Origin of the sequence: Blautia ammoniilytica (assembly GCF_025566965.1) — a bacterium.
Classification (GTDB): domain Bacteria; phylum Bacillota; class Clostridia; order Lachnospirales; family Lachnospiraceae; genus Blautia_A; species Blautia_A ammoniilytica.
Genome location: NZ_JAOQJL010000032.1, coordinates 1 through 45,870, shown reverse-complemented (window position 1 = coordinate 45,870; position 45,870 = coordinate 1). Strand labels below are relative to the sequence as shown.

The window sequence follows — 45,870 nt, the reverse complement described above, 5'->3', positions numbered from 1 at the left end:
CGGATCTTCGGTACAGCGAAAGAACAGCATGGATTTCGATATACACAGTATGTAGGAAAAGCACGGATGGAAATGAAAGCCGGGCTTACTTTTGCATGCATGAATTTGAAAAAAATGGCAAAGATTCTGGAAAAACGAGGTTGGAACACAGCCAGATTTTTGTTGATTTTGAAGAAAATAAAAAGAAAAGAAGTTTTAAAAGAAAAATGGTGCTGGGCATAACACCCAACACCAAGTTTGTCTACAGTCTGTAAGCCCGTAAGGGCTTAGTAAGTAAATGATGTTGCGATTGGCGAACCTATTCGATGAGTCTTTAGACTCCAGTGCCGGTAACAGACCCTTATAGGGTCAAAGCAAACCACCGGCTAAGCCCAACATCATAAACTTAAGGAAAAAATGGAAAGGAATCTGTTCGCAGGTTCCTTTCATTGTGTTAAAATATAGGCAGGGTGTATATGATTAAATCTTATAAAACAAGATTTTAAAAGTTTTCTGCATTATTATATGATCCGGAAATTGCAAAATATGCGAGACAGAATGGAAACCATGCTTTTTCGAGAAAGCGAAAAATGCCCCTAAAAGACATGTTGCTATGCTGTCTTTCAAAAAAGGGGCTTACCACGACATTTGAACTTAGAAACTATTTCAAAGAAAAAGGAGACTTGTCTATGCAGTTATCTGTCCAGGGATATCTACAACAGAGAAAACGTCTAAATCCGGAAATTTTTCCCTATCTGAACTGTAAATATCTTATGGATTTTTATCGTTCTGACGAACCCAGACTGTGGAAAGGATATTTGCTAATCGCGATTGACGGGAGCAAGGCGAAAGTTCCAAACTCAAAGGATAACAGGGAAGCATTTGGAAACAGCGGCAACCAGCATTCCGGGAAAGGGCAGGTACGGGCACTGGTAAGCGGAATGTATGATGTTTTGAATCATTTTTACCTGGATATTGAAATTGAACATATTTGCATCAGTGAAAACGAACTGGCAAAAAGAAACTTAAAACAATTAAAAAAAATTGGAATCAGGAAGCCGGTTGTCGCAGTTTTTGACCGCGGTTATCCTTCCTTAGAGTTTATTGACTTTCTGGAAACAAGACATAAAAATCACCCTTTTTATCATCCACCGTTGGATCTCAATTTTGGAAAGAAGATGACTATCTTAAATCCCTTTCCCCATTGGGATGTTGCTTCCAGGTAAAGGTTTAAATCATCAGCCATCTTCTTAACCAGATAAAGCCCCATACCAGTAGCCTTCTTTCTGCTGTCAGTAGAATCCCCGGTAAAGCCCTTTTGAAAAATATACGGCAGATCATATTTTTTTACACCGATGCCGTTATCCTCAACTGAAAGGACATCTGCGGTCTCTGAATGTATCATAGAGATCGTTAGCATGGGACTATCGCTGCTATATTTTATGGCATTGCTCACGATCTGTCCCAACATAAACTGAAGCCCTCTACGGTCTGTATAGACTGTTTCAGATTGCAGTTTATTGAGAATTACAAACTGTTTTTCTTCCAGAAGTGGAGCATAGTCCTCCAGAACTTCCCCCAAGCAGTCATTCAAATTGATATCCTCAAACTGATAATCCTTTGTACTGCTCTTTAACCGGGCATAGTATAACATTCGAGTGACATCCTCCTGAAGCTGACTGCGGACATAATCCAGCTTTGCTTGCAGGGGAGGAGATATTTCGTCGCTCCGATTATCCAGGAGCATGGTCAACAACGATAGGGGCGTTTTCGCTTCATGTGCCCAGCTCTCCACATATTCTTCATAGTCCTGTAGGGCATCTGCCATACTGTTACTCTCAGTTTTGTGTTCCTGTAAAACTGATGCCAGAAGCCGGATAGATTCTCCTTCTTCCCGGCTGATGGCACTGAGCAGCCGTTCCTCGTTGTAGATGGTAGGATCGCTGAGAAAATCCCGGAACAGCTCCCGGCGGGTGGTCTCCCGCTTATTTAGTACAAACAGAATCGCTGAAAACAAAAGGAGGCTTGTCAGAACTACTAACTCAATCAAGGTTTGAAATGCCCGAATGTCAGAAATCCAAAGAATGATAGCACAAAAGCAATCCACGCCCAGCAGCAACAGCAGCCAGGGGTAGTACCGTTCTATCATGCGCCAAAATCGTTTCATGGAGATACCTCCGCTTCCAAACGATAGCCCATCCCACGAACAGCAACGATTTGTTGCTTCATCTCAAGAGCGGACATTGTTTTTTTCAGCCGGGTCAGGTTAACCTGCAAGGCATTTTCTTCTATATATTCCGTGGTTCCCCATAGTGCCATGCAAAGCTGCTCCGTCGTGACCAGAGCATCACCGCCGGACAGAAGAGCAACCAACAGTTTTCCCTGATTTTTGGGAAGCACTACAGAGGTATTATGAATATAAAGCGTGTAGGTCTGCTGGTCTAACAGAAAATCTGGCCCCTCTATGAGATTGGTACGGCCTTCATACCTTTTGAGAATATTGGATACCCTGGCAAGTAGCCGGTCTTTTCTGCACGGCTTCGTCAAATATTCATCGGCACCCAACTGGAACGCTTGCAGTTCATCCTTTACCTGATCTCTGGAAGTCAGTACCAGGACGGGGATAGCGGTTTTATTCTTTAGTTCCTGGCAGATTTGAAAGCCACTGATCTCCGGCAAGTTCAAGTCTAAGATCGCAAGGTCAGGGCGGAGGACTGCCAAGAGCCGAGCGGCATCTTCAAACTCGGTAATTGCCTCCACAAGATAGCCGTTCTTTTGGAGCATATCGCAGAGTTCTTCCTGCATATAGACTTCATCTTCCACAACAGCAATTCTTTTCACGACAGCACTCCCTTCCAAATTATTCTTCTCTCTGCGGCTGCATCAGTGTCAGCAAATATCGATCACTGGAGCGCTTGACCACTCTCATATAAATATATTCTATCACGCAAAGCAATAAAATCATAGCAGCAGATACAAGCAGCATTTCAGACACTGTTCCACGGGTTCGGGACGAGAGTATCCCTGTAAATAACGCCCTGACTCCAAACAGACTGCTGACAGCCGCAACCAATACAGGAAGTCCCATAAACCAGGTAATTTGCTTTCCAGCAGACTGGCAAAGGGTTTCGTAAGTAGCTCCCAGGCGGATCAGGGTCTGGTATCTGCGCCCGGTTTTCTGCTGACTCATCAGGAACTGAACACCCACGATGGTGTTGGCAACTACCAGGAAAACAATCGCAAGATAGAGGGTAATATAACTGGATGCTATGGTGTAGAAAAGCTGACGACCCACATTCTGAAGATAGCTTTCATATTCAATGCCAGTTTTGTACAGCGTCTCATTCAAATCCAAATATGTATTCATAAGGTTATTTCCATCCAGAGCCTGCTCACTGAGCACCGCATTGACATAGGTATCATACATTCCCTGGCTATAATATAGGAATGCCTCATCCGGAAGAATCAATGCAAAGGACAAGGTTATAGAACGGTCTGTGACTAAATTCACAGACTGAACCTCTCCTGTAAGATGAATCGGACTACCATCCAGTTCCACCTTGGGATGCCCGGCCAATACTTGGTTCAGTATTGCGGTACGGCTTACCGTAGTAAACTCTGTATCAATATAGACAGCGGCCTCCTTTTCACCTAATTGGAGAGCCGGATTGCCGGACAATTCCAACAAACGATTATAGTCCGATAAACAAATCAAATATGGGTATATGGCATAACCAAGATTGTTCAAAAGGACATCCCGGTCTTCCGACTGGGACAGGCTCCTAAGAGAGTCCATAACAGCGTCCATACTGTAGGCATTATCATAATCTTCTGTGGTGCGAATACTCCCAACCTTCATTTCAAAAAGCTCTGAAAATTGATTTTCCAAACCGTTTTCTTTCAGGGCTGCCTTTATATTCGGAAGAACCTGCGATGAATCTTCTGCAGTATGATCTTCAAAAGTATAATCAATTACATGGCCAGAAGACAGGCTATTCGTTCCTACAATTCCTACGCCCACACCAAAACAACACAGCGCCGCCAGAATCAGCAGGGAGCTGATGGCCATGGAGTTTGACTGATGAATGACATTCTCCTGAATCTGCCGGAAGGTAAATACATGAAGCTGCTTATTTCCTTTTCCTTTCTTAACAATCAAAGCAATCAGCGCACGCATCCCATAGAAAAGCAGCATCGTACCAACTATGCCCAACAGCATAGTCAGTCCCATCATACTTACCTTTGTCCATGCAATTCCCTGAATTGCCATGTAGTAAGCCGCTGCCAACATCACACTTCCACATATAGCAGCCAGTCCATAGATAACAGATGGCATTTGCTTCTTGGTGCGGTTCGTTGGCTGGGATAGCAAAGTACCGATGTCTTGGCGGCTGATTCGTCCACTCAAAATCAGAAGTGCCGTCAGCTTAATTGCCAGAAATCCTGCCAGCGTCCATTCAATCGCAGACCAGGATAAAGAAAACTGATGACCGATGATCCCCATGCCTACCAGCTTGGCAGTGACAAGACTGACAATTTCTGAAAGCACCACAGCCACAGGTAAGCCTATGAGCATGGCAAGAATACTGGTCAGGCAATCTTCCGCCAGAAGCATACCAAACAGTTTACTTCTACGCATCCCCAACATTAGATAAACACCAAACTCATGCCGTCTGCGCTCGAACTGATATTTGCAGGCGAAATAGATTAAAAAGAACAGAATACCGAGGGTCATTCCATAAAACGCAGGAATCAGAAGCAGGAGTTTGTCAACTGCGTCACTCTCCATTTTCTGCAAAAAGAGCATCACATCTTGAGTGGAGATGGATAGGATCATGTAAAAGGCAACAATAGAAATCACCAGGGAGCTGAAAAACAGACCGTTTTCCTTTCGGCTGCGGCGGCTGTTCCGAAGAATGAGATTAGAGAACATTTGCATTGCCCCCTCCCAGTTGCGCCATCACCTTCAGGATGCGCCCGTAGAACTCCTGCTGGCTTTCGTCTCCACGTCGCAGCTCATGAAAGATCACGCCATCCTGGATGAACAGGATGCGCTTACAGAAGCTGGCGGCATTGGAATCATGGGTTACCATCAGGATCGTAGCTTGTTCGTCACGATTCAGGCCGGACAGCTTCTCCATAAGACTTCTTGCGTTCTTAGAATCCAGTGCACCCGTCGGTTCATCGGCAAGGATCATTTGGGGATGTAAGATCAGAGCCCTTGCTGCCGCAACACGCTGACGCTGGCCGCCGGACATCTTGGACGGAAACTTATCCAGAACATCAGTGATTTCCAGATAGTCAGCCAACTGCTTCAGCCGCTGGCTGCTTTCTGTTTCGGATACCCCATGCAAGGAAGTGGGGAGCAGGATGTTTTCCCTGCCAGTCAGGTTGTCCAGCAATTCAAAGTTCTGGAATAGATAACCAACTTTTTTGCCACGGTACTCTGCAAGAGCCTTTCCCTTGAGCGATTGCAGAGTATCGCCCTCCACCTGAATGCTTCCGCCTGTGGGCTGAATCACAGTTGCAATACAGTTGAGAAGCGTGGATTTACCGGAACCACTGCTTCCCATAATACCGAGAAATTCTCCCGACATGACCTGAAAAGTGATTCCGTTCAGGGCTCTCGTCTGGTTTGGCAAAGTCCCATAGACTTTGGTAAGATTTTCAATATTCAAAATTGGTTTCATGTGAATACCTCCCATCCATTTCAAGGTAAATGATAGCACAGAAACACAATAAATAACACTTACAGTCGCTGTAAGGATTCTGTTTCTGTTTTCAGAACAAGAATGACGCATCAAGCGGAATAAGTATATGTTTTGTATGAGCGTCGGGTGGCAATGAAAAAAATATGCCGGACTGCATGGATAGCACCCTCGGCAAGATCATAGTTCATCAGCTTTTGGAGGATTTTCTCCCGGCAGGACTGTTTTATATCTATAAATCGGTCGTGTCGTACAGATTGCAGCCATCCACGCTGAGAAAGTCTTTGATGCGCTTATTAAGCTGCGGCTCGTAGTGGTGCATTGAATCCTCGGCCATTGGTGGAAAAACGGAAAAGGGGATGTGAATGGATTTCTGCAAGCCGTCGGCGTGATCTGGTTACATGAAGATGGATGCTTTTGCAGAAAAATGCCGGAAATATAGATTCTTGATCAGAAGGAGTGCGTGGGATCCTGATGAACTGTGATCATCGGATTGTACTTTATTAAGAGCATGCATAGAATGGATTGACAGAAACGGAATATTCATATATCCTGAGTGTGTTAAATGAATAACAATCATTAAAGTATGTACGCGGAAAACAGAGGGATAGAATAAGAAAGAAAGAGGTACAAAAATGAAAGATTTTGCACAATGGGATGGGTTCAGCGGAAGCCGCTGGAAAGAAAAGATCAATGTTCGTGATTTTATCCGTCACAATTATACCCCGTATGATGGAGATGATTCCTTTCTGGAAGGGCCTACAGAAGCCACAGACAAATTATGGGGAAAATTGCAGGAACTGCAGAAAGCAGAGCGTGCCAATAATGGTGTGCTTGACATGGAAACAAAGGTTGTTACAGGACTTACTGCATATGGACCTGGATACATTGATGAAAGCCTGAAAGATCTTGAGAAGGTAGTAGGACTTCAGACAGACAAGCCTCTGAAGCGTGCATTTATGCCTTACGGCGGAATCAAGATGGCTGAAAAGGCCTGTGAGATGTATGGATACAAGGTTGATCCGCAGATCCATGATATGTTTACAAAATATGAGTTTAAGACACATAATCAGGGTGTGTTTGATATTTACACTCCTGAAATGAAAATGGCCCGCCACAATAAGATCCTTACCGGACTTCCGGATACTTATGGACGCGGACGTATTGTAGGCGATTACAGACGTGTAGCTCTGTACGGAATTGATGCCCTGATCGCAGGGAAAGAGAAAGACTTTGCAGACAGCGATCGTCAGGGAATGCGCCGTTATGACTTCCAGCTGCGTGAGGAGATCGCAGACCAGATCCGTGCCCTGAAGGGAATGAAGGAGATGGCGAAGATCTATGGCTATGATATTTCACAGCCGGCAGCGAACGCACATGAGGCATTCCAGTGGCTGTACTTCGGATATCTGGCAGCCATCAAGACACAGAACGGTGCTGCAATGAGTGTTGGACGTATTTCCACATTCCTTGATATTTATATTGAAAGAGATCTTAAGAAAGGCATCCTGACTGAGAAGGAAGCACAGGAACTGGTTGACCATATGGTTATGAAATTCCGTATGGTGAAATTTGCAAGAATCGAGTCTTACAATCAGCTGTTTTCAGGAGATCCTGTTTGGGCAACTCTGGAAGTAGCAGGTATGGGAGTAGACGGACGCCATATGGTAACTAAGAACGATTACCGTTTCCTGCATACACTTGAGGATATGGGACCGGCTCCGGAGCCTAACCTGACAGTGCTTTATTCTTCCAAGCTGCCTGAGAACTTTAAGAAATATGCTGCAAATATTTCTGTTACAACAAGTTCTATCCAGTACGAGAATGATGACGTAATGCGCCCGGTATGGGGTGATGATTATTCAATCTGCTGCTGTGTATCTGCAACAGAAACTGGTAAGGAAATGCAGTTCTTCGGAGCTCGTGCAAACCTGGCAAAATGTTTGCTGTATGCCATCAACGGTGGTGTGGATGAGAAGACAAAGATGCAGGTAGGACCGGAATATAAGCCAATCACTTCCGAGTATCTGGATTATGATGAGGTCATTGCAAAGTATGACCAGATGATGGACTGGCTGGCACATCTGTATGTAGGAACCCTGAATATGATCCATTACATGCATGATAAATATTACTATGAAGCCGCTGAGATGGCGCTGATCGATACAAAGGTGGACCGTTCTTTTGCAACCGGTATTGCAGGATTCTCCCATGTGGTTGATTCTTTGTCAGCCATTAAATATGCAAAGGTAAAAGCAATTCGTGATGAAGACGGTATCACTACAGATTTCCTGGTTGAGGGAGAGTTCCCACGTTATGGAAATGATGACGATCGTGCGGATGAGATTGCAAGAAACCTGCTTTCCACATTTATGGACAAGCTGAAACATATCCATACCTATCGTGATTCCAAGCCAACCACTTCCATTCTTACCATCACTTCCAATGTGGTTTATGGTAAGGCTACCGGTTCCCTTCCGGATGGAAGAAAAGCAGGCGAGCCACTGGCACCTGGTGCAAACCCGTCTTATGGCGCAGAGCAGAACGGACTTCTTGCTTCTTTGAACTCCGTTGCAAAACTGGAGTATGAGGATGCATTGGATGGAATTTCCAATACACAGACGATTAATCCGGATGCACTTGGACATACTGACAGTGAGCGTACAGATAACCTGGTTCATGTATTGGACGGTTACTTTGATCAGGGTGCACATCATCTGAACGTAAATGTATTTGGAAAAGAAAAACTGATCGATGCTATGGAGCATCCGGAAAAAGAAGAGTATGCAAACTTTACGATCCGTGTTTCCGGTTATGCTGTGAAGTTCATTGATCTGACAAGAGAGCAGCAGCTGGATGTGATTGCCAGAACCTGCCATGAGGTTATGTAATTACAAAGTGCTGTAATTGAAAAAACACGTAATATAAGTCCCGGGCAATGTTTGGTTGCCCGGGATACTGTTAAGTAAAGGAAAAATAATATGTTAAAAGGCTATGTTCATTCTTTGGAAAGTTTTGGATCCGTAGATGGCCCGGGAGTAAGGTATGTGATCTTTCTTTCAGGATGTGCCATGCGCTGTCAATTCTGTCACAATCCGGATACCTGGAATATGAAGGATGGAAAAGAATATACAGCGGATCAGCTTTTGAAAATTGCACTGCGTTATAAATCTTACTGGGGCGAAAAAGGCGGCATCACGGTAAGTGGAGGGGAGCCTCTTTTACAGATGGAGTTCCTTACGGAACTTTTCAAAAAAGCGAAGGAAGCAGGCATTCATACGACTTTGGATACCAGCGGCAATCCATATACTGCAAAAGAACCCTGGCATGCACAGTGGCTGGAACTGATGAAGTATACAGATCTTGTACTTCTGGATATTAAGCAGATTGATGAACAGGAGCACAGGAAGCTTACCGGACAGACAGGAGAGAATATTCTGGCAATGGCCAGGGAACTTTCCGATATGGAAAAGCCTGTATGGATCCGCCATGTGCTGGTACCTGGCGGAAGTGATAAGGATGAGTATCTTTACCGGCTTGCAGATTTTATCCACACACTAAAAAATGTGCAGCGTGTGGAGGTCCTTCCATATCATACATTAGGCACTTTTAAATGGGAAAAGCTGGGCATCCCCTATCCTTTAGAGGGAGTAAAGCCTCCTACACAGGAAAGGATCGACAATGCCAGAAAGATCCTGGGTGCTATATAAAAGGTCAAATAAAGAAAACCCGGAAACAACAGACATGAGCCTTTAAGGGCTGACAGTTTGACCATGCTGCTGTTCATGGGAAATAGATGCTTCTCAAAAAACAATAGACATTTATGCTAAAATAAAGTATAATGTTGCAAGATTGTTTTAGCATTAATGAACAAAAAGTGAGGTGTATCCATGAACGATCAAGTTAAAATGACGCATGACCGCCAGAGAGGAAGTTTTTCCGGAAGGATCGGTTATGTGCTTGCAGTAGCTGGGTCTGCGGTAGGATTGGGCAATATCTGGCGTTTTCCATATCTGGCGGCAAAATATGGCGGAGGGATCTTTCTGCTGATCTATATTCTTCTTACAGCTACCTTTGGTTATGTACTGATCATGTCAGAGACTTCTATTGGAAGGATGACCAGGAAAAGCCCGGTTGGTGCTTTTGAAGCCTTTGGGAAAGGGAAAGCAAATAAAGTAGGCGGCTGGCTGAATGCAGTGATTCCTATGCTGATCGTGCCTTATTACAGCACCATTGGCGGATGGGTAGTGAAGTATCTTGTGGAGTACATCCGCGGAGATGTACAGGTACTTGCACAAGATGGGTATTTCGGTGATTTCATTTCTGATTCATGGCAGGCAGAGTTCTGGTTTATTATTTTTGCAATTCTGATTTTTGCCATTATTCTCGGTGGTGTTGAGAATGGCGTGGAACGTATGTCCAAGATCATGATGCCGGTTCTGGTTGTACTGGCAGTAGTCGTTACTGTTTATTCTGTGACCAGGCCCGGGGCACTGGAAGGCGTGAAGTATTTTCTTATTCCGAATTTCAGCCATTTTTCATGGATGACTGTTGTGGCTGCTATGGGACAGATGTTTTATTCCCTGTCTATTGCAATGGGTATTCTGTACACATATGGTTCCTATACACGTAAAGAAATGGATCTTGAAAAATCCACCACTCAGGTGGAAATTTTTGATACTGCCATTGCTATCCTGGCAGGACTTATGATCATTCCGGCAGTATTTGCATTTTCCGGCGGAGATGCAAGTAATCTACAGGCAGGACCGTCCCTGATGTTTATCACATTGCCAAAGGTTTTTGCCAGCATGGGTATTGGCACAGCTGCAGGTATCCTGTTTTTTGTATTGGTGCTTCTGGCTGCGCTTACCAGTGCCGTTTCCCTGATGGAGACAAGCGTTTCCACATTTATGGATGAACTTCACTGGAGCCGCAGGAAAAGCTGTTTTTTGATGGCTGTGATCATGCTGGTACTTGGTACTGCTTCCTCTATGGGATACGGACTTTTGGATTTCATAAAGATTTTTGGAATGAGCTTCCTTGATTTCTTTGACTTTATGACCAATTCTGTAATGATGCCTCTGGCAGCACTGGCTACCTGTATTCTTGTAACAAAGGTGATCGGTTTTGATAAGATCATTAAGGAGATTGAAAGCTCTTCCGCATTTAAAAGAAAGAAGCTTTATGTTTTCTGCATTAAATACCTTGCACCGGTATGCCTGATCATCATTTTGTTAAGCTCTATTGCAAATGTATTAGGAATTATTTCCATGTAATGATACAGGTAAGGATTGTGAGCATGTAAAGCATGAATCCATTGATTATTTCAGGAAGAAATGAATCAGTTTATTATTCAGTTTTTTATATGGCTGGTATCTCATTGGCAGATCCAGCCATGTTTTTTTATCTACAATGCTTTTGAAATGGGAGAAGGTACAAAAGCCTTCTTTGCCGTGATAACCACCCATACCGCTTTCCCCAAAGCCTCCGAAAGACATTTCGTTGGTTGCCAAATGGATGATGGTATCGTTAATGCATCCGCCGCCAAAGCCGCAGCTGGCAGTGATTTTTTTGGCGGCTGCTTTGTTCTTTGTGAAAAAGTAAAGTGCAAGAGGATGAGGCATGGCATTTACTTTCTGGATCACATCATCCAGATTTTGGTAGGTAAGTACCGGCATAACAGGTCCGAAGATTTCTTCTTGCATTATCTTATCCTGGAATGTTACACCATTCATTACTGTAGGCGAAATCTGTAAGGACTTAGGATCAGATGTACCGCCAAACACTACTTTACTTTCTTCTATCAGACTCAGGATACGGTTAAAATGCTTTTCGTTTATAATCTTTCCATAATCCGGGTTTGACAGAGGCTTTTCTCCAAACTGTGCAGTGATCTGTTTTTTTACTTCCTGAATAAATCTGTCTTTTACAGATTCTTGGCAGTAAATATAATCAGGAGCTACGCAGGTCTGGCCACAGTTCAGGTATTTTCCGAACACGATACGTTTTGCTGCAAGCTTCAGATCTGCAGTCTCATCTACAATGCAGGGGCTTTTGCCGCCTAGCTCCAGAGTCACTGGGGTAAGGTGTGCAGAGGCCTGGCGCATCACTTCACGTCCCACCGCCTGGCTTCCTGTAAAAAAGATATAGTCAAAGTGCTGCTGAAGAAGTGCTGTATTTTCTGCCCGGCCTCCATTAACAACTGCTACGTACTCCTCAGGGAAACATTGGGAAAGCAGTTCTTTAATCAGGGCACTGGTGGCAGGAGAGTAGGCACTTGGCTTTAAGATAACCGTATTTCCCGCTGCAATTGCATCTGCTAAAGGATCTATAGAAAGCAGGAATGGATAATTCCAGGGGCTCATCACTAATACCACACCGTAAGGGGAGGGCTTGGTATAGCTTCTGGAATGGAACTGGGCAAGAGGTGTATGTACCCGCTTTTCCCGGGAAAGGGAGCGGATGTGTTTTAGCATATAGGAAATTTCACTTAATACCAGCCCGGTCTCACACATATAGCTTTCAAAGCTGCTTTTTCCAAGGTCAGAAATGATTGCCTGAGAAATAGCTTTTTCATTTTGCAAAATACAGGCTTTTAATTTTTGAAGAGCCTGGATCCGGTAAGAAATATCTAAAGTTTTTCCTGTATAAAAAAAATCACGTTGTTTATTTACCAGTGTCTGGATCTGAGTCTGATTCACAGGGTGTCCTCCTTTTTTTTATCAGGTTTTTCCATAAGGTCATAATAGAACGTCTCAAGCTCATTTGCGTTCATAAGTACAGGAACCGGGTACAGAGGGTTTGCTTCCTTGTCAGCATAATGTGCCAGCTTTGGAATATCCTCCTCACGGATCTCTGGAATAGTGTCCCCGATGTCAAACCGCTTTTTCATGTCCTTGATGGCCTGTATGAAGGCAGTAGCAGCTTCTGCTTCCGGGGTGCTTTTGTCAGCGATACCGACAGCGATTGCCAGTCTTGCCAGTTTTTTGTTGATCACGCTGCCGTATGCTTCCAGGACAAATGGAAGCAGGATGGCGTTGGCAAGACCGTGAGGTACATTGTATTCACCGCCCAGGGAATGTGCAACTGCGTGCACATAGCCAACATAGGATTTTGTGAAAGCACAGCCTGCATAATAGGAGGCACGGAGCATATTTTTGCGGGCTTCCTTGTCAGAACCGTTTTCATAGGCCTGATCCAGATTCTCAAAGATCAGCTTTACTGCATCCAGCGCATTTTTCCTTGTGCCAGGAGTAGTGGAATTGCCGATGTATGCTTCCACAGCATGGGTAAGAGCATCCATTCCAGTTGTTGCGGTGATAAACGGAGGAAGGCTTAATGTAACCTTGGGATCCAGCACTGCGTATCTGGGGATCAGCGGAAAGTCATTGATGGCATATTTGTGTCTTGTCTGTGCATCTGTGATCACGGCTGCCAATGTGGTTTCGCTTCCGGTTCCTGCTGTAGTAGGAATTGCAACCAGAAGCGGCAGCTTTTTGTGTATTTTCAGGATTCCCTTCATTTGGGCAAGGGATTGGTGAGGCTTGGCGATTCGTGCGCCTACTGCTTTGGCACAGTCCATACTGGAGCCGCCGCCAAATCCGATAATGGCCTGGCATCCGGCTGCGTACCACAGGTTTTCTGCTTCTTCCACATTGTCAGTGGTAGGATTGGCTACGGTTTTGTCATAAATGGAATAAGCAATCCCATTTTGCTTCAGTGCTGTTTCAAGACGTACAGTAAGGCCGAGTTTCCTGATCCCCAGGTCTGTAATGATCAACACGTTGTCAATTCCTTTTTTCTGAAAAAGCTCAGGCAGAGCTTTTACACTTCCAATGATCTCCGGATTACGGTAAGGAAGGAATGGAAGGGCAAATTTAAATGCATTTTGAAAAATGCGGCAGTAGATTTTTCTTGCTTTATTCATGGATAGGTTAACCTTTCAATGTTAGTTTTGTGTTTAAAACATCTATATTATAGCATTGGATTTTATGTTGTAAAGAAAAATATTTGAAAATCAAACAATTTGGCGCCGGGAGTAAGATCTGATTCCGCATGAGTTTGTTCATAAGACATGGAAAAAAGTATCTATTATGTGGTATGATAAAAAAAGCTGCCAGGGTATGGGACAATATCTGGCAAGGTATGGAATAAAGTCTGTCAGAGTATGGAATAAAAACTGGCAGGGTATGAAACAAAAACTGACAGCTTAAGGAATATAAAAGAGAGAAAGGGGCACATTCCTATGGGAGAGACCTCAGAAAATAATAAAAAGAAACATATTTGTATTGCCATGCTGGCTCATGTGGATGCAGGGAAAACCACGCTGTCTGAAAGCCTTTTATATCTGTGTGGAAAAATACGGAAAATGGGTCGGGTAGATCATGGAGATGCATACCTGGATACTTTTGATCTGGAAAGGGAGAGGGGCATTACCATTTTTTCCAAACAGGCTGTTTTTCCAATGGGCGATTTGGAAGTAACGCTTCTTGATACACCGGGACATGTGGATTTTTCGGCAGAGATGGAAAGAACTTTACAGGTACTGGATTATGCAGTTCTTGTGATCAGTGGTGCAGATGGAGTGCAGGGTCATACTCAGACATTGTGGCGGCTTCTGGAGCGTTATCAAATCCCTGTGTTTATATTTATCAATAAAATGGATCAGGAAGGAACAGACAAAGAAGCTCTCCTGGCTGATGTACGCAAAAGATTAAGCGAAAATTGCATTGATTTTACAAATGGGCAGGAAAACACGGATTTTATGGAAAATCTGGCAGTATGTGAGGAAAGCCTGTTGGAAAAATATCTGGAAGAAGGCAGCCTTTCCAAAGAAGAGATCTTAGGCCTGATCAGAAAAAGAAAGGTATTTCCCTGCTATTTTGGATCTGCGCTGAAGATGACCGGACTGGAGGATTTTGTATATGGATTGCAGACCTATATGCAGCCGGAGGAATATGGTGATACCTTTGGGGCGAAGGTTTACAAGATCGCCAGGGATGATCAGGGAAACCGGCTTACTTACATGAAGATCACAGGAGGGAGCCTGAAAGTAAAAGAAAATCTTACCAATCAAAGAGCAGGCTTTAGACAGCCGGAAGATCAGATTTGGGAAGAAAAGGCTGATCAGATCCGGATCTATTCCGGGGCAAAGTATGAACTTGTAAAAGAAGCAGAGGCAGGTACAGTGTGCGCTGTGACAGGACTGACAAGAACCTATCCGGGAGAAGGATTAGGATGTGAGGCAGAGTCACAAATGCCGGTCCTTGAGCCTGTATTGAATTATCAGATCCAGCTTCCGGAGGGGACAGATGTTCATCTGATGCTGAAAAAGTTGAAAGAACTGGAAGAAGAAGAACCACAGCTTCATATTGTGTGGAATGAGCAGTTAGGTGAGATCCATGCCATGCTGATGGGAGAGGTACAGACAGAGATCCTGAAGAAGCTGATCTGGGATCGTTTTCATGTTGCTGTGGAATTCGGAACAGGGAATATTGTATATAAAGAAACCATTGCACAGCCTGTGGAAGGGGTGGGGCATTTTGAGCCTTTACGTCATTATGCAGAGGTGCATCTTCTGCTGGAACCTGGAGAGCGGGGGAGCGGCTTGCAGTTTTTCACTGCCTGCAGCGAGGATGTGTTGGATAAGAACTGGCAGAGGCTGATCCTTACCCATCTGGAGGAACGGGAGCATCCTGGGGTACTTACCGGCGCACCTATTACAGATATGCAGATCACTTTGCTGACCGGCCGTGCACACCAGAAGCATACAGAAGGAGGAGATTTCCGCCAGGCAACTTACCGGGCTGTGCGTCAGGGACTTAAAAAGGCAAAAAGTATTTTACTGGAGCCATATTATGAGGTACGCCTGGAGGTACCGGCAGAGAATATCGGCCGGGCCATGGCTGATTTCCAGAAAATGCAGGGGACTTTCGGAGCACCGGAAACAGAAGGAGACATGGCAGTACTGAAAGGCTATGCCCCTGTAAAGGCCATGCGGGATTATCAGAGAGAGGTTCTTTCTTATACAAGGGGGCGGGGACGTCTGTTCTGTGCCTTAAAGGGCTATGAACCTTGCCAGGATCAGGAAAAGATCGTGGCAGAGACAGGATATGATTCTGAAAGGGATCTGGATAATCCTACAGGCTCTGTATTCTGTGCACATGGTGCCGGTTTTCTGGTTCCCTGGTATCAGGTGGAAGAATACATGCATGTGGAAAGCCAGCTGTCAAAAGAAGCAGAAGAAAATGAGGAAAACATTTCCATTTCATCTTATCCGTCCGGGCATTCTTCAAAAAGTTATGTGGGAAGCTATGAGGATGAAAAGGAACTGCAGGCCATTTTTGAAAGAACCTTTGGTCCGGTAAAAAAGGACAGAGGGGCAGGCTTTCGCTCGGTAGTCCGGGCAGATACGGATGGCACCGGTTATGTGCCAAAGAAGAAAAAAACACATCAGGAAGAGTATCTGCTGGTTGACGGTTATAACATTATTTTTGCCTGGGAAGACCTGAAGGAGCTGGCAGCAGTGAATATCCATGCAGCCCAGACCAGGTTAATGGATGTGCTCAGTAATTATCAGGGAATCAAGAACTGTAATCTGATCCTTGTATTTGATGCTTACAAGGTGGAAGGCCATCGGGAAGAAACCCTGAAATATCATAATATTTATGTGGTTTATACAAAGGAAGCAGAAACAGCAGATCAGTATATTGAGAAGACGGTGCATAAGATCGGGCGACAGCATAAAGTAACAGTGGCTACTTCTGATGGTCTGGAGCAGATCATTATCCTGGGGCAGGGAGCCCAAAGGATGTCAGCAAAGGGCCTGCAAAAGGAAATTCAGGATTCAGAAGAACTTCTCCGGCAGGAGTGGCATCAGCACAGGCAGAGCAGCCGCAGTTATCTTTTTGACAATGTATCTCAGGAACTGGCAGATTATGTGGAGCAGGTACGCCTGGGAAATGATAAAGAAAAATGAAATCGGGAGGCAGTAACATGAGGGAAAAACTTACAAAGCAGGATGTGGAGAAGATACAGCAGGAGATTGAGCACAGGAAGCTGGTGATCCGTAAGGAAGCTATTGAGGCAGTAAAGGAAGCACGGGCCCAGGGCGATTTAAGTGAGAATTTTGAGTACTATGCGGCAAAGAAGCATAAGAATCAGAATGAAAGCCGTATCCGTTATCTGGAGAATATGCTGAAAACAGCTACCATTGTATCTGAAAGCTCCAAAGCTGATGAAGTTGGGATGGATGACATTGTGGAAGTATATTTTGAAGAAGATGATGAAACAGAGAAATATAAACTGGTCACTTCTATTCGCGGCAATTCTATGGAGAACCGTATCAGTATTGAGTCGCCCATCGGTAAGGCATTAAAAGGGCATAAGGTAGGTGACCGGGTAGAAGTGAAGGTGAATGACAGCTACAGCTATTTTCTGGAGATCCGTTCCATAGATAAGACTCATACAGAGGATGAAGAAATACGGGGATTCTGATGTTTGGAATCCTTTGATACGCTTTAAAATCCATTTTGACCCTGGCTATGATACCTACGGATTGTTTCGTGCTATGCACTCCCACAATCCTACTTTGGTATCATCTTATAAATAATTTTACAAAGATTTTACATATCCCTGAGGAGAAGTTTACACGCTTTTCTTACAATCAATGATAGTGCCAAGGTACAAAAGGCACAAGGTTACATATATTTTACGACTATGGGGATAGGAGAAAAAAATGGACTTTTTCAGCGTATTAACTCTTTTAGGCGGTCTTGCCATGTTCCTTTATGGAATGAACGTAATGGGCGATGGACTTGAAAAGGTATCCGGAGGTAAGCTTGAGAAGATTCTGGAGAACCTTACATCAAGTCCTGTTAAAGCAGTGCTGCTTGGCGCAGCTGTTACAGGTGTGATACAGTCATCATCGGCAACAACGGTTATGGTTGTAGGATTTGTCAATTCCGGTATTATGCAGCTTTCTCAGGCTGTAGGCGTGATCATGGGAGCCAATATCGGTACCACTGTTACGTCCTGGATCTTAAGCCTTGCAGGCATTCAAAGCAGTAATTTCTTTATTCAGCTTTTGAAACCTACGTCTTTTGCACCGGTGCTTGCCCTTATAGGTGTGGTTTTCCTGATGTTTTTAAAGGATGCCAAGAAGAAGGATATCGGTACTATCCTGATTGGATTTTCCGTGCTGATGTTTGGAATGGAAACCATGAGCGGGGCTGTTAAGCCTCTGGCGGAAGTTCCTGAATTTACAGGGATCCTTCTGAAGTTTTCCATACCTGTTTTAGGTGTGCTGGCAGGTACAGTGCTTACTGCTGTTATCCAGTCGTCTTCTGCATCAGTAGGTATTTTACAGGCTTTATGTATTACAGGAGCCGTACCTTACAGTGCAGCGATCCCGATCATTATGGGACAGAATATCGGTACCTGTATCACAGCTCTTTTATCTGCGATTGGTGCAAATAAGAATGCAAAACGTGCAGCTATGGTGCATCTGTATTTTAATATTATAGGTACCATTGTTTTTATGGTTGTATTCTATACCGTAAATACGGCTGTTCATTTTACGTTTTTAACAGAAGCAGCAACCCCTGCAGGAATTGCTGTGATCCACAGTGCGTTTAATATTTCAGTTACCATTCTTTTGCTCCCGTTCTCCAAGCTTCTGGTGAAGCTTGCCTGTCTTACAGTACGGGACAAGGGAACAGAAGAAGTGGTTTCTCCGGAGGATAAGGAGTTTAAGATCCTGGATACCCGTTTCCTGGAAACACCTGCCCTTGCTATTGAGCAGAGCCGTAATGCGGCCAGAAATATGGCACAGGAGGCAAAACAGGCTCTGAAGATCGCATTAACATTGATTGATGATTACAGTGAAGAAAAGGCTTTACAGGTTCAGAAGATCGAGTCCAAGGTAGACCGGTATGAGGATGAACTTGGTACATATCTGGTAAATCTGAACCATAAAAATCTTACCCTGGAAGACAGCCAGAGTCTTTCTATCATGCTTCACTGTATCGGCGATTTTGAAAGGATTTCAGACCATGCGGTGGAGATCAAGGATGCGGCAGAGGAAATGCATCAGAAAAAACTGCATTTTTCACAGAAAGCCCTGGCAGAGCTGCATGTACTGGAAAAAGCTGTAAATGATATTGTGGAAATGGCTTATCAGGCTTTTGCACAGAGAAATATGGGGCTTGCAGCTGCTGTGGAACCTTTGGAAGAGGTGGTTGATGAGCTGTGCCGCGAACTGAAGAACCGGCATGTGGACAGGCTGCGTGCAGGGGAATGTACCATTGAGATGGGATTTATCCTGTCTGATATTAATACAGGTCTGGAGCGTGTAGCAGATCATTGTTCCAATATTGGCGTGTGTGTGACCCAGGTTAGGGAGAATCTTTTTGATACCCACAGCCATCTTGATATGATCAAAAACAGTCCGGATGAGAATTTTTACAGGGAAGTTGAAACTGACAGGTCAAAGTATGTACTTCCGTAAAGAAGTGGAGCAAAATATATGGATAAGTGGATCTATTGCGTTGAAGACGAAAGTAATATCCGGGAGCTTCTTGTATATACGCTGGAGGCAACCGGTTTTAAGGCCAAAGGCTTTGCTGACGGGAAAGGTCTGCGGACAGCATTAAAAGAACAGATACCGGACATGATCCTTCTGGATCTGATGCTTCCCGGAGAGGATGGGTATTCTATTCTGGAAAAGCTGAAAAAGGATGAAAACACCAGGGACATTCCTATCATCATGGTAACCGCCAAGGATGCTGAATATGACAAGGTAAAGGGACTGGAAGCCGGCGCTGACGATTATATTACCAAGCCTTTTGGGATGATGGAGTTTGTAGCCAGGATCAAGGCTGTGCTTCGTCGTACCAACAGGAACAGTAATACAGACAAAGAACTGAAATGTGGAGATCTGCGTATTCTTGTGGGACGACATGAAGTATTCTGTAAGGATGAAAAGATCGAGCTTACCAGAAAAGAATTTGAACTGCTGGTATATCTTGTGGAAAACCGGGGACTTGTAATGTCCAGAAATCAGATCCTGTGTCAGGTTTGGGGATATGAATTCGAGGGAGAGACCAGGACTGTGGATGTACATGTGCGAAGTTTGCGGCAGAAACTGGGAGAAGCAGGAAATATGGTGGAAACTGTGAGAGGGGTAGGCTACAGGATCGACAAATAAAGAGCAGGGGGAAATGGGATGAAACAAAAGATTTTAAGCCATACCAGTTTTATTATAGTACTCACAGTTCTTCTTACGTTCGGGTCAGCATGTGGAGTGATGTACAATAAAGTCAATTCAAATATGAAGGACGGAGTCCGCAATGAGGCTGAATATATCAAGGCCGGGATCGAAGCCTTTGGAGATGAAGACTTTACAGATAAGATTGAAAATATGACCACAAGCAGGATCACCTTGACAGATAAGGACGGCAATGTACTTTTGGATAATGAAGCGGATCCTGCAGAAATGGAAAATCATAGCAACCGTCCGGAATTTATCCATGCCATGAAAGAAGGCTCCGGTGAGAGCGTTCGCTATTCAGAAACACTTTCCAAACAGACATACTATTATGCAGTTCGGCTTTCTGATGGAAAGGTTCTGCGTGTAGCAAGAACCACAGACAGTGTTTTCCATACCTTAATGTCCAGCTTTACTTTACTTGGACTTCTGATGGTATGTATTATCCTTGTTGAGTTTATATTAGTTCAGAAACAGACAGATAAGATGATCAAGCCTATCAATAATCTTGATCTGGAGCATCCGCTGAAGAATGTGTGTTATGAAGAACTGCGTCCTCTTCTGGTACGCGTGGATGAACAGAACAGGCAGCTGTCCAAACAGATGGAAGAACTGAAAAGTGCACAGGCTATGCGGCAGGAATTTTCTGCTAATGTATCTCATGAGCTGAAAACACCGCTGATGTCTATTTCAGGATATGCGGAGCTGATGATGAACGGAATGGTTCCGGCAGAGAAAGTAACTGATTTTTCCGGAAGGATTTATCATGAAGCCACCAGGCTAAGCAGTCTTGTGGCAGATATTATCCAGTTGTCCAGGCTGGATGAAGGAGAAAGCAGCATGGCATTTGAAAGGGTAGATCTGTATGAACTGGCCAAGGATGTGCAGTGCAATCTGCGTCAGCAGGCAGAGAAAAAACATATCCAGCTTACCTTTTCAGGGGAATCCTGCTATGTGCAGGGAGTTCGTCAGGTCCTGTATGAGATGTTGTATAATATTGCAGATAATGCAGTAAGATATACGCCAGACGGCGGACAGGTTCACATAAGCGCAGGCAAGAAAAAAGGCCGGACTTTTTACAGAGTAGAGGATAACGGGATTGGGATCCCTAAGGCAGAGCAGGGGCGGATCTTTGAAAGATTTTATCGGGTGGACAAAAGCCACTCCAGGGAAACCGGAGGTACAGGGCTTGGTCTTTCCATTGTGAAACACGGAGCATTGATCCATCATGCAAAGGTTACTGTGGACAGTGATCTGGGAAAAGGAACAGCTATGGAAATCTTGTTTTCCCAGGATAAGTGATCAAATATGAGTGAAAGAGCAGCGGCGAAACACAGAATAATGTTTCACCGCTGTTTTGTATTTTACCGGGGATGTCAGGCAATGGTGATTAGTGTCTTTAGAAGTTGATATCTGGCAGTTTTTTTTGCGATATGGTATAATCTAAGCGTTGCATATCAGAGCAGCTATTTCAAAATGATTTCAAATGCAGGAGGTTGCATAAAATGAAAAAACCGGTATTAGTGGTAATGGCAGCAGGAATGGGAAGCAGATACGGCGGATTGAAGCAGATCGATCCGGTAGATAAGGAAGGACATATTATTATGGACTTTTCTATTTTTGATGCTGTAAAAGCTGGCTTTGAAAAAGTGGTTTTTATTATAAAAAAAGAAAATGAACAGGATTTCAGAGCTGCCATTGGAGACAGACTCAGTGAAAAAATCAAGGTTTCTTATGTTTTTCAGGAACTGACGAATCTGCCGGAGGGGTATGTGGTTCCAGAGGGGAGAGTAAAGCCCTGGGGAACTGGACATGCGATCATGAGCTGTATGGGTGAGATTGATGGCCCCTTTGTAGTGATCAATGCTGATGATTTTTATGGAAGCCATGCGTTCCAGGTGGCATATGACTATCTTACAACCCATCAGGATGAAGAGGGTATATACAGGTATATGATGGTTGGCTACAGACTGGAAAATACACTGACGGATAATGGACATGTGGCAAGAGGTGTATGCGAGATGGATGCACAGGGTTATCTGGCAGATATTCATGAGCGTACCCATATTGAAAAAAGAGGGAATGGGGCCGCATATACAGAGGATGAAGGGAAGACCTGGATCCCTATTTCTGGTGATGCCACTGTATCCATGAATATGTGGGGATTTTCGGAGAGCATTCTTGGGGAATTACAAAGCCGATTTTCAGCTTTTCTTGAAGAAAATCTTAAGAAAAATCCTTTGAAGTGCGAATACTTCCTGCCATTTGTGGTAGATGAGCTTTTAAAAGAAGGACGTGCTACTGTTGCAGTAGAAAAGTCTCAGGACAAATGGTTTGGTGTGACTTACAAAGAGGATAAGCCTATGGTAATGGCTGCGATACAGAACTTGAAAGATCAGGGTGTATATCCGGCACATTTGTGGAAATGATCTTTTGGTACGGTTATTATGTAATATTCATGTAAAAAACATTGTAGATACATATAAATAGTGGTATGATGTGTCAGGAATATACAAAAGGACAGTTAATTGGGGCATTTGGTATATTCTGTGTGGCATGTCCACACCAGATACATAATGCAAAAGAGGTAGTATAATAAAGGAGGTAATTATGGCTATTTTAGTTACAGGTGGTGCAGGTTACATTGGAAGTCATACAGTTGTTGAACTGCAGAATGCAGGATATGATGTAGTTGTACTTGATAATTTAAGCAATGCCAGTGAGAAATCTCTGAAACGTGTAGAGAAGATTACCGGTAAGCCGGTGAAATTTTATGAGGCAGATATTCGTGACAGGAATGCTCTGGAGGAGATTTTTAACAAAGAGGATATTGATTCCTGTATCCATTTTGCCGGACTGAAAGCTGTTGGAGAGTCAGTTGCTAAGCCGTGGGAGTATTATGAGAATAATATTTCAGGGACTCTTACACTTCTGGATGTGATGAGAAAGCATGATGCAAAGAATATCATCTTTTCCTCCTCTGCAACTGTTTATGGAGATCCAGCTCAGATCCCCATCACTGAGGAATGCCCAAAAGGACAGTGCACCAATCCATATGGCTGGACAAAGTCAATGCTGGAGCAGATCCTGACAGATATCCAGAAAGCAGATCCACAGTGGAATGTAGTTCTTCTCCGGTACTTTAATCCTATCGGAGCCCATAAGAGCGGCACCATCGGTGAGAATCCCAATGGCATCCCCAACAATCTGATGCCTTACATTACACAGGTTGCTGTTGGAAAATTGAAAGAACTGAGAGTATTCGGAAACGATTATGATACTCCAGATGGGACTGGAGTGAGAGATTATATTCATGTAGTAGATCTTGCAAAGGGTCATGTGAAAGCACTGAAGAAGCTGGAAGACAATTCCGGTCTGAGTATTTATAATCTTGGTACAGGAAAAGGCTACAGCGTTCTTGACATTGTAAAGAACTTTGAGGCTGCTACAGGCGTAAAGATCCCATATGTGATCACTCCAAGACGTCCTGGAGATATTGCAACATGTTATTCAGATGCAACCAAGGCAAAGGAAGAACTTGGCTGGGAAGCTGAAAATGGAATCAGGGAGATGTGTGAAGACTCCTGGAGATGGCAGTCCAATAATCCTAACGGATACGAAGATTAAGATATTGACATAAAAAGCACCGGTCAGAAATTGACCGGTGTTTTTTTGCAAAAACCAGAAAACCGCTTACTGGTATTTCTTTTCTTTCTCAAATTTGGGTTCACAGGTAAGTGCAATGCCCAGCTTGCGGAAAGCTTCAATATCTACAGAAGACAGCATTACAGAAGTATGCGCCTGGCATCCGGAAAGCTTGGGAAGCTGTTCAAGGGCAAGCCTGGCATCCGGATTGGTAGCAGCACTGATGGATAATGCAATCATAGTCTCGTCCATATGCAGACGGGGATTCTTGCTGCCAAGATAATTTGTTTTTAATACCTGAATGGGGCGGATGGCATCTGGGGAGATCACATGCTTTTCGTGATCAATGCCAGCCAGCTCTTTTAGTACATTTAAAAGCAGAGCAGAAGAAGCACCAAGCAGGTCGGAAGTCTTGCCTGTAATGATCCTGCCGTCTTCCAGCTCCATGGCAGCAGCCGGACCACCAGTCTCCTGTTCGCGTTTCAGGCTGGCAGGTACTACCGTGCGGTCTTCAAGGGAAGCGTGCGCCTGTTTCAGGAGAAGTTCGATCTTATAAACTTCATCCTCCTTACCAGTGCCGGAAACTAGGGCCTGCATGCTCTTATAGTAACGACGGATGATTTCTTGTCTGGAGGCCTCTTGGCAGACTTCGTCGTCAATAATACAGTTGCCTGCCATATTTACTCCCATATCCGTAGGGGATTTGTAAGGGCATTTGCCAATGATCTTCTCGAACATAGCCTGAAGAACCGGAAAGATCTCCACATCACGATTATAGTTGACTGTAGTCTGTCCATAAGCTTCCAGGTGGAATGGGTCGATCATATTTACATCATTTAAGTCAGCGGTAGCTGCTTCATAGGCTAAGTTAACCGGATGCTTCAAAGGAATATTCCAGATTGGGAAAGTCTCGAACTTTGCGTAACCGGCAGCAACACCACGTTTGTATTCATGGTAAAGCTGAGAAAGGCAGGTAGCCATTTTACCGCTTCCGGGTCCAGGAGCAGTGATCACCACCAGTGGTCTGCTTGTCTTGATATAATCGTTCTTGCCATAACCGTCATCGCTGACGATCAATGCTGTATTACTTGGGTAGCCTGGGATTGAATAATGAAGATAAACAGGGATCCCCATTTTCTCCAGACGTTTTTTGAATGCGTTTGCACTCTCCTGTCCTGCGTAGCGGGTAATGCATACACTTCCTACATACAGGCCTCTGCTTGTGAATGCATCGATTAGACGGAGAACATCCACATCATAAGTGATGCCAAGATCACCACGGACTTTATTCTTGTCAATATCGGCAGCACTGATGACGATAACGATCTCTGCCTGATCAGAGAGCTGCATCAGCATCCTGAGCTTGCTGTCAGGCTCGAATCCTGGAAGAACTCTGGAAGCATGATAATCATCAAAAAGCTTACCACCGAATTCAAGGTATAGTTTGTTTCCGAATTTGCCAATACGTTCCCGGATATGTTCGGACTGCATTGTAAGATATTTTTCATTATCAAAGCCGATTTTCATTTGTCATTTCCTCTCCATCATCTATAAGAATCATTCTATCAGTATACTACAGAATTTCCTGCTTGTGTGAAAGTATTTTTAGTTTTTTGTGAAAAAAGATGAGAGAAAAAATCAGAGTATTTTCATAATCTGGCAGTTGATTTATCCTGGATTTCTCTTTATAATAAAAAGGATACAAGAGGAGGAACAAAATGAATAATAATTTGGACAATAACCCCAATGGCAAGCGTCCTGATAACAGGGATCCCAGGAAGCAGGGACCCAATAAAAATCATCAGTCAATTCTGGCTTTTCTGATCTGTCTTTTAGTTACATTGGTATGCTTAAGTCTTTTTACCAATATGCTTCAGGATCATTCCAGCGAGATCACATATGACAAATTTATTGATATGGTGGAAAAGGATCAGGTTAAGGAAGTTACCCTTCAGTCTGATACATTGACGATTGTGCCGAAGAAGCAGACAAGTCCCTATTCAGAGATTACCTATTATACGAATCAGGTAGAGGATGAGACAGCTCTTACTAAGCGCCTGGAGGGTACAGGTATTATTTTCAAGTCTGAACCGCCGGATGCATTTGGCGAATTTATGTCTATGATGCTTTCTGTGCTTCTTCCTACACTGCTTTTATTTGTGCTTTTGATGTTCTTTATGCGCCGTATGAATAAAGGCGGCGGTATGATGGGAGTGGGCAAAAGCAGAGCCAAGGCTTATGTACAGAAAGAAACAGGGATTACTTTTAAAGATGTTGCTGGACAGGATGAGGCAAAGGAATCCCTTCAGGAAGTAGTTGATTTTCTTCATAATCCAGGGAAATATACAGAGATTGGCGCTAAGCTTCCCAAAGGAGCACTCCTTGTAGGGCCTCCCGGAACAGGAAAGACACTTCTGGCAAAAGCTGTGGCAGGAGAGGCACATGTACCGTTTTTCTCATTGTCAGGATCAGAGTTTGTGGAAATGTTTGTTGGTGTAGGTGCTTCCCGTGTAAGGGATCTTTTCGAAGAAGCGAAGAAGAATGCACCATGTATTGTATTTATCGATGAGATTGATGCCATCGGAAAAAGCAGGGATTCCCATTATGGCGGAGGCAATGATGAGCGTGAGCAGACACTGAATCAGCTGTTGGCTGAGATGGATGGCTTTGATACATCTAAAGGGCTGCTGATCCTGGCGGCTACTAACCGTCCGGAAGTTTTGGATCCTGCACTGCTTCGTCCTGGCAGGTTTGACCGCCGAGTGATTGTAGACCGGCCGGATCTGAAGGGCCGTGTAGATATTCTGAAGGTACATGCAAAGAATGTACTGCTGGATGATACGGTTGATTTTGATGCTATTGCATTGGCTACTTCAGGAGCTGTTGGATCTGACCTTGCCAATATGGTAAATGAAGCTGCGATCCTTGCAGTTAAGAATGGTCGAAAAGCTGTATCTCAGAAGGATCTGCTGGAGTCTGTAGAAGTGGTTCTTGTGGGAAAAGAAAAGAAAGACCGCATTTTGAGTCCGCAGGAGCGCAAGATCGTATCTTATCATGAAGTAGGGCATGCTCTTGTAAGTGCTCTGCAAAAAGACGCAGAGCCTGTGCAGAAGATCACCATTGTGCCGCGTACAATGGGAGCACTTGGATATGTTATGCAGGTGCCTGAAGAAGAGAAATACCTGAATACTAAGAAAGAACTGGAAGCTATGCTGGTAGGCTATCTTGGCGGCCGTGCCGCTGAGGAGATTGTCTTTGATACTGTGACTACAGGAGCATCTAATGATATTGAACAGGCGACTAAGGTTGCAAGAGCAATGATCACCCAGTATGGTATGTCCGAGAAGTTTGGTCTGATGGGACTTGCCACACAGGAGGACAGGTACCTTACCGGTCGTGCTGTGCTGAATTGCGGAGATGACACTGCTACAGAAGTGGACCATGAGGTGATGGCATTGATGCATCGCTCTTATGAAGAGGCAAAGACATTGCTGAGCGGACACAGGAAAGCATTGGACAAGATCGCTGATTATCTGATCCGCAAAGAAACGATTACCGGTAAGGAATTTATGAAGATCTTCCGGGCTGTAGAAAAGGGAATGGATGTGCCGGAAAATCTGGATGAGCTGGATCTTAACCAACTGGAGGACAAAGAGCCTGCTCAGGCAGAAACCGATAAGGAAGAGAGCCAGATCTTAGAGGTATCTGCTCAGACAGAGCCAACAGAAGAATAACAGATGTGAAATGGAGCCGGGAATACAGCTTGAAGCAGGTATCCCGGCTCTTATATCAGCTGGGAGTCAATCCCCCAGCTGATATAGCCTCCGGCAGGATTGCAGAGGTGCGCAGGAGAAGTATGTCATGCAATTGCATGACGCGCACCTCGCATCAAGAATGCCGAGGCATTCTTGATGAAGGCGAAAGGATCCATAATATGTTTTTGATCGAAGAGGAACTGAAAAAATTGCCTGGAAAGCCTGGCGTTTATATTATGCATGGGGAAAAGGATGAGATCATTTATGTTGGAAAGGCGGTCAGCCTGAAAAACAGAGTGCGCCAGTATTTTCAGAGCAGCAGGAATAAAGGGGCAAAGATCGAGCAGATGGTGACACACATTACCAGGTTTGAGTATATTATCACAGACTCAGAGCTGGAAGCCCTTGTACTGGAATGTAATCTGATCAAGGAACACAGACCTAAATATAATACAATGCTGAAGGATGATAAAACATATCCTTTTATTAAAGTAACCGTTCAGGAACCCTATCCGAGAGTTCTGTTTTCCAGAACCATGAAAAAGGATAAGGCAAGATATTTTGGCCCCTATACAAGTGCAGGGGCTGTAAAAGATGTGATCGAGCTTGTAAGAAAGCTGTATAAGGTGCGTTCCTGTAACAGAAACATTCCTAAAGAAAATTATAATGATCGTCCCTGCCTGTATTATCATATGGAGCAATGTATGGCACCCTGTCAGGGCAATGTAAGCCAGCAGGAGTATAAAAAGAATATTGATCAGGTACTGAAGTTTCTGAATGGGGATTTTCAGGAAACAATCCAGCAGCTTACCCATAAAATGGAGACGGCATCAGAAGAAATGCGGTTTGAGGATGCGGCAGGATACAGAGATCTGATACAGAGCATACGTAAGATTGGTGAACGCCAGAAGATTACAACTTACGGAGAAGAGGACAAAGATATTATTGCAGTTTCTATGGATGAAAGCCTTGATCTGAGAGAACAGGATGCAGTAGTGCAGGTGTTTTTCATGCGAAGCGGCAAGCTGATCGGAAGGGATCACTTCTTTCTGCGGGTGGCAAGAGGAGATAAGGCAGAGCAGGTATTGTCCAGCTTTCTGAAGCAGTTTTATGCAGGAACGCCTTTTATTCCAAGGGAGATCATGCTGCAGAAAGACATTGAGGACAGGCAGGTGATCGAAGAGTGGTTGTCCGGGCGCAGAGGTCAGAAGGTGCATATCCGTGTACCTGTAAAAGGAACGAAAGAAAAGCTGGTGGAATTGGCACTGGAAAATGCAAGAATGGTTCTGGCAAAGGACAGAGAACGAATAAAAAGGGAAGAGGGCAGAACCATTGGAGCTGTAAAGGAAGTAGAGAACTGGTTGAACCTGAAAGATCTGGTGCGTATGGAGGCTTATGATATTTCCAATATCAGTGGCTTTGAGTCGGTTGGTTCCATGGTGGTCTATGAGAAGGGACGACCAAAACGGTCAGATTACCGTAAATTTAAGATTAAATGGGTGCAGGGTCCTAATGACTATGCCAGCATGGAAGAAGTGCTTACAAGGCGTTTTACCCATGAAAGCAAGGGAGAATTTGACAGCTTTTCCAGACTTCCGGATCTGATTCTGATGGACGGTGGAAGAGGACAGGTAAATATCGCTTTGAAGGTGTTGGAAAATCTGGGGATGGATATTCCGGTATGCGGTATGGTAAAAGATGATAACCACAGGACCAGAGGACTGTATTACAATAATGTGGAGATCCCCATCGACACCAGCAGCGAAGGTTTTCATCTGATCACCAGGATCCAGGATGAAGCACACAGATTTGCCATCGAATTTCATCGTTCCCTGCGAAGCAAGGAGCAGGTACATTCTGTGTTGGATGATATTCCGGGGATCGGAGATGCCAGAAGAAAGGCCCTGATGCGTAAATTTAAGTCCCTAGAGAAGATCCAGGAAGCTTCAGTGGAAGAATTGGCATCTACGGAAACCATGAATATGAAAAGTGCCAGCCAGGTTTATGATTTTTTTCACAAAAAAGGAAAAAATATATAAATTATTTTCAACGCGTGTTATAATAAGAGCGAATATTTCTAAAAGCGAGGAGATAGACCATGAAAGGTGTGCAGTTGACAAAAATGGCTCAGGAGCTGAATCTGACAAATCTGACGCCAGATATTGATTTTACAGATATTTATATTAAAACAGCTGAGATTAACCGTCCTGCTCTTCAGCTTACAGGATACCTGGAGCATTTTGCAAATGAGCGGGTGCAGATTATCGGATATGTAGAGTATACCTATTTGATGCAGCTGAATGATGAAGAGAGACAGTTCAAGTATGAGCGCTTTATTTCCAGCAAGATTCCCTGTGTTGTATTTAGTACCATGACAAGGCCGTCTCAGGATATGATCGACCTGGCATATAAGTATAATGTGCCTACTTTTGTAACAGAGAGAAGTACCTCCAGCTTTATGGCTGAGATCATCCGCTGGCTTGGTGTACAGCTTGCTCCCTGCATTTCTATTCACGGAGTGTTGGTGGATGTATATGGTGAGGGTGTTCTGATCACAGGCGAAAGCGGGATCGGCAAGAGTGAGGCTGCACTGGAATTGATCAAGCGAGGTCATCGTCTTGTAAGTGATGATGTAGTAGAACTGCGTAAGGTTAGCGATGTAACCCTGGTAGGCTCTGCACCGGATATTACCAGGCATTTTATTGAACTTCGAGGGATCGGTATCATTGATGTAAAGACCCTTTTTGGTGTGGAAAGTGTTAAGAATACACAGTCTGTAGACCTGGTGATCCGTCTGGAAGAGTGGGATAAGGACAAAGAATATGACCGACTGGGACTTCATGAGGAATATACAGAATACTTGGGGAATAAGATTGTATGCCATTCTCTGCCCATACGTCCGGGCCGTAATCTGGCAGTGATCGTTGAAGCAGCTGCAGTCAACCACAGACAGAAGAAGATGGGCTATAATGCTGCAGAAGAACTGTATAAGCGTGTGCAGGCCAATATAGCGAAGAAACGGGATAATTGATTATAAGGTATTAATTTGATTAACGAAATAAAAAAGACAATGGAAAGGATAAGATTATGGGAGTTTATTGTTTTGGTATTGATGTGGGAGGAACATCTGTCAAATGTGGATTGTTTCTTACTGATGGAACACTGGTAGAAAAATGGGAGATTCCTACCCGTACAGAAAATGAAGGAGCTGCGATCCTTTCGGATATAGCAAAGACTATTGAAGATAAGATCAAAGAACGTGGAATTGAGAAAGGCGATATTGATGGTGTTGGTATCGGGATCCCGGGACCTGTGAATGAGAACGGCGAGGTTCCCCTTGCGGTAAACCTTCACTGGGGATTTAAGGCTGTTGCAGCAGAGATCAGTGCATTGACCGGACTTCCTGCAAAGGCTGCCAATGATGCCAATGTAGCTGCTTTGGGAGAGGCTTGGAAAGGTGCTGCAGAGGGTGCTAAGAGTGTAGTACTCCTTACACTTGGTACAGGCGTTGGCGGTGGTATTATAGTTGATGGTAAGATCGTACCTGGTTTCCACGGCGCCGGCGGTGAAGTGGGACATGCCAATATGAACAGCGAGGAAGCAGAAAGCTGTAACTGTGGTAATCATGGATGTCTGGAGCAGTATGCTTCAGCAACCGGTATTGTCCGTGTTGCAAAGAGGGTACTTGATTCCACTCAGGCTCCGAGCGTTCTCAGAAAGAATATGGACAAGCTGAGCGCAAAGCAGGTTCTGGATGCATACAAGGACGGAGATGTACTGGCTGTACAGATCATGGAAAAAGTAGGAGATATACTGGGCAGGGCGCTTGGTATTTTCTGCTGTGTGATCGATCCACAGACCATCGTGATCGGCGGAGGAGTTTCCAGGGCAGGACAGCCGCTGATAGACTGTATCCAGAAATATTACAGGAAGTATGCGTTCCCAACATGTAAGGATACACCGATCGTACTTGCTACGCTGGGAAATGATGCCGGGATTTACGGAACTGCACGAATGGTGATCAAGGACTAAAAAAGACTTTCAGGAAATTGATATGCTCCCTTCTAGGTGGACAAGTGAAATAATAACAACTTGTCACTTAGGAGGGAGCATATTTTATCTGTGTCCCAGCTCCCAGAAGGCTACCGCACTTGCGGCAGCTACATTCAGGGAATCTACTCCGTGGGACATTGGTATCTTCACGGTATAATCACTGTTTGCAATCGTCTGTGATGTAAGGCCGTCGCCCTCAGTTCCGAGAATGACTGCCAATTTTTTTTCTGATCGGAGTGCTTTGTCATCAATTCCTACAGAATCGTCACGCAGAGCCATTGCAGCTGTTTTGAATCCCAACTTTTGTAGGATCTGCATTCCATCCTGCGGCCATATATTTTTTTTATCAAAGTATGTCCAGGGGATCTGGAATACGGTGCCCATGCTCACTCTGGCTGCACGCCGGTAAAGCGGATCACTGCATCCACCAGTCAAGAGTACTGCATCCATATGGAGTGCTGCTGCTGAGCGGAAAATAGCTCCGATATTTGTAGGATTTACAACATTTTCAAGAACTGCTATGCGGTTGGCGTTTCTGCAGACTTCCTCTATGGATGGCAGTGGATTTCTGTGCATTGCACAGAGCATTCCGCGCGTAAGAGCAAATCCGGTCAGCCTAACCAATAGTTCATATTTCGCAGTATAGACAGGCACATTTGTATACTGTTCCAGAATTTCCCTCGCCTCTCCTATCAGATCTTTGTGCTCTACCAGAAAAGAAATCGGCTGATATCCTGCATTTAAGGCACGCTCAATCACTTTCGGACTTTCTGCAATAAAAATTCCAGATTTTGGTTCATAGTATCTTAAAAGCTGTACTTCCGATGTTCTGGCATAAACATCCAGTTCCGGTGCAGTGAAATCTTTTATTTCATTCCACATAAAAATCAGACCTCCAAACTGAGTAATCTTATTTTACATCAGTTTGGAGATTTGCACAAGAAATCCTTTTCCAATCAAAGCCTCAATCAAAACAAATGGGTTCCAGAGTCATAAATATTATATTTTATTTTCACATTAATGATGTTAAAATTATCACTGTAAATATCAGAGTGTATTTGAAAAAAAATTCTTAATCTTTTTTAACTATGCTCCGGAAAGGAAATTTTATACTAATGAAAACCAAGATCCAGGATATGACCTCCGGTTCGCCGGGACGGTTGCTCATTTTTTTTGCAATTCCCCTGATGCTGGGGAATATCTGTCAGCAGCTTTATACTATGGTGGATACCATGATCGTTGGACAGGTTGCAGGCGTGGAGGCTCTTGCCGCGTTGGGTGCTGTTGACTTTTTGATGTGGGTTGTCACAGGTGTATCTACCGGACTCACCCAGGGCTTTTCCATTCAACTCTCGCAGTATTACGGGGCAAAGGATTATGAAAATCTGCGCAAATCTTTGGCACACAGTTATCGACTGACTGCATTCAGTGCAGTGGGAGTATTCATTTTCAGCCAGTCCTTTGCTTCACTGGTATTAACAGGGCTGCATACACCTTCCAATATTATGGGAATGTCATTATTATATCTGCGCATTATTTTCTGCGGAATTCCGGCTGCTTCAGCCTATAATATGTTTGCCTCTGCTTTAAGGGCTATGGGAAACAGTAAAACACCACTGACTGCAATGATCATTGCATCTGTACTGAATGTCGTACTGGACATCCTGTTTGTGGCAGGCTTTGGATGGGGTGTTGCAGGAGCAGCAATCGCAACTGTGATCGCACAAAGCTTTTCTGCTGTTTATTGTTTTCTGATTTTACGCAAAATTGATATTGTCCATCTGTCCAGAGCAGATTTTATGCCTGCCTCCGGTATGAACGCATGTCTGATGAAGCTTGGTATTCCTGTTGTATTCCAGAATGTTATCATCGGTTTAGGCGGTCTGGCAGTCCAGTATGTGATCAATAGTTACGGTTTCCTTTTTGTGGCTGGATTTACAGCTACAAACAAGCTTTATGGTCTGCTGGAAATGGCAGCTATTTCCTATGGATATGCCATCGTTACTTATGTGGGTCAGAATCTGGGAGCCGGAAGGATCGACAGGATCCGGAAAGGTGTCCGCTGCAGTATGCTGCTTTCCCTGCTTACATCACTGATCATTTCCGCTGCCATGTTTTTCTTTGGAAAAAGTATTCTTTCACTTTTCATCTCAGGTGAACCACAGCAGACACAGGAAGTATTGGCAATTGCTTTTAAATACCTTTCTATTATGGCTGCCATGCTTTGGGTTTTGTACTTCCTGTATGTATACAGATCTGCGCTTCAGGGACTGGGAGATACGTTAATGCCTATGGTAAGTGGTATGACTGAATTTGCAATGCGTATCAGTGCTGCACTGATTCTTCCTTATTTTATTGGAAGGGACGGTGTTTTCTTTGCGGAAGTTACAGCATGGAGCGGAGCCACTGTGATCCTATGCATCAGCTATTATGTACGGATGCATAAATATCATTAAGGCAATACAATTTCTTATAAAAAAAGATCCCATGCAAGGAAAAAGGCTAAAAAGTCTTGTCCTTGCAGGGATCTTTTTATTTATCACTGAGGATGTGGAAAGCTGGTATTCACCCACAGTCCCCCTTATGGTGAAAGTTAGTAGTAAACAATATCATCCGTACCTTCGCCACCGGTATTATCGCCACCGGTGTAATCGCCTCCGGTACCATCACCACCAGTGCCATCGCCGCCGGTATTATCACCACCGGTATTATCGCCGCCGGTACCATCACCACCGGTACCATCACCGCCGGTACCATCGCCACCGGTATTATCCGGATTGTCCGGAATTACAGGCTCTTCCGGAGTGCCAGGATTGTTGGGATCATCCGGAGTCTGTGTAAGATCCGGATCCAGAACCAGTTCTCCCTCTGTTTCTTCATCAGGAATTTCATAGAAGTGCTGGTCGCAATATTCTGTAGGCACAGTGCCAACATCAAAATACTCTTCAATAACCGGGCACCCTGTACGTGGCAGAAGACCTGTCTCAGAACAAATGCTGATTTTCTCAACACTGGACGGCTGCTGGAAGTCACGGTATTCCAAACCTTCATGGATCCTGGACATAACCTTTCTCCATAAGTTCTTGTGGAAGTTACGGGCATCATCCGGGATCTTCTGATTATCATCGTAGCCGGACCATACAACACATGTGTAATACGGCGTAAATCCTGCAAACCAAAGGTCATTGTACTGGTCGGTAGTACCAGTCTTACCTGCAACTGCCATATTATCCAGCTGACATGCAGTACCTGTACCCTGCTGCACTACATCCTCCATAGCGCTGGTAAGAAGGAAAGCGGTGCTTTCTTTGATCACAGACTTTTCAGCAGATGTATTCTCGATCAGTACATTGCCATTGTGATCAAGGATCTTGGTGTAATAAACAGGTTTGATATAATTGCCGCTGTTGGCAATGGTAGCGTATGCTGCACACAGGTCGATGTTGGTAATACCATAGGTAAGTCCTCCAAGTGCCATTGGGAGATTGGCATCTGTGTAAACATTGCCATTGGCATCTGTGTCTGCTTCTGTTCCATGAGCCAGAGTGGAGAATCCAAAGTTGTCCAGGTATTGCAGGCCAAGTTCTGGAGTTACCTGCTCCAGGCATTTGACAGCCACAACATTGATGGAGTTACGGATCGCAGTACGGATAGTAGTTGTACCGCTGTAGGAACCACTTGCATTCTTCACCGGTTGTCCGCTTGGGTAATTGTAAGGCTCATCCTCAAAGGTAGTTGCCAGGGACATGCCAAGCTCATTCAAGGCTGGGGCATAAGTGGAAACAATCTTAAAGGTAGAACCAGGCTGACGGGTAGAATCTGTGGCACGGTTCATGGTCAGGCTGGCTGTCTTCTCACCACGGCCTCCGATCATAGCCTTTACATAGCCGGTATGCTGGTCGATAACGGTCATGGAGGACTGGGGCTGTGGTGCGAAATTCACACGCTCTGCTACTACCTGGCTGCCATCGGAAAGGATGTCTGCCTTATAGCGATCCACATAGGTCTGTCCTTCTTCCTGTGAATCAAACAGCAGGTCAAAGGAAGGATCCTCGTTCTGGAAATAAAGCTTCATCATCTCTTTGCTGTAGTTTACCTGCTCACCGGCAGGAGTCTTCACAGTAAGTGCATAGTCAAGTGCATACTGGACATAATCCGGATAATTACTAGGGTCAGCATATTCTTCATCAAGGATCTTCTGGATGGAAGGACTCTGTGTGGTCATAACCTTCAGACCACCGCTGTACAGCATATTCTGTGCCTGAGTCTTGGTATATCCTTTGATATTCATCAAGTCATTGATGATCTGCTGGTTCAGGGCATCCTCAAAGTAAGAATAAATATTACTGTCTGTCTGGGTCTGCTCAGCTTGTGCAGCCTGGATCCTGGAATACACATCATCATTCAGTGCTTCGTCATACTGTGCCTGGTCGATATATTCCTGATCCAGCATATGCTGAAGGACTTCCTTACGCCTTTTGGCATTTTCCTTGGGGTTGCTGATAGGATTGTATTTGGTAGGAGCCTGGGTAATACCTGCCAAAGTAGCACATTCTGAAAGATTCAGATCCCATACATCTTTGTTAAAATACTGACGGGATGCTGCCTGTACTCCATAAGCACCTGCACCAAGGTTGATGGTGTTCAGATAGTTCTCAAGGATCACATTCTTATCACCGATCTTTTCCTCAATCTGAACTGCCAGGTACTGCTCCTGAAGCTTACGGGTAATACGCTCGATTTGGGTGGACTCATTTGTCCAGTTGGTAAATACGTTATTCTTAAGAAGCTGCTGGGTAATGGTACTGGCACCCTCTGAAAAATGACCGCCGGATGTAAGACCCTTTACGGCAGCACGCAGGATGCCTCGCACATCAATACCATTATGCTCGTAAAAACGCTCATCCTCTATGGCTACAACTGCATGCTGCAGATCCAGGGGAATCTGGTCGATGGAAACAGGAAGTCTGTTGGCATCCGGAGCAGCCAGCTTACGGATCTGATTCCCTTCATCATCATACAGGAATGTGGCATAGCCAAGGGGCATGATATCTACATTCTCTACATCGGGGGCATTTGCGATCACTCCACGGACAGAGCCGATCCCCACACAGGTAACTACTACACAGAGTGTGATCAGACCCATAAACAGAAGCCGGATCAGTGAAACATGTGCTCTTTGTCCCATCATGGAAGAACGGGAGATGAGAGCATTACGTTTCCGTGCAGTGGATTTTTTTCCGTAGTTCATGATATTCCTCCTTTATAATCCGTTCTATTATATCAAATAAGTATAAGTAATTAAAGCATGAAATGAAAAATTCACATTTTTCATAAATTTATAAGAAATAGAAATCATACTCTAACCATAACCGTATTTGACAGAAGGTATTCAGAAGAAAAGGGAAAATAATTGTATTACAAGAAGGGGACTTTGCAGGTCCTCTTCTTTTTTTACAAAATGATTGACGGAGAAACATATTTTCATTATCATTAAGGAAGATTCATATGAAAGACGATTTGTGAAAAAATATATCATAAAAGGGTACCAAAGACCATGGAGGCTGTGTGAAATGCAAAAAGAGTATAAGACCGTATATGCTGGCGGTGAAGGAGAGATTATCGAAAAGAAATCCAGGTTTATTGCGACTGTGCGGCCGGTGGAAAGCGAAGAAGAGGCACTTGCCTTCATAGAGGAAATGCGTAAGAAATACTGGGATGCAAGACATAACTGCTATGTGTATTCTGTTGGGATGAACCGGGAAGCTACCAGATGCAGTGATGATGGGGAACCATCCGGTACAGCCGGAAGACCTATGTTGGATGTGATCCTTGGACAAGATATTTATAATGTGGCAGTGGTTGTTACCAGATACTTTGGAGGTGTGCTTCTTGGAACAGGCGGACTGGTGAGAGCCTACTCTTTGGCAGTGCAGACAGGGCTTGCGGCTAGTACGGTGATCACGAAAAAACTGGGGATTTCCCTGAAAGTAGAAACGGATTATTCTGGGATCGGCAAGATCCAGTATATTGCAGGGGAAAACGGTCTGCCCATCCTGGATTCAGAATATACGGATAAAGTAATTCTCCACCTGCTGGTACCGGAAGATCAGGTACAGCAAGTGAAGAAGCATATTACGGAAGGCACAAGCGGACGTGCTTCCATGGAAAAGATAAAGGATGTTTATTTTGCTGATGTAAATGGAGAAACAAAAATCTGGGAATGCTGATCATCTGATCAGCATTTTTCTGGCTCCGGATATTCCACACCAAAGGTCTCTACAGTTATGGAATGGATCTGCTGTTCATCCAGCGGTCTGTCGCTGTAATCAGTTTCTTCTTCAGCGATACGGTTTACTACTTCCATGCCTTCTATTACTTTGCCGAAAGCTGCATAGCTGCCATCAAGATGTGGGGCGTTCTTATGCATGATGAAGAACTGGCTGCCTGCAGAATCAGGATGCATGGCGCGAGCCATGGAAAGAACACCGGCAGTATGCTTAAGATCATTGGCAAAGCCATTCTGTGCAAATTCTCCTTTGATGCTGTAGCCGGGGCCGCCCATACCGGTTCCATCCGGGCATCCTCCCTGGATCATGAAGCCATAGATCACACGATGGAAGATCAGGCCGTCATAGAAGCCTTTTTTGACAAGGCTGATAAAGTTATTCACTGTATTGGGGGCAATTTCCGGATAAAGCTCTGCTTTTATCACATCTTGGTTTTCCATAGTAATGGTTATGATTGGGTTTGTCATATTGAAATCTCCTTTATAAGTATTGTAAATCCTTAATTGTTTTATTATAATATTCAGAGAATGAATGTGCAAGAAAAAGAAAAGGTGGTTACTAAAAGAAATGATTATAGAGACCAATTCAGCCGAAGAAACCTTTGCATTGGGAAAAGCTCTTGGTGAAAAGGCATCCCCAGGTCAGATTTATACCCTGGATGGTGATCTGGGCACAGGAAAGACCGTGTTTACCCAGGGGGTTGCAGCAGGACTTGGGATCACAGAAGCGATCAGCAGTCCCACATTTACCATTATACAGGAATATGATACAGGCAGGCTTCCGTTATACCATTTTGATGTATATCGTATCGGAGATATTGAAGAAATGGAAGAAATCGGATATGACGATTACTTTTTCGGAGAAGGGATCTGCCTCATCGAGTGGGCAGATTTGATCCGTGAGATCCTTCCGGAACATGTGATACGAATCACCATAGAAAAAGACCTGGAGAAAGGTTTTGATTACCGGAAGATTACGATAGGAGAATAAAAATGAGAATTTTAGCATTAGACAGTTCAGGAATAGTAGCAACTGTAGCAATTGTGGAGGATGATAATCTTCTGGCAGAATATACAGTGAATTATAAAAAAACCCATTCCCAGACTTTACTTCCCATGTTGGATGAGATCGTAAAGATGACAGAGTTTGATCTGAATACGTTAGATGCAGTGGCAGTGGCAGCAGGCCCTGGCTCTTTTACAGGACTTCGTATCGGGTCAGCTACAGCAAAGGGGCTTGGGCTTGCTCTTGACAAGCCGCTGATCCCGGTTCCTACAGTGGAAGCACTGGCATATAATCTTTATGATGTGTCCGGGCTTGTCTGCCCTATTATGGATGCCAGGAGGGGTCAGGTGTATACAGGGATTTACAGATTTAAGGACCACAGGCTGGTTCAGGTAGAAGGGCAGATGGCTGTGCCCATCCAGGAGCTGATTGGCATTTTGAACCGGCTGGAAGAACCAGTGACTTTCCTGGGAGATGGAGTGCCAGTGTTTAGGGAAACGATCCAAGCTGAGCTGAAGATGCCATTTTCTTTCGCACCTGCACATGTGAATAAACAAAGAGCGGCTGCGGTAGCTGCTCTGGGAGAGGTTTATTACAAAGATGGCAGGATCCAGACTGCAATGGAGCATATTCCGGAATACCTTAGGCTTTCCCAGGCTGAGAGGGAACGGGTCCAGAGGGAGGGAAAAGCATGATCCTCAGGGAAATGCTGGTAGAAGACCTGGATCAGGTCATGGAGATAGAGAAAGACCTTTTTTCTGTTCCCTGGACAAAGGAAGGTTTCCTTACTTTTGTGCTTAAGGACAATGCTATGTTTCTGGTAGTAGAGGATAAGGGAGAGATTATTGGGTACTGTGGGCTTCTGATGGTTCTTGACGAAGGTGACATTACGAATGTTGCAATCAAAAGAACCCGCCAGAAAGAGGGAGTTGGCGGGTTCCTTATGCAAAGTTTAATCAGACTTGCCGGTGAGAGAGGGATTACCACCATTCATCTTGAAGTCCGCGCGGGAAATTCTGGGGCTATTCGTCTTTATGAACGCTCTGGATTTACCAGAGATGGGATCCGTAAAGGTTACTACTCTGATCCTGTGGAGGATGCGCTTCTTATGACGTATCGCCAGAATTGAATATGCAAGGCTTTCAAAGAGCAGGCCGCAGGATGCGATCAGGCTGATCAGTAAGCCAGCTTTTTTACCGGGTGCATGGAATTTTAATTGGATTTCATGTGCCCCTTTTTTTAACGGAAATCCTGCAAATGCTTTGTTTACAGTCTGTACTGGAATTTCTTTACCATCTATAAATGCCTGATATCCTTTGGCATAGGCAAAGGATGTGACAAAATATCCATCCTGATCCATGGAAATGGTGCCTTTCAATAATTCACTGCCTTTGGTGCCTTGATTGTGGAAAGTGACGATCCCTGGATGATGAAATGTGGATAATGGCAAAGTATAGGCAGTAATATTGGTTATTTTATAATTTCCTTTTGAAAATACCAGATCCAGATTGGAAAGTCCTTTTTCGGAAGAAAGCATATAGGTAAAGGTATTGTTTTGGTTGGGGTAGGGTGCATTGCTTCCGGAAAGACAGTTCTTAATTCCATTTATGGAAACAGAAATATCTGAAGCTCCATCGTAAACTACATCAAAGGAAACCAACAACAGTTGTGATGCGGAGATATTTTTTGGGAGATTTCGGGTGATGGATATCTGTTTCTTTGTGCTTTTTCTGGCAAAAAAGTTTTCTGGCAGAGCGTAAGGCTTCATCTGGGACTGATAGGCAGAACTATTCGATAATCCGAAATCAGATACAGAATTATCTGATGATCTGGAACTGGATATAGTACTGTCTGATGCCACTGAATCAGGTACAATCGTACGGTTGACAAGAGTATCCAGGTTCTGGGGATAGGTCAGTCGGTCAAAGGAAGCTTCACTTATAAGCGAAGTACTTCCATAAGCCAAAGGAAGTACCTGATCATTTTCAGCCAGAACATGGCCATTTTTCTCGGCCTTTATCTGGTATCCGGCAGGCAGCTGTTCTTTGGTTGTCTGGATATAACGTACGCCCATCAAATATTCTTGAAAAGGATTGCTGTGCATGGTGACTGCAACCCGGTTGCGGTTACTGATGGAGTTGCGGAGAGTATCATAATAAAATTGATTGTAGGTACTGTTAGATACGGAAGAGTAGATGCTGCTCCTGTTCTGGGTACCCCATACCATATAATTGCTGTTGGTGTACGGACGCTCCAGAGTATCCATCCTTGCTTGTGAGTCCTTGCAAAGCTTCAAGATCTGGCTGTCGGAAAAAGTACTTCTGGAGTCATCTGTGGCAGAAACATATTCTTCCCTTCCGGATTTATTCAGATAAATCTTGGCAGGCAGCACCAGGATCAGGAGAAAAGCCAGTCCCTGTGCCAGAAGCTTTCTTTTTTTACAAATTGATCCGGAAGCAGAAAATAAGACCAGACATAACCCATCTAATGCCATCAGAATCTTGAACTGGTTATCATGGGAAACAAAAAGAATCTGTACGATAACCGGAATCAGACAGCATAGTGCAAGGGGAAGGCTGTGACGGATTCGCCGGGCTTTTAATTCTTCCAGTGTAAGTGCTGTCAGGTAAAGGATCAGCGGCATGAATGGGATCAGGCTTTTGGGACGCACATATAAGGTTCCATTCAGGATCCAGTAAAAAATATTAAAAAATAAAAAACACAGTAAAATGCAGGCAAAGGATCGGGTTGATTTTCGACGGATGCTTAATAAAACTGTGTAAAGGCAGATCAGGGTAAGCCCGCATCCATAAACACTGTAAAGAAGACTGTCCATTGTTGGGTTGACAGTAAGGATCTTGTACAAAGGAGTAGGAGCTACATCTTTTTTATTTTCCAGGATGGCAAGTCCGGTGGGCAGCAGAACTGCCATGGACAAACAGACTGCAGCTGCAGTACTGAGAATGTAGCCGGACCACAGTTTTATAAAACGTCTGGGAACTTTGCTGTAAACTTTGCACAGGCTTTGGGTAGAGAACCAGTAATACAGAGTACAGGATGCAAAGCAGGCAGGGAAAAAGTAAAAGCTATGGAATAAAATCATCAGGTAAGAAAAAACGATGCCCATATTTGTCCGTGTTTTTTGAGGAAAACTATTAATCATGGATTCCGCCTGCTGGTCAATGGCAATCAGCGTCAGGATCACAAAAGGCAGGTAGTTTACAAACATGATTTGTCTGTGAGCCTGAAACAGACAGTTTGCACAAAGGTAAAGGAAGCCTGCACAAAAACAAGATGTGTCTGTAAGCCCCTTTTTGTAAAGCCAGTAATATAGGAGAAAAATCCCAAGGAAAATCTCAAAAACTGCATACCCCTGGATGATGGCGGCAACGGATATATCAGGTAGAAAATACGATAAAAGTACATCCGGTCGGAGCATCCCGTAGTAGGACAAGGCAAAAAAGTTGGTACCTCCTCCAAGACCAGAGAAATCGGGAAGAAGCTGCCCGGTGGCATAAAAGTGCTTACGCATATAATCTGCAAGAGTAACATGCTGGCAATACCAGTCTGTCTGGGAGCCGTACATGCTACCGGATGGAAGTGTAAGTAGAATCAGCAGTGAAGCTGCACCAAAAAGAAAGAGAATGCACAGCAGACTGCGTCTGGTAAGTTTTGGTTTTTGATTCAAATTCATAATGTTCCTTTCCTGTCTGACGAATCTTATATCGACCGTGCAGATTTTACATCAAAAACAGAAGTAAGGCAATCACTTTTGAAATTTCTTTTTTGACTTGCATTCTATAATAAACATAAGAGATGAAAATATACATTAAAAAAATATAAAAAATTCTTAAGAATATGAAAAGAAAAGCGGAAGGTATTCCAAACAGGTTTTTACTTGTTTTAGAATCTGGATTGTGATACACTTTTTCACAGAAAAAAGTAAAGAGGAATAAGAAATATATGTTAGATATTTGTCTTGTTGGAACTGGCGGCATGATGCCTTTGCCCAGAAGATGGCTTACAGCACTTATGACCCGGTATAATGGCAGCAGCCTTTTGATTGACTGCGGCGAAGGTACACAGGTGGCTATCAAGGAAAAAGGATGGAGCTTTAAGCCTATAGATGTGATTTGTTTTACCCATTACCATGGAGATCATATCAGTGGTCTTCCAGGACTGCTTCTTACCATGGGAAATGCAGACCGTACAGAGCCATTGACCCTGATTGGGCCAAGAGGGCTGGAACGAGTGGTAAATGCCCTACGTGTGATTGCACCGGAATTGCCTTTTGAAATTCGATTTATGGAGATCACAGGCGCAGAGCAGACTTTTGAAATAAATGGATATCGTATCACTGCATTTAAGGTAAATCACAATGTACTTTGTTATGGATATACCCTGGAAATTTTAAGACAGGGCAGATTTTCGCCGGAAAGAGCCAGAAGCCAGGGGATTCCCCTGAAATTCTGGAATCCATTACAAAAAGGTATGACAATGGAAGAAGACGGAGTAGTATATACTCCAGATATGGTTTTAGGACCGGACAGAAAAGGATTAAAAGTTACTTATACAACAGACACCCGGCCTACAGAGTCAATTTTGAAAAATGCAAAAGGTTCTGATCTTTTTATCTGTGAAGGAATGTATGGTGAAGAAGATAAGGTGGAAAAGGCAAAAGGGTATAAGCATATGACCTTTAAGGAAGCGGCTTTCCTTGCCAGGGATGCAAAAGTAGAGCAGATGTGGCTCACTCATTACAGCCCTTCCTTGATCCGTCCGGATGATTACATGGATAAAGTCAGAGAAATATTCCCAAATGCCTGGCCTGGCAAAGATGGGAAGAGTCTGGAATTAAAATTTGAAGAGGAAGACGAAAAAAATGAAAGATAATTTGATCCTAGCGATAGAAAGCTCCTGCGATGAGACAGCAGCATCGGTTGTAAAAAACGGCAGAACCATTTTGTCAAATGTTATCTCATCACAGATCGAGCTTCACAAATTATATGGTGGTGTTGTACCGGAGATTGCATCCAGAAAGCATATTGAGAAGATTAATCAGGTTGTGGAACAGGCACTTTCGGATGCAGGAGTAACATTAGACGATCTGGATGCTATAGGTGTTACCTATGGTCCTGGCTTAGTGGGGGCGCTTCTGGTGGGCGTTGCAGAGGCAAAGGCCATTGCTTATGCCAAAAAGCTTCCATTGGTAGGCGTGCATCATATTGAAGGGCACGTGTCTGCGAATTATATTGAACATCCGGATCTTGAGCCGCCGTTTTTATGTCTGATCGTTTCCGGAGGGCATACCCATCTGGTGATCGTAGAAGATTACGGGAAATTCCGCATTCTGGGAAGGACAAGGGATGATGCGGCTGGAGAAGCTTTTGATAAGGTTGCAAGGGCGATTGGACTTGGATATCCGGGAGGACCAAAGATCGATAAGCTTTCGGATGAAGGTAATCCGGATGCTATTGTATTTCCAAAAGCCAAAATCGAAGATTGTCCATATGATTTCAGTTTCAGTGGTGTGAAGTCAGCGGTGCTAAATTATCTAAATGGTGCAAAAATGAAAGGGGAAGAAGTAAACCGTGCAGACATTGCTGCTTCTTTCCAGAAAGCAGTGGTGGATGTACTGGTAGAACATACTATGCAGGCGGCAAAGGATTTCCATATGGATAAAGTGGCTATTGCAGGAGGAGTTGCTTCCAATAAACATCTTCGTGAGGCTATGGAAAAGGCATGCAAAGAGAATGGCTTCCGCTTTTACCGCCCGTCTCCTATTTTTTGTACAGACAATGGAGCAATGATCGGGGTGGCTGCTTATTATGAATTTATGAAGGGAACGAGACATGGGTGGGATCTGAATGCAGTTCCTAACCTGAAATTGGGAGAGCGTTGAAATGAGTGAGAAATGTACTGCAATTGTTCTGGCGGCAGGAAAAGGAAAGAGAATGCACAGCAAAATACAGAAACAGTTTCTGGAAATACAGGGATATCCGGTGCTATATTATTCCCTGCATTGTTTTCAGGAAAGCAGTATGATTCAGGATATTATTCTGGTAACAAGTGAGGATGTTATTTCCTATTGTAAAGAGCAGATTGTGGATAAGTACGCATTTTCAAAAGTTACCAGGGTTATTCCTGGTGGGAAAGAACGGTATGATTCTGTATATGCAGGGTTACTGGCTTGTGACAATCCAGATTATGTATTTATACATGATGGTGCCAGGCCGTTTATTAATGAAGAGATTCTAAGAAGAGGGCTTTCGGCTGTACAACAGACAGGAGCTTGTGTAATTGGTATGCCTTCCAAAGATACCGTAAAGATTGCGGATACCCAGGGAAATGTACTGGAGACACCAGATAGAAATTGTGTATGGACGATCCAAACACCGCAGATTTTTTCTTATGCTTTGATCTGCAGGGCACATGAAAGCATCCGAAAGAAGGATATGAGCAAGGTGACAGATGATGCTATGGTTGTGGAGCAGGAAACAGGAGTGAAAGTGCGGTTGGCACAGGGCTCATATAGGAATATAAAGATCACAACGCCAGAGGATCTGAAAATAGCACAGGCCTTTTTTCAGGAGAACTAAAAAAGATTTGAAAAACTAAAAAATTGTGTTGACACAAGGCATGATTGGTGATAAAATAATCAGGCACTGACAGAGAAAAGGTTGGTGTATGTATTTACAAACATCTGGAGAGATATCGAAGTGGTCATAACGAGGCGGTCTTGAAAACCGTTTGTCCGCAAGGGCGCGTGGGTTCGAATCCCACTCTCTCCGCTTCTTGCAGGAAAATAAAAAAGTGCTTGACAAAGCATGGCCTGTGAGTTATAATAAATAACGCTTCATTTGTGAAATGAAGAGTTGTAGGGCGATTTGGAGAAGTACCCAAGCTGGCCGAAGGGGCTCCCCTGGAAAGGGAGTAGGTCGTTAATAGCGGCGCGAGGGTTCAAATCCCTCCTTCTCCGCTTGGATCTGAAAAGATTCAAAAAGTTGTTGACAATGGCAGGAGATTATGATATAGTAATCAAGTTGCTAACAGACAACACGAACATTGATAACTAAACAGTGAAACACATACGATTCTCGAAAATTCTTTAACACTACGATCACTTGACGAAGCGAAGCTGAGTTTAGTGAGAGTGCGGTTCGGTTTTT

34 protein-coding genes, 2 tRNA genes and 1 pseudogene are annotated in these 45,870 nt (G+C 44.1%); 26 read left to right on the top strand and 11 right to left on the bottom strand.

Features of this window, described 5'->3' with window-relative positions; translation table 11 throughout:
* The coding region (locus OCV61_RS14120; RefSeq protein ID WP_262583054.1) for a transposase at positions 1-222 on the top strand (222 nt) is incomplete at its 5' end.
* A 446-nt stretch (positions 223-668) separates the two neighbouring features.
* Entirely contained in the window at positions 669-1,205 is a 537-nt protein-coding gene (locus OCV61_RS14115) for a transposase (protein ID WP_262583053.1), read from the top strand.
* On the opposite strand, the gene OCV61_RS14110 is transcribed toward OCV61_RS14115, so the two are convergent.
* The 4 genes from OCV61_RS14110 to OCV61_RS14095 are packed head-to-tail and all read right to left on the bottom strand — an operon-like array spanning position 1,124 to position 5,669.
* Positions 1,124-2,146, bottom strand: coding sequence for a sensor histidine kinase (locus OCV61_RS14110; protein WP_158422341.1), 1,023 nt, complete (start codon positions 2,144-2,146; stop codon positions 1,124-1,126). The genes OCV61_RS14115 and OCV61_RS14110 overlap by 82 nt on opposite strands.
* Entirely contained in the window at positions 2,143-2,820 is a 678-nt protein-coding gene (locus OCV61_RS14105; RefSeq protein ID WP_158422340.1) for a response regulator transcription factor, read from the bottom strand. The genes OCV61_RS14110 and OCV61_RS14105 overlap by 4 nt, the downstream gene beginning before the upstream one ends.
* Before the next feature lie 19 nt (positions 2,821-2,839).
* Entirely contained in the window at positions 2,840-4,918 is a 2,079-nt protein-coding gene (locus OCV61_RS14100) for an FtsX-like permease family protein (RefSeq protein WP_330382953.1), read from the bottom strand.
* The gene (locus OCV61_RS14095; protein WP_158422338.1) at positions 4,902-5,669 is read right to left on the bottom strand and encodes an ABC transporter ATP-binding protein; all 768 of its coding nucleotides are present in this window, start codon (positions 5,667-5,669) and stop codon (positions 4,902-4,904) included. Before OCV61_RS14095 ends, OCV61_RS14100 begins: the two co-directional genes overlap by 17 nt.
* Positions 5,670-6,322: 653 nt before the next feature.
* On the opposite strand from OCV61_RS14095, the gene pflB reads away from it, so the two are divergent.
* The 3 genes from pflB to OCV61_RS14080 all read left to right on the top strand — a co-directional run bounded on the left by pflB (position 6,323) and on the right by OCV61_RS14080 (position 10,963).
* Complete coding sequence (pflB, locus tag OCV61_RS14090) at positions 6,323-8,578, top strand: formate C-acetyltransferase (protein ID WP_158422337.1); 2,256 nt, start codon at positions 6,323-6,325, stop codon at positions 8,576-8,578.
* Between the two features lie 90 nt (positions 8,579-8,668).
* Entirely contained in the window at positions 8,669-9,397 is a 729-nt protein-coding gene (gene pflA / locus OCV61_RS14085; RefSeq protein WP_158422336.1) for a pyruvate formate-lyase-activating protein, read from the top strand.
* A gap of 180 nt (positions 9,398-9,577) precedes the next feature.
* Positions 9,578-10,963, top strand: coding sequence for a sodium-dependent transporter (locus OCV61_RS14080; protein WP_158422335.1), 1,386 nt, complete (start codon positions 9,578-9,580; stop codon positions 10,961-10,963).
* 45 nt (positions 10,964-11,008) lie between these two features.
* Here OCV61_RS14080 and OCV61_RS14075 read toward each other — a convergent pair whose 3' ends face one another.
* Both OCV61_RS14075 and OCV61_RS14070 read right to left on the bottom strand, forming a co-directional pair.
* Positions 11,009-12,388, bottom strand: a complete 1,380-nt coding sequence (locus tag OCV61_RS14075; RefSeq protein ID WP_158422334.1) for an aldehyde dehydrogenase — start codon at positions 12,386-12,388, stop codon at positions 11,009-11,011.
* Positions 12,385-13,614, bottom strand: a complete 1,230-nt coding sequence (locus OCV61_RS14070; protein WP_158422333.1) for an iron-containing alcohol dehydrogenase — start codon at positions 13,612-13,614, stop codon at positions 12,385-12,387. The genes OCV61_RS14075 and OCV61_RS14070 overlap by 4 nt, the downstream gene beginning before the upstream one ends.
* Positions 13,615-13,932: 318 nt before the next feature.
* Here OCV61_RS14070 and OCV61_RS14065 point away from each other — a divergent pair, with 318 nt between their 5' ends.
* From OCV61_RS14065 to galE, 7 genes are all read left to right on the top strand, one after another.
* Entirely contained in the window at positions 13,933-16,665 is a 2,733-nt protein-coding gene (locus OCV61_RS14065) for a translation factor GTPase family protein (protein ID WP_158422332.1), read from the top strand.
* 17 nt (positions 16,666-16,682) lie between these two features.
* Complete coding sequence (gene greA / locus OCV61_RS14060; protein WP_158422331.1) at positions 16,683-17,183, top strand: transcription elongation factor GreA; 501 nt, start codon at positions 16,683-16,685, stop codon at positions 17,181-17,183.
* Between the two features lie 241 nt (positions 17,184-17,424).
* The gene (locus OCV61_RS14055) at positions 17,425-19,194 is read left to right on the top strand and encodes a Na/Pi cotransporter family protein (protein WP_158422330.1); all 1,770 of its coding nucleotides are present in this window, start codon (positions 17,425-17,427) and stop codon (positions 19,192-19,194) included.
* A gap of 18 nt (positions 19,195-19,212) precedes the next feature.
* The gene (locus tag OCV61_RS14050) at positions 19,213-19,893 is read left to right on the top strand and encodes a winged helix-turn-helix domain-containing protein (RefSeq protein WP_158422329.1); all 681 of its coding nucleotides are present in this window, start codon (positions 19,213-19,215) and stop codon (positions 19,891-19,893) included.
* An 18-nt stretch (positions 19,894-19,911) separates the two neighbouring features.
* Positions 19,912-21,255 carry a sensor histidine kinase gene (locus OCV61_RS14045; protein WP_158422328.1) on the top strand — a complete coding sequence of 448 codons (1,344 nt, stop codon included), beginning with the start codon at positions 19,912-19,914 and terminating at the stop codon, positions 21,253-21,255.
* Between the two features lie 203 nt (positions 21,256-21,458).
* Complete coding sequence (locus OCV61_RS14040) at positions 21,459-22,382, top strand: sugar phosphate nucleotidyltransferase (protein WP_158422327.1); 924 nt, start codon at positions 21,459-21,461, stop codon at positions 22,380-22,382.
* A gap of 181 nt (positions 22,383-22,563) precedes the next feature.
* Complete coding sequence (gene galE, locus OCV61_RS14035; RefSeq protein ID WP_158422326.1) at positions 22,564-23,580, top strand: UDP-glucose 4-epimerase GalE; 1,017 nt, start codon at positions 22,564-22,566, stop codon at positions 23,578-23,580.
* Between the two features lie 66 nt (positions 23,581-23,646).
* Here the strand turns inward: galE and OCV61_RS14030 are convergent, their stop codons facing one another.
* Complete coding sequence (locus tag OCV61_RS14030) at positions 23,647-25,125, bottom strand: DUF1846 domain-containing protein (RefSeq protein ID WP_158422325.1); 1,479 nt, start codon at positions 25,123-25,125, stop codon at positions 23,647-23,649.
* 191 nt (positions 25,126-25,316) lie between these two features.
* On the opposite strand from OCV61_RS14030, the gene ftsH reads away from it, so the two are divergent.
* The 4 genes from ftsH (at position 25,317) to OCV61_RS14010 (ending at position 31,385) form a co-directional block, all read left to right on the top strand.
* Positions 25,317-27,332 carry an ATP-dependent zinc metalloprotease FtsH gene (gene ftsH, locus OCV61_RS14025; RefSeq protein WP_158422324.1) on the top strand — a complete coding sequence of 672 codons (2,016 nt, stop codon included), beginning with the start codon at positions 25,317-25,319 and terminating at the stop codon, positions 27,330-27,332.
* Between the two features lie 200 nt (positions 27,333-27,532).
* Positions 27,533-29,392: an excinuclease ABC subunit UvrC gene (uvrC, locus tag OCV61_RS14020; protein WP_158422342.1), complete on the top strand. Its 1,860-nt coding sequence runs from the start codon at positions 27,533-27,535 to the stop codon at positions 29,390-29,392.
* A 59-nt stretch (positions 29,393-29,451) separates the two neighbouring features.
* On the top strand, positions 29,452-30,384 hold the full coding sequence (gene hprK, locus OCV61_RS14015; protein WP_158422323.1) for an HPr(Ser) kinase/phosphatase: 933 nt from the start codon (positions 29,452-29,454) through the stop codon (positions 30,382-30,384).
* A 56-nt stretch (positions 30,385-30,440) separates the two neighbouring features.
* Positions 30,441-31,385: an ROK family glucokinase gene (locus OCV61_RS14010; protein ID WP_158422322.1), complete on the top strand. Its 945-nt coding sequence runs from the start codon at positions 30,441-30,443 to the stop codon at positions 31,383-31,385.
* Positions 31,386-31,469: 84 nt separating this feature from the next.
* Here the strand turns inward: OCV61_RS14010 and OCV61_RS14005 are convergent, their stop codons facing one another.
* Positions 31,470-32,288: a TrmH family RNA methyltransferase gene (locus OCV61_RS14005; protein WP_158422321.1), complete on the bottom strand. Its 819-nt coding sequence runs from the start codon at positions 32,286-32,288 to the stop codon at positions 31,470-31,472.
* Positions 32,289-32,521: 233 nt separating this feature from the next.
* On the opposite strand from OCV61_RS14005, the gene OCV61_RS14000 reads away from it, so the two are divergent.
* Positions 32,522-33,862: an MATE family efflux transporter gene (locus tag OCV61_RS14000; protein ID WP_158422320.1), complete on the top strand. Its 1,341-nt coding sequence runs from the start codon at positions 32,522-32,524 to the stop codon at positions 33,860-33,862.
* A gap of 137 nt (positions 33,863-33,999) precedes the next feature.
* On the opposite strand, the gene OCV61_RS13995 is transcribed toward OCV61_RS14000, so the two are convergent.
* Entirely contained in the window at positions 34,000-36,657 is a 2,658-nt protein-coding gene (locus OCV61_RS13995) for a transglycosylase domain-containing protein (RefSeq protein ID WP_158422319.1), read from the bottom strand.
* Positions 36,658-36,979: 322 nt separating this feature from the next.
* Between OCV61_RS13995 and OCV61_RS13990 the strand changes: the two genes are divergently transcribed.
* Positions 36,980-37,636 carry a YigZ family protein gene (locus OCV61_RS13990; RefSeq protein ID WP_158422318.1) on the top strand — a complete coding sequence of 219 codons (657 nt, stop codon included), beginning with the start codon at positions 36,980-36,982 and terminating at the stop codon, positions 37,634-37,636.
* Positions 37,637-37,644: 8 nt separating this feature from the next.
* Here OCV61_RS13990 and OCV61_RS13985 read toward each other — a convergent pair whose 3' ends face one another.
* Positions 37,645-38,163, bottom strand: coding sequence for a peptidylprolyl isomerase (locus OCV61_RS13985; protein ID WP_158422317.1), 519 nt, complete (start codon positions 38,161-38,163; stop codon positions 37,645-37,647).
* A 100-nt stretch (positions 38,164-38,263) separates the two neighbouring features.
* Here OCV61_RS13985 and tsaE point away from each other — a divergent pair, with 100 nt between their 5' ends.
* From tsaE to rimI, 3 genes and pseudogenes are all read left to right on the top strand, one after another.
* The gene (tsaE, locus tag OCV61_RS13980; RefSeq protein WP_158422316.1) at positions 38,264-38,686 is read left to right on the top strand and encodes a tRNA (adenosine(37)-N6)-threonylcarbamoyltransferase complex ATPase subunit type 1 TsaE; all 423 of its coding nucleotides are present in this window, start codon (positions 38,264-38,266) and stop codon (positions 38,684-38,686) included.
* 2 nt (positions 38,687-38,688) lie between these two features.
* Positions 38,689-39,396 (top strand): tRNA (adenosine(37)-N6)-threonylcarbamoyltransferase complex dimerization subunit type 1 TsaB, encoded by a 708-nt coding sequence (tsaB, locus tag OCV61_RS13975; RefSeq protein WP_158422315.1) that lies wholly within the window; start codon positions 38,689-38,691, stop codon positions 39,394-39,396.
* Positions 39,393-39,752: pseudogene (gene rimI, locus OCV61_RS18835) on the top strand (ribosomal protein S18-alanine N-acetyltransferase); the annotation flags it as partial. The gene tsaB and the pseudogene rimI, both read left to right, overlap by 4 nt.
* Here rimI and OCV61_RS13965 read toward each other — a convergent pair.
* Positions 39,654-42,395: a YfhO family protein gene (locus OCV61_RS13965; protein WP_158422313.1), complete on the bottom strand. Its 2,742-nt coding sequence runs from the start codon at positions 42,393-42,395 to the stop codon at positions 39,654-39,656. The pseudogene rimI and the gene OCV61_RS13965 overlap by 99 nt on opposite strands.
* Before the next feature lie 269 nt (positions 42,396-42,664).
* Between OCV61_RS13965 and OCV61_RS13960 the strand changes: the two genes are divergently transcribed.
* The 5 genes from OCV61_RS13960 (at position 42,665) to OCV61_RS13940 (ending at position 45,680) form a co-directional block, all read left to right on the top strand.
* Entirely contained in the window at positions 42,665-43,594 is a 930-nt protein-coding gene (locus OCV61_RS13960; RefSeq protein ID WP_158422312.1) for a ribonuclease Z, read from the top strand.
* The gene (tsaD, locus tag OCV61_RS13955; protein WP_158422311.1) at positions 43,584-44,603 is read left to right on the top strand and encodes a tRNA (adenosine(37)-N6)-threonylcarbamoyltransferase complex transferase subunit TsaD; all 1,020 of its coding nucleotides are present in this window, start codon (positions 43,584-43,586) and stop codon (positions 44,601-44,603) included. Before OCV61_RS13960 ends, tsaD begins: the two co-directional genes overlap by 11 nt.
* Position 44,604: 1 nt before the next feature.
* Positions 44,605-45,300, top strand: coding sequence for a 2-C-methyl-D-erythritol 4-phosphate cytidylyltransferase (gene ispD / locus OCV61_RS13950; protein WP_158422310.1), 696 nt, complete (start codon positions 44,605-44,607; stop codon positions 45,298-45,300).
* 106 nt (positions 45,301-45,406) lie between these two features.
* A tRNA-Ser gene (locus OCV61_RS13945) sits at positions 45,407-45,492 on the top strand.
* A 98-nt stretch (positions 45,493-45,590) separates the two neighbouring features.
* Positions 45,591-45,680, top strand: a tRNA-Ser gene (locus tag OCV61_RS13940).
* Positions 45,681-45,870: the final 190 nt, after the last annotated feature.

Excerpts from the sequence above, each read along its gene's own strand:
- OCV61_RS14115 (WP_262583053.1), top strand. The coding sequence starts at position 669 with ATGCAGTTATCTGTCCAGGGATATCTACAACAGAGAAAACGTCTAAAT.
- OCV61_RS14110 (WP_158422341.1), bottom strand. The coding sequence starts at position 2,146 with ATGAAACGATTTTGGCGCATGATAGAACGGTACTACCCCTGGCTGCTG.
- OCV61_RS14100 (WP_330382953.1), bottom strand. The coding sequence starts at position 4,918 with ATGCAAATGTTCTCTAATCTCATTCTTCGGAACAGCCGCCGCAGCCGA.
- OCV61_RS14095 (WP_158422338.1), bottom strand. The coding sequence starts at position 5,669 with ATGAAACCAATTTTGAATATTGAAAATCTTACCAAAGTCTATGGGACT.
- pflB (WP_158422337.1), top strand. The coding sequence starts at position 6,323 with ATGAAAGATTTTGCACAATGGGATGGGTTCAGCGGAAGCCGCTGGAAA.
- pflA (WP_158422336.1), top strand. The coding sequence starts at position 8,669 with ATGTTAAAAGGCTATGTTCATTCTTTGGAAAGTTTTGGATCCGTAGAT.
- OCV61_RS14080 (WP_158422335.1), top strand. The coding sequence starts at position 9,578 with ATGAACGATCAAGTTAAAATGACGCATGACCGCCAGAGAGGAAGTTTT.
- OCV61_RS14070 (WP_158422333.1), bottom strand. The coding sequence starts at position 13,614 with ATGAATAAAGCAAGAAAAATCTACTGCCGCATTTTTCAAAATGCATTT.
- OCV61_RS14065 (WP_158422332.1), top strand. The coding sequence starts at position 13,933 with ATGGGAGAGACCTCAGAAAATAATAAAAAGAAACATATTTGTATTGCC.
- greA (WP_158422331.1), top strand. The coding sequence starts at position 16,683 with ATGAGGGAAAAACTTACAAAGCAGGATGTGGAGAAGATACAGCAGGAG.
- OCV61_RS14055 (WP_158422330.1), top strand. The coding sequence starts at position 17,425 with ATGGACTTTTTCAGCGTATTAACTCTTTTAGGCGGTCTTGCCATGTTC.
- OCV61_RS14050 (WP_158422329.1), top strand. The coding sequence starts at position 19,213 with ATGGATAAGTGGATCTATTGCGTTGAAGACGAAAGTAATATCCGGGAG.
- OCV61_RS14045 (WP_158422328.1), top strand. The coding sequence starts at position 19,912 with ATGAAACAAAAGATTTTAAGCCATACCAGTTTTATTATAGTACTCACA.
- OCV61_RS14040 (WP_158422327.1), top strand. The coding sequence starts at position 21,459 with ATGAAAAAACCGGTATTAGTGGTAATGGCAGCAGGAATGGGAAGCAGA.
- galE (WP_158422326.1), top strand. The coding sequence starts at position 22,564 with ATGGCTATTTTAGTTACAGGTGGTGCAGGTTACATTGGAAGTCATACA.
- OCV61_RS14030 (WP_158422325.1), bottom strand. The coding sequence starts at position 25,125 with ATGAAAATCGGCTTTGATAATGAAAAATATCTTACAATGCAGTCCGAA.
- ftsH (WP_158422324.1), top strand. The coding sequence starts at position 25,317 with ATGAATAATAATTTGGACAATAACCCCAATGGCAAGCGTCCTGATAAC.
- uvrC (WP_158422342.1), top strand. The coding sequence starts at position 27,533 with ATGTTTTTGATCGAAGAGGAACTGAAAAAATTGCCTGGAAAGCCTGGC.
- hprK (WP_158422323.1), top strand. The coding sequence starts at position 29,452 with ATGAAAGGTGTGCAGTTGACAAAAATGGCTCAGGAGCTGAATCTGACA.
- OCV61_RS14010 (WP_158422322.1), top strand. The coding sequence starts at position 30,441 with ATGGGAGTTTATTGTTTTGGTATTGATGTGGGAGGAACATCTGTCAAA.
- OCV61_RS14005 (WP_158422321.1), bottom strand. The coding sequence starts at position 32,288 with ATGTGGAATGAAATAAAAGATTTCACTGCACCGGAACTGGATGTTTAT.
- OCV61_RS14000 (WP_158422320.1), top strand. The coding sequence starts at position 32,522 with ATGAAAACCAAGATCCAGGATATGACCTCCGGTTCGCCGGGACGGTTG.
- OCV61_RS13995 (WP_158422319.1), bottom strand. The coding sequence starts at position 36,657 with ATGAACTACGGAAAAAAATCCACTGCACGGAAACGTAATGCTCTCATC.
- OCV61_RS13990 (WP_158422318.1), top strand. The coding sequence starts at position 36,980 with ATGCAAAAAGAGTATAAGACCGTATATGCTGGCGGTGAAGGAGAGATT.
- OCV61_RS13985 (WP_158422317.1), bottom strand. The coding sequence starts at position 38,163 with ATGACAAACCCAATCATAACCATTACTATGGAAAACCAAGATGTGATA.
- tsaE (WP_158422316.1), top strand. The coding sequence starts at position 38,264 with ATGATTATAGAGACCAATTCAGCCGAAGAAACCTTTGCATTGGGAAAA.
- tsaB (WP_158422315.1), top strand. The coding sequence starts at position 38,689 with ATGAGAATTTTAGCATTAGACAGTTCAGGAATAGTAGCAACTGTAGCA.
- OCV61_RS13965 (WP_158422313.1), bottom strand. The coding sequence starts at position 42,395 with ATGAATTTGAATCAAAAACCAAAACTTACCAGACGCAGTCTGCTGTGC.
- OCV61_RS13960 (WP_158422312.1), top strand. The coding sequence starts at position 42,665 with ATGTTAGATATTTGTCTTGTTGGAACTGGCGGCATGATGCCTTTGCCC.
- tsaD (WP_158422311.1), top strand. The coding sequence starts at position 43,584 with ATGAAAGATAATTTGATCCTAGCGATAGAAAGCTCCTGCGATGAGACA.
- ispD (WP_158422310.1), top strand. The coding sequence starts at position 44,605 with ATGAGTGAGAAATGTACTGCAATTGTTCTGGCGGCAGGAAAAGGAAAG.